This window comes from Rhizobium sp. RU35A (assembly GCF_900156005.1).
GTDB lineage: Bacteria > Pseudomonadota > Alphaproteobacteria > Rhizobiales > Rhizobiaceae > Neorhizobium > Neorhizobium straminoryzae.
This window is the reverse complement of sequence record NZ_FTMR01000002.1, coordinates 1-57,671: the sequence shown is the minus strand read 5'-3', so window position 1 is coordinate 57,671 and position 57,671 is coordinate 1. Positions and strand designations below refer to the sequence as shown.

At 62.5% G+C, this 57,671-nt stretch carries 48 protein-coding genes and 1 tRNA gene (1 of these 49 running past the window's edge); 29 read left to right on the top strand and 20 right to left on the bottom strand.

The window, feature by feature from the left end; translation table 11 throughout:
- The 15 genes from F3H95_RS04925 to F3H95_RS04855 form a co-directional block, all read left to right on the top strand.
- Positions 1-215, top strand: partial view of a sugar ABC transporter ATP-binding protein gene (locus F3H95_RS04925; protein WP_244617889.1) — the 3' end only. 1,393 nt of this gene lie to the left of the window's left edge; the window shows 215 of its 1,608 coding nt (coding positions 1,394-1,608); the start codon falls outside the window, past its left edge; it ends in the stop codon at positions 213-215.
- 22 nt (positions 216-237) lie between these two features.
- Positions 238-1,257: an ABC transporter permease gene (locus F3H95_RS04920; RefSeq protein WP_244617888.1), complete on the top strand. Its 1,020-nt coding sequence runs from the start codon at positions 238-240 to the stop codon at positions 1,255-1,257.
- A 94-nt stretch (positions 1,258-1,351) separates the two neighbouring features.
- A complete protein-coding gene (locus tag F3H95_RS04915) occupies positions 1,352-2,299 on the top strand; it encodes an ABC transporter substrate-binding protein (RefSeq protein ID WP_143127064.1) in 948 nt (315 codons plus the stop codon).
- Between the two features lie 68 nt (positions 2,300-2,367).
- Positions 2,368-3,381 carry an aldo/keto reductase gene (locus F3H95_RS04910; RefSeq protein WP_149745141.1) on the top strand — a complete coding sequence of 338 codons (1,014 nt, stop codon included), beginning with the start codon at positions 2,368-2,370 and terminating at the stop codon, positions 3,379-3,381.
- Between the two features lie 2 nt (positions 3,382-3,383).
- A complete protein-coding gene (locus F3H95_RS04905; RefSeq protein WP_149745140.1) occupies positions 3,384-4,202 on the top strand; it encodes an amidohydrolase family protein in 819 nt (272 codons plus the stop codon).
- 4 nt (positions 4,203-4,206) lie between these two features.
- Positions 4,207-5,217: a zinc-binding alcohol dehydrogenase family protein gene (locus tag F3H95_RS04900; RefSeq protein ID WP_149745139.1), complete on the top strand. Its 1,011-nt coding sequence runs from the start codon at positions 4,207-4,209 to the stop codon at positions 5,215-5,217.
- A 106-nt stretch (positions 5,218-5,323) separates the two neighbouring features.
- The gene (locus tag F3H95_RS04895; RefSeq protein WP_149745138.1) at positions 5,324-6,055 is read left to right on the top strand and encodes an SDR family oxidoreductase; all 732 of its coding nucleotides are present in this window, start codon (positions 5,324-5,326) and stop codon (positions 6,053-6,055) included.
- A 26-nt stretch (positions 6,056-6,081) separates the two neighbouring features.
- Positions 6,082-6,927, top strand: coding sequence for a fumarylacetoacetate hydrolase family protein (locus F3H95_RS04890; protein ID WP_143127059.1), 846 nt, complete (start codon positions 6,082-6,084; stop codon positions 6,925-6,927).
- Positions 6,928-6,972: 45 nt separating this feature from the next.
- A complete protein-coding gene (locus F3H95_RS04885; RefSeq protein WP_149745137.1) occupies positions 6,973-8,289 on the top strand; it encodes an L-fuconate dehydratase in 1,317 nt (438 codons plus the stop codon).
- 117 nt (positions 8,290-8,406) lie between these two features.
- Positions 8,407-9,612: an efflux RND transporter periplasmic adaptor subunit gene (locus F3H95_RS04880; RefSeq protein ID WP_143127057.1), complete on the top strand. Its 1,206-nt coding sequence runs from the start codon at positions 8,407-8,409 to the stop codon at positions 9,610-9,612.
- Between the two features lie 4 nt (positions 9,613-9,616).
- Positions 9,617-11,575 (top strand): MacB family efflux pump subunit, encoded by a 1,959-nt coding sequence (locus tag F3H95_RS04875; protein WP_149745136.1) that lies wholly within the window; start codon positions 9,617-9,619, stop codon positions 11,573-11,575.
- Between the two features lie 95 nt (positions 11,576-11,670).
- A complete protein-coding gene (locus F3H95_RS04870) occupies positions 11,671-12,333 on the top strand; it encodes a TetR/AcrR family transcriptional regulator (protein ID WP_149745135.1) in 663 nt (220 codons plus the stop codon).
- Positions 12,334-12,486: 153 nt separating this feature from the next.
- On the top strand, positions 12,487-14,262 hold the full coding sequence (locus F3H95_RS04865) for an N-acetylglutaminylglutamine amidotransferase (RefSeq protein WP_149745134.1): 1,776 nt from the start codon (positions 12,487-12,489) through the stop codon (positions 14,260-14,262).
- Positions 14,263-14,266: 4 nt separating this feature from the next.
- Positions 14,267-16,069 carry an N-acetylglutaminylglutamine synthetase gene (gene ngg / locus F3H95_RS04860; protein ID WP_149745133.1) on the top strand — a complete coding sequence of 601 codons (1,803 nt, stop codon included), beginning with the start codon at positions 14,267-14,269 and terminating at the stop codon, positions 16,067-16,069.
- 1 nt (position 16,070) lies between these two features.
- Positions 16,071-17,270, top strand: coding sequence for an osmoprotectant NAGGN system M42 family peptidase (locus F3H95_RS04855; protein ID WP_149745132.1), 1,200 nt, complete (start codon positions 16,071-16,073; stop codon positions 17,268-17,270).
- 11 nt (positions 17,271-17,281) lie between these two features.
- Here F3H95_RS04855 and F3H95_RS04850 read toward each other — a convergent pair whose 3' ends face one another.
- Positions 17,282-17,677 carry a diacylglycerol kinase gene (locus F3H95_RS04850; protein ID WP_149745131.1) on the bottom strand — a complete coding sequence of 132 codons (396 nt, stop codon included), beginning with the start codon at positions 17,675-17,677 and terminating at the stop codon, positions 17,282-17,284.
- Between the two features lie 366 nt (positions 17,678-18,043).
- Here F3H95_RS04850 and F3H95_RS04845 point away from each other — a divergent pair, with 366 nt between their 5' ends.
- The 5 genes from F3H95_RS04845 to F3H95_RS04825 are packed head-to-tail and all read left to right on the top strand — an operon-like array spanning position 18,044 to position 22,568.
- On the top strand, positions 18,044-19,192 hold the full coding sequence (locus F3H95_RS04845) for an ABC transporter substrate-binding protein (RefSeq protein ID WP_244617927.1): 1,149 nt from the start codon (positions 18,044-18,046) through the stop codon (positions 19,190-19,192).
- Positions 19,193-19,241: 49 nt separating this feature from the next.
- Complete coding sequence (locus tag F3H95_RS04840; protein ID WP_143127049.1) at positions 19,242-20,102, top strand: branched-chain amino acid ABC transporter permease; 861 nt, start codon at positions 19,242-19,244, stop codon at positions 20,100-20,102.
- Between the two features lie 59 nt (positions 20,103-20,161).
- Entirely contained in the window at positions 20,162-21,130 is a 969-nt protein-coding gene (locus tag F3H95_RS04835) for a branched-chain amino acid ABC transporter permease (RefSeq protein ID WP_244617926.1), read from the top strand.
- Positions 21,127-21,873, top strand: a complete 747-nt coding sequence (locus tag F3H95_RS04830; protein ID WP_149745129.1) for an ABC transporter ATP-binding protein — start codon at positions 21,127-21,129, stop codon at positions 21,871-21,873. The genes F3H95_RS04835 and F3H95_RS04830 overlap by 4 nt, the downstream gene beginning before the upstream one ends.
- Positions 21,870-22,568 carry an ABC transporter ATP-binding protein gene (locus tag F3H95_RS04825; protein ID WP_149745128.1) on the top strand — a complete coding sequence of 233 codons (699 nt, stop codon included), beginning with the start codon at positions 21,870-21,872 and terminating at the stop codon, positions 22,566-22,568. The genes F3H95_RS04830 and F3H95_RS04825 overlap by 4 nt, the downstream gene beginning before the upstream one ends.
- A gap of 176 nt (positions 22,569-22,744) precedes the next feature.
- Here F3H95_RS04825 and F3H95_RS04820 read toward each other — a convergent pair whose 3' ends face one another.
- The 3 genes from F3H95_RS04820 to purU form a co-directional block, all read right to left on the bottom strand.
- On the bottom strand, positions 22,745-24,157 hold the full coding sequence (locus tag F3H95_RS04820; RefSeq protein WP_149745127.1) for an aminomethyltransferase family protein: 1,413 nt from the start codon (positions 24,155-24,157) through the stop codon (positions 22,745-22,747).
- Positions 24,158-24,308: 151 nt separating this feature from the next.
- Positions 24,309-25,043, bottom strand: coding sequence for a GntR family transcriptional regulator (locus F3H95_RS04815; protein ID WP_149745126.1), 735 nt, complete (start codon positions 25,041-25,043; stop codon positions 24,309-24,311).
- A gap of 147 nt (positions 25,044-25,190) precedes the next feature.
- A complete protein-coding gene (gene purU / locus F3H95_RS04810; RefSeq protein ID WP_143127043.1) occupies positions 25,191-26,039 on the bottom strand; it encodes a formyltetrahydrofolate deformylase in 849 nt (282 codons plus the stop codon).
- Positions 26,040-26,523: 484 nt separating this feature from the next.
- Between purU and F3H95_RS04805 the strand changes: the two genes are divergently transcribed.
- Positions 26,524-27,417: a methylenetetrahydrofolate reductase gene (locus F3H95_RS04805; protein ID WP_149745125.1), complete on the top strand. Its 894-nt coding sequence runs from the start codon at positions 26,524-26,526 to the stop codon at positions 27,415-27,417.
- 94 nt (positions 27,418-27,511) lie between these two features.
- Here F3H95_RS04805 and F3H95_RS04800 read toward each other — a convergent pair whose 3' ends face one another.
- Positions 27,512-28,045 carry a DUF992 domain-containing protein gene (locus tag F3H95_RS04800; protein WP_143127041.1) on the bottom strand — a complete coding sequence of 178 codons (534 nt, stop codon included), beginning with the start codon at positions 28,043-28,045 and terminating at the stop codon, positions 27,512-27,514.
- Positions 28,046-28,422: 377 nt separating this feature from the next.
- Between F3H95_RS04800 and F3H95_RS04795 the strand changes: the two genes are divergently transcribed.
- Positions 28,423-31,254 (top strand): glycosyltransferase, encoded by a 2,832-nt coding sequence (locus F3H95_RS04795; protein WP_149745124.1) that lies wholly within the window; start codon positions 28,423-28,425, stop codon positions 31,252-31,254.
- Between the two features lie 101 nt (positions 31,255-31,355).
- On the opposite strand, the gene F3H95_RS04790 is transcribed toward F3H95_RS04795, so the two are convergent.
- Entirely contained in the window at positions 31,356-32,273 is a 918-nt protein-coding gene (locus F3H95_RS04790) for a glycosyltransferase family 2 protein (protein WP_244617887.1), read from the bottom strand.
- Between the two features lie 357 nt (positions 32,274-32,630).
- Here F3H95_RS04790 and F3H95_RS04785 point away from each other — a divergent pair, with 357 nt between their 5' ends.
- The gene (locus F3H95_RS04785; RefSeq protein ID WP_149745123.1) at positions 32,631-33,743 is read left to right on the top strand and encodes a hypothetical protein; all 1,113 of its coding nucleotides are present in this window, start codon (positions 32,631-32,633) and stop codon (positions 33,741-33,743) included.
- Between the two features lie 316 nt (positions 33,744-34,059).
- Positions 34,060-35,292 (top strand): hypothetical protein, encoded by a 1,233-nt coding sequence (locus tag F3H95_RS04780; RefSeq protein WP_149745122.1) that lies wholly within the window; start codon positions 34,060-34,062, stop codon positions 35,290-35,292.
- 42 nt (positions 35,293-35,334) lie between these two features.
- Here F3H95_RS04780 and F3H95_RS04775 read toward each other — a convergent pair whose 3' ends face one another.
- The 13 genes from F3H95_RS04775 to F3H95_RS04715 all read right to left on the bottom strand — a co-directional run bounded on the left by F3H95_RS04775 (position 35,335) and on the right by F3H95_RS04715 (position 52,248).
- Positions 35,335-37,692 (bottom strand): hypothetical protein, encoded by a 2,358-nt coding sequence (locus F3H95_RS04775; RefSeq protein WP_149745121.1) that lies wholly within the window; start codon positions 37,690-37,692, stop codon positions 35,335-35,337.
- A 79-nt stretch (positions 37,693-37,771) separates the two neighbouring features.
- Positions 37,772-40,135, bottom strand: coding sequence for a hypothetical protein (locus F3H95_RS04770; RefSeq protein ID WP_149745120.1), 2,364 nt, complete (start codon positions 40,133-40,135; stop codon positions 37,772-37,774).
- Positions 40,136-40,555 carry a GtrA family protein gene (locus tag F3H95_RS04765; protein ID WP_149745119.1) on the bottom strand — a complete coding sequence of 140 codons (420 nt, stop codon included), beginning with the start codon at positions 40,553-40,555 and terminating at the stop codon, positions 40,136-40,138.
- Positions 40,552-41,835: an NAD(P)/FAD-dependent oxidoreductase gene (locus tag F3H95_RS04760; RefSeq protein ID WP_143127035.1), complete on the bottom strand. Its 1,284-nt coding sequence runs from the start codon at positions 41,833-41,835 to the stop codon at positions 40,552-40,554. Before F3H95_RS04760 ends, F3H95_RS04765 begins: the two co-directional genes overlap by 4 nt.
- 115 nt (positions 41,836-41,950) lie before the next feature.
- The gene (locus F3H95_RS04755) at positions 41,951-42,883 is read right to left on the bottom strand and encodes an NAD-dependent epimerase/dehydratase family protein (protein WP_149745118.1); all 933 of its coding nucleotides are present in this window, start codon (positions 42,881-42,883) and stop codon (positions 41,951-41,953) included.
- Positions 42,883-43,620, bottom strand: a complete 738-nt coding sequence (locus tag F3H95_RS04750; protein ID WP_210245908.1) for an SDR family NAD(P)-dependent oxidoreductase — start codon at positions 43,618-43,620, stop codon at positions 42,883-42,885. Before F3H95_RS04750 ends, F3H95_RS04755 begins: the two co-directional genes overlap by 1 nt.
- A gap of 11 nt (positions 43,621-43,631) precedes the next feature.
- On the bottom strand, positions 43,632-44,903 hold the full coding sequence (locus F3H95_RS04745) for an FAD-binding oxidoreductase (protein WP_244617886.1): 1,272 nt from the start codon (positions 44,901-44,903) through the stop codon (positions 43,632-43,634).
- Between the two features lie 62 nt (positions 44,904-44,965).
- Complete coding sequence (locus tag F3H95_RS04740) at positions 44,966-46,378, bottom strand: UbiA family prenyltransferase (RefSeq protein WP_185969934.1); 1,413 nt, start codon at positions 46,376-46,378, stop codon at positions 44,966-44,968.
- A 712-nt stretch (positions 46,379-47,090) separates the two neighbouring features.
- The gene (locus F3H95_RS04735; RefSeq protein WP_143127030.1) at positions 47,091-47,900 is read right to left on the bottom strand and encodes a DeoR/GlpR family DNA-binding transcription regulator; all 810 of its coding nucleotides are present in this window, start codon (positions 47,898-47,900) and stop codon (positions 47,091-47,093) included.
- 129 nt (positions 47,901-48,029) lie between these two features.
- A complete protein-coding gene (locus tag F3H95_RS04730; protein WP_149745116.1) occupies positions 48,030-49,094 on the bottom strand; it encodes an ABC transporter permease in 1,065 nt (354 codons plus the stop codon).
- Positions 49,091-50,620, bottom strand: coding sequence for a sugar ABC transporter ATP-binding protein (locus F3H95_RS04725; RefSeq protein WP_149745115.1), 1,530 nt, complete (start codon positions 50,618-50,620; stop codon positions 49,091-49,093). Before F3H95_RS04725 ends, F3H95_RS04730 begins: the two co-directional genes overlap by 4 nt.
- Positions 50,617-51,234 carry a DUF2291 domain-containing protein gene (locus F3H95_RS04720; protein ID WP_210248537.1) on the bottom strand — a complete coding sequence of 206 codons (618 nt, stop codon included), beginning with the start codon at positions 51,232-51,234 and terminating at the stop codon, positions 50,617-50,619. The genes F3H95_RS04725 and F3H95_RS04720 overlap by 4 nt, the downstream gene beginning before the upstream one ends.
- A 72-nt stretch (positions 51,235-51,306) precedes the next feature.
- Positions 51,307-52,248 (bottom strand): D-ribose ABC transporter substrate-binding protein, encoded by a 942-nt coding sequence (locus tag F3H95_RS04715; RefSeq protein ID WP_143127027.1) that lies wholly within the window; start codon positions 52,246-52,248, stop codon positions 51,307-51,309.
- Positions 52,249-52,601: 353 nt separating this feature from the next.
- Here F3H95_RS04715 and F3H95_RS04710 point away from each other — a divergent pair, with 353 nt between their 5' ends.
- The 5 genes from F3H95_RS04710 to F3H95_RS04690 are packed head-to-tail and all read left to right on the top strand — an operon-like array spanning position 52,602 to position 57,388.
- On the top strand, positions 52,602-53,582 hold the full coding sequence (locus tag F3H95_RS04710) for a TIM barrel protein (protein WP_143127026.1): 981 nt from the start codon (positions 52,602-52,604) through the stop codon (positions 53,580-53,582).
- Between the two features lie 44 nt (positions 53,583-53,626).
- Positions 53,627-54,448: a transketolase gene (locus tag F3H95_RS04705; RefSeq protein ID WP_149745114.1), complete on the top strand. Its 822-nt coding sequence runs from the start codon at positions 53,627-53,629 to the stop codon at positions 54,446-54,448.
- Entirely contained in the window at positions 54,448-55,407 is a 960-nt protein-coding gene (locus F3H95_RS04700; protein WP_149745113.1) for a transketolase C-terminal domain-containing protein, read from the top strand. The genes F3H95_RS04705 and F3H95_RS04700 overlap by 1 nt, the downstream gene beginning before the upstream one ends.
- Positions 55,408-55,415: 8 nt before the next feature.
- Positions 55,416-56,885 (top strand): FGGY family carbohydrate kinase, encoded by a 1,470-nt coding sequence (locus tag F3H95_RS04695; RefSeq protein ID WP_149745112.1) that lies wholly within the window; start codon positions 55,416-55,418, stop codon positions 56,883-56,885.
- Positions 56,846-57,388 (top strand): hypothetical protein, encoded by a 543-nt coding sequence (locus F3H95_RS04690; protein WP_149745111.1) that lies wholly within the window; start codon positions 56,846-56,848, stop codon positions 57,386-57,388. The genes F3H95_RS04695 and F3H95_RS04690 overlap by 40 nt, the downstream gene beginning before the upstream one ends.
- Positions 57,389-57,410: 22 nt before the next feature.
- On the opposite strand, the gene F3H95_RS04685 is transcribed toward F3H95_RS04690, so the two are convergent.
- Positions 57,411-57,487 (bottom strand) — tRNA-Met (locus tag F3H95_RS04685).
- Between the last annotated feature and the right edge of the window lie 184 nt (positions 57,488-57,671).

Here is a 57,671-nt window from a genome sequence, read left to right as displayed (position 1 = left end):
GCGCGAAATTCGCGATCTACAAGATCATGGACGAGTTGGCCCGCGAGGGCATCGGCGTCATCCTGATCAGCTCCGAACTGCCGGAAATCTTAGGCATGACCGACCGCGTCGCCGTGTTCCACAATGGCCGCGTGACGGGCGTGCTGGAAACGGCGCGCACCAGCCAGGAGGAGATCATGCGCTATGCCTCTGGCTTCGGCCCCACCCAGCACTGACATGCCGACTGCGAGGACGATGATGACAGCCCCCAAGGAACCAAACAGCGCTCGCCTCAGCGACCGCCAGAAGGACGTGATCCAGAAATTCGCCGCCCTCGGCAGCCTTTTCGTGCTGATCGTCGTCTTCTCGCTGACCAGCAATGCCTTCTTCACCGTCAACAACGGCATGACGATTGCGCTGCAGGTCACCTCGATCGCCCTGCTCGGCATCGGCGCGACCTGCGTGATCATCACCGGCGGCATCGATCTGTCGGTCGGCTCCGTGCTGGCGCTGGCAGGCGTCGTCGCGGCCCTTCTCGTCAAGGAGGCCGGCTTTCCGGTCTGGCTCGGCATGCTGGGCGGCATTCTCACAGGCTCGCTCTGCGGCGTGGTGAACGGCATCCTGATCACCCGCATGAAGCTGCCGCCCTTCATCGCCACGCTCGGCATGATGCTGATCGCCCGCGGCGTGGCGCTGCAGATCACTGGCGCGCGCGCCGTCTCCGGCCTTGGCGAAAGCTTCGGCGAACTTGGCAATGGCGCGCTCCTGCGCATCATCACCATCGGCGACGACGGCTTCCCGACCGTGGTGTTTCCCGGCATTCCCTATCCGGTGATCCTGATGGTGGTGATCGCGCTCGCCGTCTCCTTCATGCTGAACCGCTCGATCCTCGGCCGCCATATCTATGCGGTCGGCTCGAATGTGGATGCGGCGCGTCTCTCCGGCGTCAACGTCACCCGCGTCACCAGCTTCACCTATATCCTGTCCGGCACGCTGGCCGGGCTGACGGGCTGCGTGCTGATGTCGCGCCTCGTCACGGGCCAGCCGAACGAAGGCGTGATGTACGAACTCGATGCCATCGCCAGTGCCGTGATCGGCGGCACCTCGCTGATCGGCGGCGTCGGCACCATTTCCGGCACGGCCATCGGCGCCTTCGTCATCGGCATCTTGCGCAACGGTCTCAACATGAACGGCGTCTCCGCCTTCACGCAGCAAATCATCATCGGTCTCGTCATTCTGGTCACCGTGTGGATCGACCAGCTGCGCAATCGCCGATGAGGACGGGGGCGGACCCTTTTCCGCAAACACCAAGGGGAGTGGGAGCTCCCGGGAGGCGGCCCGCCAGGGCCACTTCATTTCAGGAGGATGGACAATGAAGAAAATCGCATCTGCCTTGCTGGCATCGGCATTCATGATCTGCGCCGCCTCGGTGTCGGCGCAGGCGGCGGAAATCGCCGTGATCGTCAAGACCGTCAACTCGACCTTCTGGCAGAACGTGCAGAAAGGTGCTGATGCGGCGATCAAGGAGGTCGGCGGCGGCAACACCATGACCTTCCAGGGCCCGGCCGCCGAATCCGCCATCGCCGATCAGGTCAACATGGTGGAAAATGCCGTCAACCGCGGCGTCGCCGGCATCGTACTGGCCCCGTCCGATCCGGACGCGCTGGTTCCGGCCGTGAAGAAGGCCTGGGAAGCCCGCATTCCGGTCGTCATCATCGACTCCATGCTCGCCAAGGGTGCCGAGCAATATTACCAGTCCTTCCTCGCCACCGATAACCGCAAGGCGGGCGAACTGGCCGCCAAGGCGCTGATCGACAAGGTGGGCAAGGAAGGCAAGATCGCCGTGATGTCTTATGTGGCAGGCGCCGGCTCGGAAATCGGCCGCGTCGGTGGCTTCACCGATTACATCAAGGCCAATTCCAAGCTCCAGATCGTCGGTCCCTTCTACTCGCAGTCGCAGATGGCGACCGCGCTGAACCAGACGACCGACGTTCTGGCCGCCAATGCCGATCTCAAGGGCATCTTCGGCGCCAACGAGCCGACCGCCATCGGCATGGGCCGCGCACTGAAGGAATCCGGCAAGGCCGGCAAGGTCGCGGCCGTCGGCTTCGACGGCAATCAGGATCTCCAGGGCTTCGTCAAGGACGGCACGCTTGCCGCCATCGCCGTGCAGGGCTCCTTCCAGATGGGCGAACTCGGCGTGAAGACGCTCTCGAAGATCCTGAAGAAGGAAAAGGTCGAGAAGTTCGTCGATACCGGCGTCGTCGTCGTCACCAAGGAAAACATCGACAAGCCGGAAGCCAAGAACGTTCTCTACTGATCGCAATCCATCGCGCGCGGCCTCTTTGGGTCGCGCGCCCTTTCCCCCCAATGCACGAGACAGATGACATGAAGGCCGCCGATATCCGCACCCACGCCCGCACCGGGGTTTCCCTTACCAGCATGGGACTGGGCTGTGCCCAGATGGGCAATCTCTACCGCGTGACATCCTATGCGGAATCCGAAGGCGCCTTCCGGGCCTCGTGGGAGGCCGGCATCCGCTATTTCGATACGGCCCCCTTCTACGGTTTCACCCGCTCCGAGCGTCGGCTCGGCACCATGCTGACCGATCTCCCCCGCACCGATTATGTCGTCAGCACCAAGGTCGGCCGCGTGATGACGCCGGATGAAAGCGTGGGCGCCGAAGAAGACAGCTATGTGCAGCCCCTGCCCTTCCGCCCGGTCTACGACTACACCCATGACGGCGTGATGCGCTCTTTCGAGGCCAGCCAGCAACGCCTCGGCATTCTGAAACCGGACATTCTCTATGTGCACGACATCGGCAGCGTGACCCATGGCGAACGCCACGCCCATTACTGGCAGCAGTTGACCGAAGGCGGCGGCTTCCGCGCGCTGACCCGGTTGCGGGAAGAAGGCCTGACGCGCGCCATCGGCCTCGGCGTCAACGAATGGGAAATCATCCGCGATGCCATGCAGGTGGCCGATATCGACATCTGCATGCTGGCCGGTCGCTATACGCTGCTTGAGCAGCAGAGCCTTTCCTTCATGGATGACTGCGCAGGCCGCGGCGTCGGCATCGTCATCGCCGGCGCCTTCAATTCCGGCATTCTCGCCGGCAATCGCAAGTTCAACTACACCGATGCGCCTGCCGATGTGCTGGCCCGCGTTGATGCGCTGCGCGATGCCTGCGAGGCCGAAGGGGTGACGCTGCAGGCCGCCGCCCTGCAGTTTCCGCTCGCCCATCCGGCGGCCCTCACCATCGTCTCCGGCGCCCGCACGGCCGAGCAGCTGACGGCCAATGTCGGCTGGTTCGAGGAAAGCATTCCGGCCGCCTTCTGGGCGCGCCTCAAGGACAAGGGCCTGATTGCCGAAGGCGCGCCGGTTCCGGCTGCAGGAGCCTGAACATGCGGATCGATGCCCACCAGCATTTCTGGCGTCTCGCGGACCGGCCCGGCCAGTGGCCGCCGCCGGAGCTTGCGCCGATCTACCGCGATTTTGCGCCGGAGGATCTGCTGCCGCTGATGGCCGCCTGCGGCATCGACGGCACCGTGCTGGTGCAGACCATGGAGAGCGCAGCGGATACCGACTTCATGCTGGATCTTTCCGAACGCCATGCCTTCATCCGGGGCGTGGTCGGCTGGACGGACCTGAAGGCAGCCGATGCGCCGGCCGCCATCGAAAACCTGACCAGCCATCGAAAACTGAAAGGCCTGCGCCCGATGCTGCAGGGTCTTGCGGAGGAGGACTGGATTGTCGATCCGGCCCTTGCACCGGCCGTCGAGGCCATGGTGACCGCCGATCTTGCCTTCGATGCGCTGATCTTTCCAAAACATCTGCCGCATTTGCTGACCTTCGCACGGCGTCATCCGGCGCTTCGGATCGTCATCGACCACGGCGCCAAGCCGCTGATCGCCGAGGGCCATTTCAGCACCTGGCGGCAGGATATGGCCGCCCTTGCCGCCCTGCCGCAGATCTGCGTCAAGCTCTCAGGCCTGCTGACCGAAGCCGGCGACCAGAAGCCGCAGGCCGTGCGCCCCTATGCGGAAACGCTGCTGGAGCTTTTCGGCAGCGAACGCGTGATGTGGGGCAGCGACTGGCCGGTGGTGCGTCTCGCCGGCGATTATCAAGGCTGGTTCGAACAGGCCCGCGCCATCGTGCCGCAAGCCGATCACGCTGCCGTCTTCGGGGCCAATGCCGCCCGCTTCTATCGTCTGGAAAGGTAAGTAAATGCTGACTATCATCTGTGACGAGCCCGGCAGGTTGACGGCCATCGAACGGCCGAAGCCAACGCGTGCGACCGACGAGGTGCTGGTCCGGGTGCGCCGCGTCGGCGTCTGCGGCACCGACCTGCACATCTTCACCGGCAACCAGCCCTATCTCTCCTATCCGCGCGTGATGGGCCATGAACTGGCGGCAACGGTGGAAGAGGTTCCGGCGGGAAGCCGTCTCGTTCCCGGTTCGACGGTCTCGATCATTCCCTACATTTCCTGCGGCACCTGCGATGCCTGCCGCAAGGGCCGCACCAATTGCTGCCGCAATATCGGCGTGCTCGGCGTTCACCGCGATGGCGGCATGACCGGCTATCTCAGCCTGCCGGAACGCTTCCTGCTGCCGGCCGACGGCCTGTCGCTCGATCAGGCCGCCATGGTGGAGTTTCTGGCGATCGGCGCCCATGCCGTGGCACGTGCCGGCACGAAGGCGGGTGACAGCGTGCTGATCGCCGGGGCCGGCCCCATCGGCCTTGCGGTGGCCGTCTTCGCCAGGAAGGAGGGCGCCCTCGTGACGATGATCGACGGGCGCGAGGATCGCCTCGCCTTTGCCCGCGATCACCTCGGCATCGATGCCACCGTCCTGCTCGGCGAAGGCGACGTGGACCGGCTTTCGGCGCTGACCGACGGAAACTTCTTCGAGACGGTGTTCGATGCGACCGGCAATCCGAAGGCGATCGAGCGCGGTTTCCGCTTCGTCGCCCATGCCGGCACCTATGTGCTGGTCTCCATCGTCGCGAGCGACATCACCTTTTCCGATCCGGAATTCCACAAGCGCGAGACGACGCTGCTCGGCAGCCGCAACGCGACCGCCGCCGATTTCGAGCATGTGATGGCCGCCATGCGGGCGGGCCATGTGCCGGATGCGCTGGTGACGCACCGCATGGGGCTGGCCGAGGTACCGGACAAGTTCTCCGGCCTTCTCGACCCGGCGGCCGGCGTGGTGAAGGCGATGATCGAGGTTGCGTGACGCAACAACGGTCAGGGGGCACTGGTCAAGCGCCACCCAAGGCGGCAGCATGCGGCACGGCGCCGACAAGGGGCGCGCGAAGGACAAGAGCAGGGAGCAGACGAACATGGCAGATCTTCAGGGCAAGACGGTGCTGATCACCGCCGCCGGACAGGGCATTGGACGCGCGAGCGCGCTCGCCTTCGCCGAGGCCGGCTGCACGGTCCATGCCACGGACATCAACGAACAGGCGCTGGCGGAGCTGCCGAAGCGCGACAATCTGACGGTCGAGCGGCTGGACGTGCTGGACGAGGCGGCGGTGAAGGCCTCAGTCGCCCGCATCGGCGCCGTGGACATTCTGTTCAATTGCGCCGGCGTCGTGCATGGCGGCTCGATCCTCGAGATGAAGGACAGCGACCTTGATTTCGCCATGGACCTCAATGTCAAGGCGATGATCCGCACCATCCGGGCCGTACTGCCCGGCATGATCGAGCGAAAGGATGGCGCGATCATCAACATGTCCTCGGTTGCCTCCAGCATCAAGGGCGTGCCGAACCGCTTTGCCTATGGCGTCAGCAAGGCCGCCGTGATCGGTCTCACCAAGGCGGTCGCTGCCGATTACGTCGGCCACAACATCCGCTGCAACGCCATCTGCCCCGGCACCGTGGAAAGCCCCTCGCTGCAGGACCGCCTGCGCGCCCAGGGCGATTATGAAGCGGCACGCGCCGCCTTTATCGCCCGCCAGCCGATCGGACGGCTTGGCAGGCCGGAAGAAATCGCAGACCTTGCCGTGCATCTGGCCGGCGCGACCTACACCACCGGTCAGGCCATCGCCATCGATGGCGGCTGGACCATCTGACGCATTGATAGAAAAGGACACCCCCCATGAAACTGCTTCGTTACGGCGCACCCGGCGCGGAACGCCCCGCGCTTGTCGATGCCAGTGGCACGATCCGCGACCTGTCCGGCCATGTGGCCGATCTTGCGGGCGCAGCGCTTGACCCGGCAGCGCTCTCGAAACTGGCCGACCTCGATACTGCTTCGCTTCCGGCCGTCGCCGCTTCCGAGCGGCTTGGCCCCTGCGTTGCCGGCACGGGCAAGTTCATCTGCATCGGTCTCAACTATTCCGACCATGCCGCCGAATCCGGCATGGCGGTGCCGCCGGAGCCGGTCATCTTCATGAAGGCCAGCTCGGCGATCTGCGGCCCGAACGACGACGTGCTCATCCCGCGCGGCTCGGAAAAGACCGACTGGGAAGTCGAACTCGGCGTCGTGATCGGCAAGACGGCGAAATATGTCTCGGAAGCCGAGGCACTCGATTATGTCGCCGGCTACTGCGTGTCCCATGACGTCTCCGAGCGCGCCTTCCAGACGGAACGTTCCGGCCAGTGGACCAAGGGCAAGTCCTGCGACACCTTCGGTCCGATCGGCCCCTGGCTGGTGACGAAGGACGAGATCACCGATCCGCAGAACCTCGGCATGTGGCTGAAGGTGAACGGCGAGACGATGCAGAACGGCTCCACCGCCACCATGGTTTACGGCGTGGCCTTCCTCGTTTCCTATCTCAGCCAGTTCATGAGCCTGCATCCGGGCGACGTCATCTCCACCGGCACGCCTCCGGGCGTCGGCATGGGCATGAAGCCGCAGCGCTACCTGAAGCCCGGCGACGTGGTGGAACTCGGCATCGAGGGTCTCGGCACCCAGAAGCAGACCTTCCGCGCCGACGCCTGACCCCTTGCAAGACACAGCTGACATCTGACTGCCGGAGACACGAGCATGGCCAAGATCACCGACATGCGCATCATCGACCTGAGGTTCCCCACATCGCAGAGCCTCGATGGCTCGGATGCGATGAACCCGGATCCGGATTATTCGGCAGCCTATGTCATTCTCGAAACCGACGTGCCCGGTCTTGCCGGGCATGGCCTTACCTTCACCATCGGCCGCGGCAACGACATCTGCTGCATGGCGATCGATGCCATGCGCCATCTGGTGGTGGGCACCGATCTCGACACGATGAAGGCGCATCCGGGGACATTCTGGCGGCACCTGACCGGCGACAGCCAGCTGCGCTGGATCGGCCCCGACAAGGGCGCGATGCATCTTGCAACCGGTGCGGTCGTCAATGCGCTGTGGGACCTCATCGCCAAGGAGGCAGGAAAGCCGGTCTGGCGGCTCATCGCCGACATGAGGCCGGAGGAGATCGCCGACATTGTCGACTACCGTTACCTCACCGATGTGCTGACGCGCGACGAGGCAATCGCCCTGCTGTCCAAGGCCGAGAGCGGCAAGGCGGAGCGCATCGCCATTCTGGAGCGCGAGGGCTATGCCTGCTACACCACCTCGGCCGGCTGGCTGGGCTATGACGACGAAAAGCTGCGCCGCCTCTGCCAGGAGGCCGTGGATGCCGGCTTCAACCATGTGAAGATGAAGGTCGGCCGCGATCTCACGGACGACATCCGACGGCTGACCATCGCCCGCGAGGTGATCGGGCCGGATCGCTATCTGATGATCGACGCCAACCAGGTCTGGGAGGTGGATCAGGCGATCGACTGGGTGAAACGCCTCTCCTTCTGCAAACCCTTCTTCATCGAGGAACCGACGAGCCCCGACGACGTGGCCGGCCACCGCAAGATCCGGCAGGCGATTTCCCCCGTGAAGGTCGCGACCGGCGAGATGTGCCAGAACCGCATCATGTTCAAGCAGTTCATCGCCGAGGGCGCGATCGATGTGGTGCAGATCGACAGCTGCCGCATGGGCGGCCTGAACGAGGTGCTGGCCGTGCTGCTGATCGCCGCCAAGTTCAACCTGCCGGTCTGGCCGCATGCCGGTGGCGTGGGCCTGTGCGAATATGTGCAGCACCTCTCGATGATCGATTACATCTGCGTCTCCGGTACCAAGGACGGCCGGGTGATCGAATATGTCGATCACCTGCACGAACACTTCCTCGACCCCTGCCGCATCGAGAATGCCGCCTACATGCCGCCGAAGCTGCCGGGCTTTTCCATCGAGATGAAGCCGGAAACGCTGACGCAATTTGCCTTTGCGCCGGTGCGGGCCAGCGCCACGGCACAGGATGCCGATGCGGCCTGAAGAAGGCGCAAAAGCTGAGCAGATTACCAAGGTTTAATGCGGAAATGATTGACCGCGAACAGCCCGGGCGATTAATGGAACTCACAAGTTCCCATAAAACCCCGGGTTTGTTTCCGTATGTTTCCCACACGTCGCTCTCTCCTCCTGGCCCTGGCTGTTGCCGCAGTCGCCGGCTATGGCTGGATGCGTTTCTCCGCCGAACCGGCCGCGCCTCGCTATCTGACGGCACCCGTGACGCGGGCAGACCTGGAGGAAACCGTGCTGGCGACCGGAACGCTGAAGCCGGTGCGGCTGGTGGCCGTCGGCTCGCAGGCTTCCGGTCGCATCACATCGATCAAGGTGAAGCTTGGCGATACCGTGAAGACCGGCGACCTGATTGCCGAGATTGATTCCACCACCCAGGCCAACAGCCTGAAGACCGCCAGAGCCTCCCTGGACAACGTGAAGGCGCAGCTGGCCGAAAAGCAGGCGACGCTGGAAAGCTACCAGAAGACCCTGGCGCGGCAGAAGGCAATCTATACCAGCCAGGCGGGATCGCAGGCCGATCTGCAGACGGCCGAGACGAACGTGCGGACCACAGAGGCACAGATTGCGGCCCTCAACGCGCAGATCATCTCCGCCGAGATTGCCGTCGGCACCGCTGAAGTGGAACTCGGCTACACGCGGATCACCGCACCGATGGATGGCACCATCCTCTCGATCGTCAATCTGGAAGGGCGAACGGTGAATGCCAGCCAGTCCATTCCCACCATCGTCATCATGGGCGACCTGACGACAATGACCGTACGGGCCGAGATTTCCGAGGCCGATATTCCCAAGGTGAAGCCCGGCCAGCATCTGCGCTTCAACCTGATCGGCGACCGCGCGACCGTCCACGAGGCAACGCTGGAAGCCATCGAACCGGCGCCTGAATCGATTACCAGCGACAGCGCCGTCAGCAGTTCGACCACGACCAGCAGCAGCTCGTCCTCCAGTTCGTCGTCCTCGGCGATCTATTACATCGGCACATTCAACGTTCCGAACCCGGACGGCAAGTTCCGCACCTACATGTCAGCAGAGGTCAACATCGTGCTGGGTGCTGCCAAGGGCGTGCTGACCATTCCCTCTTCCGCGCTCGGCACCGTCGACAAGGACGGGCACACCACGGTGCGCGTCGTCGACGCGGACGGCAAGGCGGGCGAGCGGGCGGTAACGGTCGGCCTCAACAACAAGATCGCCGCTGAAGTGCGCGACGGGTTGAACGAAGGCGAGCATGTCGTCATCAGCCAGGCCAGCGCGAGCAAGAGCAGCAGCAACCGTCCCGGCCCGCCGATGGGGTTCTGAGCCGATGACCACGCCGCTGATTTCCGTCGAAAAGCTGCGCCGCGATTACGTGTCCGGCGAAGGCACGCTGACCGTTCTGAAGGACATCGACCTTACCATCGAGCACGGGGAGATGGTCGCCATCATGGGCGCCTCCGGTTCGGGCAAGTCGACGCTGATGAACCTGCTCGGCCTGCTCGACCGTCCGACGTCGGGCACCTATCGCGTCTCGGGCGAGGATACCTCGGCCCTCGACAGCGACCAGCTCTCGGCGCTGCGGCGCGAGCATTTCGGCTTCATTTTCCAGCGTTATCACCTGCTGGCCGAGCTTTCGGCGGTCGGCAATGTGGAAATTCCGGCGATCTATGCCGGCCGCGCGCGCAGCGAACGCCGCGAACGCGGGGCGGCCCTGCTCGGACGGCTCGGCATGGCAGACCGCACCGCGCATCGACCCGGCCAGCTTTCCGGCGGCCAGCAGCAACGCGTTTCCATCGCCCGCGCCCTGATGAACGACGCCGAGGTGATCCTCGCCGATGAGCCGACCGGCGCGCTCGACCGCCAGAGTGGCGAAGAGGTGCTGCGCATTCTCGAAGAACTGAATGCAGACGGCAAGACAATCATCATCGTCACGCACGATCCAAGCGTGGCCGCGCGGGCAAAACGCATCATCGAAATTTCCGACGGCGTGATCATCGCGGACCGGCGCACCGACGCGGCAGACGCACGAAAATCGGAGACGCCGGCCGCCCCGGGCACGGCCGCCTCCGCCCCCACCCGCTGGGGCGCAGGGCTGGACCGCTTCCGCGAGGCCTTCACCATGGCGCTGAAGGCGCTGGCCGCCCACCGGCTGCGCAGCTTCCTCACCATGCTCGGCATCATCATCGGCATTGCCTCGGTCATGCTGGTGGTGGCGCTCGGCACCGGCAGCCAGAAAATGATCCTTGCCAATATCAGCAGTCTCGGCACGAACACGCTGGAAGTGTTTCCCGGCAAGGGCTTTGGCGACACGCGGTCCGGCCGAGTGACGACACTTGTGATATCGGATGCCGATGCGCTGGCAAAGCTCACCTATGTCGCCGCCGTCACGCCAACCGTTTCCACCAACACCACGGCCCGCTTCGGCGCGACAGTGGCCAATGCGCTGGTCAACGGGGTCGGCAGCCAGTATTTCATCGTCAAGGGCTCGACGCTCGTCTCCGGCCGCTTCTTCGACGACGAGAGCGTTGCGACGCTCTCGCAGGATGCCGTCATCGACGAAAACACCGCCAAGGCGCTGTTCGGCTCCGAAGGCTCGGACCCGATCGGCAAGATCATCCTCGCCGGCACCGTTCCGGTGCGCGTGGTGGGCGTGATTTCCTCGCAGCAGGGCGGCTTCGGCTCCAGCGACAACCTGTCGATCTACCTGCCCTATACCAGCGTGCAGACGCGGTTTCTCGGTACGACATCGCTGCGAAGTCTGACCGTGCGCGTCGCCGACGATGCGGAAATGGACGCGGCCGAGCAGGCCGTCACCGACTTTCTCATCCGTCGCCACGGCACCAAGGACTTCTTCATCCTGAACACCGACGATATCCGCAAGACGATCACCAGCACGACGCAGACCATGACGCTGCTCGTCTCGGCCATCGCCGTCATTTCGCTGATCGTCGGCGGCATCGGGGTGATGAACATCATGCTGGTCTCGGTGTCGGAGCGGGTGGCGGAGATCGGCGTGCGCATGGCGGTCGGCGCTCGGCGGATGGACATCCTCCAGCAGTTCCTGATCGAGGCGGTGCTGGTCTGCCTGATCGGCGGCTGCCTCGGCATCGCGCTTGCCCTGTCGGTCGGAGCGGCGGCAGCATTGTCCGGCGCCGGCATCAGCCTGATCTTCTCGGCCACGCCCATGCTGCTTGCCTTCGCCTGCTCCTGCCTGATCGGCATCGCCTTCGGCTTCCTGCCGGCCCGCAATGCGTCCCGCCTCGATCCGGTCGCAGCGCTCTCGTGACCTTGGCCGGATGATTTTTCGATGGAAGTGGGCTAAGCCCACCATCGCGGGATGCGGATCGCAGGGATCGGCGCCTCCCGGAGGTTCAAGGCCCGATGGACGACAGTAACAAGACCCGGCAGGCCGAAGAGCTGCCCTCCGTTGCAAGACGGGGCCGCGGGCGGCCGAAAAGCCAGCCCGATCCGCAGCGCCGTGCGGCCATCATCGATACGGCCCGCCGCACCTTCATCGAACTCGGCCTCGCAGGCACGACGACCGAGATCGTCGCCAGTCGCTGCCATATCTCCAAGCAGACGCTCTACCGGCTGTTTCCCAGCAAGACGGATCTCTTCGTCGCCGTCGTCGCCGCGCATCGCCAGACGATGCTCGATCTGCCGCGTCCACCGGAAGAGGACGCGCCGCTGGCAGAGATCATCGGCCGGATCTTCATGCTGGACATCGATGCCGAGACGGAACGTGAACGCGAAGCCTTCATCCGCATGGTGATGCAGCAATCGCACCAGATGCCGGAGCTGATGGAAGTGCTGTTCCGCGAAGGCCCGGAAACCTCCCGCAGGCAGCTTGCCGACTGGCTGTCCGGCCAGATGACACGGGGCAGGCTGGTGCTGGAAGACCCGGTCACCGGCGCGCGCATACTGATGGATCTGCTGATGGGCGGGATCGGCCGCGGTCCCAAGGGCTGGAAGGATCTGGCTGACCGCAGGCGCCACATGGAACAGGCCATCGCCCTCTTCGTGCGCGGCACGCGACCGGCCTGAGACCCGCCTCCCCCTACGAAAAATATCGCAACCTTTCCCGAGCCTCCTCGTTTGGCCCTCAGGCTGTCGCTTGTTCCCTTGGCACCGGCGGTGGCATGTCGCGCCCTGAAAGGGCCCTGTCCAGACGAAAAACGAGAGGCTTGAAGCAGCACAGTGTGTGGAATCTGCGGAGAAATTCGATTCGACGGCGTCCAGCCATCCCCTTTGGTACAGGCAAGAATGCTGGAGGCGATCGCTCCCCGCGGACCGGACGGGTCCGGCATGGTGATCCACGCCGCCACAGCCCTGTCTCATAGAAGACTATCGATCATCGACCTGTCGCCAAAGGCACGCCAGCCGATGGTCGATGCGGAGCTTGGCCTGACGATCGCCTTCAACGGCTGCATCTACAACTATCCGGAATTGCGCGCTGAACTGTCAGCCATGGGGTACCGCTTCTTCTCCCATGGCGATACCGAAGTGATCCTCAAGGCCTGGCATGCCTGGGGCACGGCCTGCGTCGAACGCTTCCACGGGATGTTCGCCTTCGTCATCCATGAGCGCGACACGAACCGTGTTGTCATGGCGCGCGACCGCTTCGGCATCAAGCCGCTCTATCTGGCGAGGATCGGCCGCAGCATCCGTTTTGCATCCACGCTTCCGGCGCTGGTGAAGGGAGGCGACATCGACACCTCGATCGACCGCGCCGCCCTGCACCACTATATGAGCTTCCATGCGGTGGTGCCGCCGCCGCGGACCATCCTGAACGGCGTGAAGAAGCTGCCACCCGCCACGATCCGCGTCATCGATGCCGATGGCAGCGAGACAGACAGCCTTTACTGGAATCCGCCCCACCGGCGCGATCCGGCGCTGGCCCATCTCTCACGCGAGGAATGGCGCGACCGGGTGCTTCATGCGCTCCGCACTGCAGTCCGTCGCCGGATGGTCGCCGACGTACCGGTCGGCGTGCTGCTGTCGGGCGGCGTCGATTCCAGCCTGATCACCGGCCTGCTGGCCGAGGAAGGCCAGCAGGACCTGATGACCTTTTCGGTCGGCTTCGAGGAGGCGAATGGCGAAAAGGGTGACGAGTTCGTCTATTCCGATCTCATCGCTAGGCACTTCGGCACCGATCATCACCGGATCTTCGTCCCCTCCTCCCAGTTGATGGAGGCCCTTCCGGGGGTGATCGGCGCCATGTCCGAACCCATGGTGTCCTACGACAATGTCGGCTTCTACCTGCTTGCCAAGGAGGTCTCGAAGCACATCCGCGTCGTGCAGTCCGGCCAGGGGGCAGACGAGGTGTTTGCCGGCTATCACTGGTATCCGCCGCTGCAGGACAGCCGGGACGTGGCGGGCGATTATGCGAAGGTCTTCTTCGACCGCTCGCATGCGGTTCTTGCTTCGCAGCTCAATCCGGACTGGATGGCAGACGGCGATGTCAGCCGCGTCCTGGTGGCGGCCCACCTGCTCGCGCCGGGCGCGGAAACGCCGGTCGATGCCGCGCTTCGGCTGGACAGCCAGGTGATGCTGGTGGACGATCCGGTCAAGCGCGTCGACAACATGACCATGGCCTGGGGCCTGGAAGCCCGGGTGCCCTTTCTCGACCACGAACTGGTGGAACTGGCAGCGACCATTCCCCCTGACCTGAAGCTGGCCGACGGCGGCAAGGGCGTGCTGAAGGATGCCGCCCGCCTGGTCGTACCGCATGAGGTGATCGACCGCAAGAAGGGCTATTTCCCGGTGCCGCAGCTCAAATATGTCGATGGCCCCTATCTCGACATGGTGCGCGACGCGCTGACCTCGCAGGCAGCCCGTGAACGCGGCCTCTTCCGCAACGACTATCTGCAGCGCCTGTTTGCCGATCCGACAGGCCACATCACGCCGCTTCAGGGCTCGGAACTCTGGCAGGTCGGCCTGATGGAACTGTGGCTGCAGACGCAGGGAGTGTAACGGCATGACGAACAACAAGACAATGAGCGAGCGTGCCCAGCGCATCCGGAGCGACAAGGCCGTGGCGCACCGACTGAAGCGGAGACGCTTCGAATCGCTGCGCCGCACCATGCAGACGCATGCGGCAAAGACGGCCCCTTCCGCGGCGATCGATTGTGGCTGGGGCCGGCTGATCTTCGCCCAGACCTTCGATGATGCCGGTGAGCTTGTCTCGGCACTGCGCGAGGAAGCACCGGAACACCGAGACATCGCGGTCTATGTCGCCGACCCGCATGTGGCTCTGGCGCAGGCGCCGCAGGAGATTTTTCTCGACCCTTCCCACACCTACCGACTGGACCTTGCCACCTACCGGTCCGGACGCCGCCGTCCGCGCGGCTTTTCCGTGCGCCGGCTGTCCTCGGAAGCGGATGCCCGGGCGGTCAACCGCATCTATGCCACCCGCAACATGGTTCCGGTCCGGCCCGATTTCTTCTGGTCGAACCGCGACAATCGCGCCATCACCTATCTGGTGGCCGAGGATGAGGTGACCGGCGAAGTGATCGGCACCGTCACCGGGATCGACCATGCCCGGGCCTTCGCGGATCCCGAGCAGGGCGCATCGCTCTGGTGCCTTGCCGTCGACCCGCAGGCACGCCATGCCGGCATCGGCGAAACGCTGGTGCGGCGGCTTGGCGAACATTTCAAGGCCCGCGGCGCGGCTTTCATGGATCTCTCCGTGCTGCACGACAATGCGCAGGCCATCGCGCTTTACGAGAAACTGGGCTTCCGGCGCATTCCGGCCTTTTCGATCAAGCGCAAGAATTCGATCAATGAGCGTCTCTTCGTGCGCCCGCCGGAAGCCTATGACACCCTCAACCCCTATGCCCGGCTGATCGTGGACGAAGCGCGACGCCGCGGCGTGCAGGTGGAGATCACCGATGCGGAGGGAGGCTTTTTTCGTCTGTCGAGCGGCGGCCGCTCCGTCCATTGCCGCGAAAGCCTGTCGGACCTGACCTCTGGCGTGGCGCTGTCGATCTGCGACGACAAGTCAGTGACGCGGCGGGTGGCAGAACGCGCCGGTCTCTCGGTTCCGGAACAGATGACGGCGGAGGGGGATGAGACGGCGCTGACCGCCTTTCTGGAAAGACATGGCCGCGTCGTGGTCAAGCCCGCGCGCGGCGAGCAGGGTCGTGCCGTAGCGGTCGGCCTTGCCGGCATGGACGAAGTACGCCGGGCGATTGCCGGAGCCCGCGAGGTCTGCGACCGGGTCCTGATCGAAGCCTGCTTCGAGGGCGAGGATCTGCGCCTCGTCGTCATCGACTTCAAGCTGGTGGCCGCCGCGATCCGCCGGCCGCCGCATGTGATCGGCGACGGCAGGAGCACCGTGCGGCAGCTCATCGAGACCCTGTCGCGCCGGCGCGCGGCTGCAACCGGCGGCGAAAGCCGGATCCCGATTGACGCAGAGACGGAACGCTGCCTCAAGCTTTCCGGCCTGACGCTGGACGATGTGCTGGAGGACGGTCGTGACATCGTGGTGCGCAAGGCCGCCAACCTGCACACCGGCGGTTCGATCTACGACGTCACCGCCATCGTGCATCCCCGACTGGTGGACGCGGCCATCAAGGCGGCCCGAGCCATCGACATTCCCGTCGTCGGCATCGACTTCATGGTGAAGAGCCCGACCGAACCCGACTATGTCTTCATCGAAGCCAATGAGCGGCCCGGACTCGCCAATCACGAGCCGCAACCGACGGCGGAACGGTTTCTCGATCTGCTGTTTCCGCTGTCGGGACATCGCGCCGCCCGCACCGCGCTCGGAAAGATGTGAGATGGCGATCGAGATCGACGAAGACTACCTGCTGGCCCAGTTGAAGACGCTGCTTACGATCGACAGTCCGACGGGCTACACCGACGCTGTGGTGATCCACTGTTCCCGCGAGCTGGAGCGGCTCGGCCTGACGCCCGAGCTGACACGGCGCGGCGCGATCCGGGCCGTGCGGCAGGGAAGCCGCCGGCAGGGGGCGCGGGCGATCGTCGCGCATGTCGACACGCTGGGTGCGCAGGTCAAGGCGATCAAGGAGAACGGCCGGCTGGAACTGGTACCGATCGGCCACTGGTCGGCCCGCTTCGCCGAAGGAGCAAGGGTCACACTCTACAGCTATCACGGCGCCTTTCGCGGCACCATCCTGCCGCTGAAAGCCTCCGGCCACACCTTCAATGACGCGGTGGACACGGCGCCCGTCGGCTGGCCCCATGTCGAACTGCGCGTGGATGCTCTGACGCGCTCGGCTGCGGAAACGCGGGCTCTCGGCATCGACGTCGGCGACACTGTCGCCATCGACACCGGCGCGGAATTTCTCGACAACGGCTTCATCAATTCCCGCCACCTGGACGACAAGGCGGGCGTAGCCATCCTGCTTGCAGCCATCGAGGCGCTGGAGCGGGCACAGGCCAGAACACCGGTCGATACACACTGGCTGTTCACCATCGCGGAGGAGGTCGGCGTTGGCGCCTCCTCGGTCGTCTCGCCCGACATCGCCTCCATGCTGACGATCGACAACGGCACCGCCGCCCCGGGGCAGAACTCTTCCGAATTCGGCGTCACCATCGCCATGGCAGACCAGACCGGCCCCTTCGACTACCACCTCACCCGCAAGCTTGTGGACCTGTGCGAGGAAAACCGCATCCCCTACCAGAAGGACGTCTTCCGCTACTATCGCTCCGACTCCGCCTCGGCGCTGGAGGCGGGTCACGATATCCGCACCGCGCTTGCCGCCTTCGGTGTGGATGCTTCGCATGGCTACGAGCGCATCCACCGCCATGCGCTGGTTTCGGTCGCGCAGCTGGTTGCAGCCTTTGCGGTCAGTCCCGTCCGCATCGGTCGCGATCTGAGCGAACTGTCGGGCATCGATGATTTTACCACCCAGCCGACAAAAGCGGCTGAACAGGCTGCGGCCCCCTCCTCGGGCAGGCGCTCTCCAGAGTATCAGCGACATAGGCCCGGCAATCTGCCAGGGGGCGGGGCGTAACGATCCGGAGTTCAGACCGGCAGCGGTGCGAGAAAGGCCAGATAGAGCGCATAGAAGAACAGGGCGCCATTGGCGAGCAGCAGACAGAAGACGGCAAAGGAGCCCAGATCCTTCGCGTGCCGCGCCACGACGGAAAATTCCGGCGAGATGCGGTCGACAATCTCCTCCACCGCCGTGTTCAGCGCCTCCATGGCAACCAGAACCAGAAAAAGGATCAGGCCGGCAAAGAAGATGAAGAAGCTCGCGCCAATGGCGAGATACACAATGTTGAGGATGGCATAAACCAGCAATTCGTGTCGGAACGCCGTCTCGCCCCACAGTCGGCGCGCGCCGCCGAGCGAGTAGCTTGCCGCAGCAAAGACATGCCCCAGGCCCCGCTGCTTCTGGTGATGGACAGTTTCCGACATCTCGCACACGCCCCATGATCTTAGCCAGCACATAACCCGGCGCGACGCGGCTGCAAAGCCCTGCCTTGCCATGTGCCGCAGACCTTGTGGCCGCACGCACCGAAGGCCGGCCTCTCCCGGCACACGCCGCCATACTGGACCTTGCGTCAGTCGGGTCGATAAAGGCCCTGGCCTCCGCATTTCTGATCATGCGCCCGCTTGTCCTGCCTGCATTTGCTGTATACATTGACCCCGGCGCCTGCGGTGAGGAGACTGTAAGGGCGCCGCGGAATTCAGCAGCATCAGCCGTTGACGGGCCTGTGGGAGTGGGCTCGCCGCATCGCCATCACTCAGGGAGGAGTATACATGGCATCGTTATCGAGACGCATGTTCATTGCAGGCGCTGCGCTATGCGGCCTGCTTGCATCCAGCGCCCATGCCGCAGACACGGTGAAAATCGGGCTGATCCTGCCGATGACCGGTCCCTTTGCCTCGACGGGACGTCAGGTGGAGGCTGGCGTGCGGGCCTACATGGCGCTGAACGGCGATACGGTGGCCGGCAAGAAGATCGAGATCCTGCTGCGTGACGATGCCGGCACCGCCGACCAGACCCGCCGCGTGGCGCAGGAACTGGTGGTCAAGGACGGTGCCAACGTTCTGATGGGCTTCGGGCTGACGCCACTCGCGCTCTCCGTGGCACCGGTGCTTGGCCAGGCCAAGGTGCCGGCCATCATCACCTCGGCGACCACCTCGGTCATCACCCAGAAATCCGAATATTTCGTGCGCACCAGCATGGCCGGCCCGCAATCGGCCGTTCCCGTCGCCACCTGGGCCGCCAAGAACGGGCTGAAGCGCGTCGTGACGCTCGTCAGCGATTACGGCCCGGGCATCGACATCGAGAAGGGCTTTACCGACCAGTTCAAGAAGGAGGGCGGCGAGATTGTCGAAGCGGTGCGCGTGCCCCTGCAGAACCCGGATTTCGCGCCCTTCCTGCAGCGCGTGCGTGACACGAAGCCGGATGCCGTCTTCGTCTTCGTGCCCTCCGGCGTCGGCTCCATTTTCATGAAGCAGTTCGTCGAACGCGGCCTGCGCGATGCCGGAATCAAGCTGATCGCTACCGGCGACGTGACGGACGATGACCTGCTGAACGGCATGGGCGATGCGGCGCTTGGCGTCATCACCGGTCACTTCTATTCCGCCAACCACGACAGCCCGGAAAACAAGGCCTTCGTGGCGCAGGTGCGCAAGGCCAGCAACAACATGCGGCCGAACTTCATGGCGGTCGGCGGCTATGACGCCATGGCGCTCGCCTATGCGGGCCTGAAAAAGACGAATGGCGATACCGACGGCACCAAGCTGGTCGAGGCCATGAAGGGCATGTCCTGGGTCAGCCCGCGCGGGCCGATCACCATCGATCCGAAGACACGCGACATCGTGCAGGACATCTACATGCGCGAGGTGAAGAAGGTGGATGGCGAACTCTACAATGTGGAATTCGCCACCTTCCCGAAGGTGCGCGATCCGAACACGCCCTGAGCGTTTAGGCAAGGCAGGGGTGCCGGGCTTCCCGGCACCGGGAGGACCGATGCTGACCATCCTGTTCGACGGCATTGCCTATGGCATGCTGCTGTTTGTTCTGGCGTGCGGGCTTGCCGTAACGCTGGGCCTGATGAACTTCGTCAATCTGGCGCATGGCGCATTCGCCATGGCCGGCGGTTATGTGACCGTCGTGATGATGAACCGCTACGGCCTCTCCTTCTACTGGTGCCTGCCGGCCGCCTTCCTCGCCGCCGCGCTTCTCGGTGCGGCGCTGGAGGTGACGCTCTACCGGCGTCTCTATGCCGCGCCCCATCTCGATCAGGTGCTGTTCTCGATCGGCCTCGTCTTCATGGCCGTCGCCGGCATCGACTATTTCATGGGCGGCCAGCAGCAGCTAATCTCGCTGCCGCCGGAACTTTCCGGCCGCTTCTCGCTGTTCGGCGTCGGCATCGGCCGCTACCGGCTGTTCATCATCATCCTCTGCGCGCTGCTGACCATCGCGCTGCAGCTGACGCTCACCCGCACCCGCATCGGCAGCCAGCTGCGCGCCGCCGTGGATGACGGGCGCGTGGCCCGCGGCCTTGGCATCAATGTCTCGCGGATCTTCGTGCTGACCTTTGCGCTCGGATCCGGCCTCGCCGGCCTCGGCGGCGCGCTCGGCGTGGAACTCTTGGGCCTCGATCCGAACTTCCCGCTGAAATACCTCATCTATTTCATGATTGTGGTGACGATCGGCGGAACCTCCTCGATCACCGGCCCCTTCCTGGCGGCGCTGCTGCTCGGCGTCGCGGATGTCGCCGGCAAATATTACCTGCCCTCGCTCGGGGCCTTCATCATCTATGCCGTCATGATCGCCTTCCTGATCCTGCGGCCGCATGGCCTGTTCACCCGGGAGGGCGGCAAGTGAGCACACCGCATTCGCAGATCGCCGCCGCCTTTTTACGGCGCAAGGCCGCCTGGTCGCCGCTGGAAGCGGGCCTCTGGGGCCTGGCACTCGCCGCCGCCTTCCTGTTTCCCTCGCAGCAACTGCTGCTGAGCGAGATCGCGATCCTGGCACTCTTTGCCCTGTCGCTGGACCTGATCGTCGGCTATGCCGGCATCCTGTCGCTCGGTCACGCCGCCTTCTTCGGCGTCGGCGCCTATACGGCTGGCCTCTTCTCGCTGCATGTTTCGGCCGAACCACTGGCCGGCCTTGCGGCCTCTGCCGTGGTGGCGGGGCTGCTCGGGCTTGCCACCAGCTTCCTCGTGCTGCGCGGCAGCGATCTCACCCGCCTGATGACCACTTTCGGCGTCAGCATGCTGCTGGCCGAAGGCGCCAACCAGGCCGCCTGGCTGACCGGCGGTGCGGACGGGTTGAGCGGCATCCTGCTGGGGCCGATCGCCGGCACCTTCGACTTCGATCTCTGGGGCCGCACCGGCTATCTCTACAGTCTCGCGGTGCTGTTCATCCTGCTGCTGGTGGCCCGCCGCATCGTGCATTCGCCCTTCGGCCTGTCGCTGAAAGCGATCAAGCGCAACAGCCGCCGCGCCGCCATGCTGGGCATTGCCCCCAACCGGCGCATCGTCGTCATCTACACCATTTCGGCGCTCTATGCCGGCATGGCCGGCGCGCTGCTGACGCAGACCACCAGCTTCGTTTCGCCGGATGTGCTGGCCTTCCACCGCTCGGCCGACGTGCTGCTGGTGCTGGTGCTGGGCGGCGTCGGCTATCTCTATGGCGGCATCATCGGTGCGGTAATCTTCACCCTGCTGCGCGCATGGCTGTCGGTCGTCACACCGCAATACTGGATGTTCTGGATCGGCCTGATCCTCGTGGCGCTGGTGGTGATCGGCCGCGACCGGCTGGATCCGGCGCGCGCCATTGCCCTTGTCCGGTCGCGCCTGCTCGGACGCCCAGCCGCAAAGCCGGTTCCGCTCTCGGAGGACGGCCGATGACACCGGCACTCGAAACACAGATGCTCGTCAAGCGCTTCGGCGGGCTGATCGTCACCAACGAGGTGTCGCTCAGCGTGCGGCCGGGGGCGCGCCATGCGCTGATCGGCCCGAACGGCGCCGGCAAGACCACGCTGATCAACCTGCTGACGGGTGCACTGACACCGAGCGGCGGGCGCATCCTGCTGTCCGGCGAAGACATTACCGCCACCACGCCCTTCGAACGGGTGCGCCGCGGCATTGCCCGCACCTTCCAGATCAACCAGCTGTTCAACGACCTGACGCCGCTCGAATCCGTGATGCTGGCGGTCGGCGAACGCCTGGGCCATGGCAACCGGCTGTTCCGCCCGCTCGCAGCCGACCGCGCCGTCAGCGAAGAGTCGGCAGCGCTGCTGGAGCGTTTCCGGCTGGCGGATGTGATGTGCCTGCCAACCCGCGACCTGCCCTATGGCAAGCAACGCCTGCTGGAAATCGCGCTGGCGATTGCTCTTGAGCCGAAGGTGCTGCTGCTGGACGAGCCGGCGGCCGGCGTGCCGGAAGAGGACCGTCACGAGGTGCTTGCCATTGTCCGCGCCCTGCCCGCCGACGTGACGGTTCTGCTGATCGAACACGACATGGATCTCGTCTTCTCCTTCGCCGACCGCATCTCGGTGCTGGCGGCCGGACGCCTGTTTGCGGAAGGCACGGTGGAGGAGATTTCCGGCGATCCCGAGGTCAAGGCGATCTATCTGGGAGATGCCGCATGAGTGAACTGCTCCGCGTCGAACAGCTGGTGGCCGGCTATGGCGACGCGCAGGTGCTGCATCGCATCGACCTGTCGCTCGCAGAAGGCCGCTCGCTGGCGCTGCTCGGCCGCAATGGCGCCGGCAAGACGACGCTCCTCAACACGCTGGTCGGGGTGACGACCCACCATGCGGGCCTCATTCATCTCGGCACTGACGACATCACCCGCCTGCGGCCGGAGCAGCGGGCGGCGCGTGGCATCGGCTGGGTGCCGCAGGAGCGCAATATCTTCGCCTCGCTGACGGTGGAGGAGAACCTGACGGCCGCCGCCCGGCCCGGCCGCTGGGACCTGTCGGCCGTCTACCAGATGTTCCCGCGTCTTCAGGAACGACGGCGCAATCTCGGCAACCAGCTTTCCGGCGGCGAACAGCAGATGCTGGCCGTCGGCCGCGCGCTGATGCTGAACCCGCGCCTGCTGCTGCTGGATGAGCCGCTGGAAGGCCTTGCGCCGATCATCGTCGACGAGTTGCTGGCGGCGCTGCGCCGCATCGTCACCGGCGAGGGCCTGTCCGCCATCATCGTGGAGCAGAAGGCCCGCAAGATCCTGCCGCTGACCGACGAGGCCATCGTGCTGAACCGCGGCATGACTGCGCTGCACGCCGCATCCGACAGCCTGCTGTCGCGCCCGGCGGAACTGGACGCCCTGCTTGCCGTCTGACGCGGCAAGCATCACCCCTTCCCTTTTGCCGATACGAAAACGGCGCCCGCGAAGGCGCCGTCTGATGCGGATATCTAACTATCACCGGAGCGCCATGCGCACTGATGACACGGCTGCCGGGCTCCCCTCGCCTGCCCGCATCCTTCCGATCCGGACAGGCATAGACAGAAAGCCGATCAGGCGCCGCGCTTGGTGCGCCAGCTGTCGGCGTAGTTTTCGCGGGCCTCACGGGCGTAAGGCGTCGGCGAAACGCGCACGCGGATTTCCGCCTGCTTGTGGCGCTCGACCGAGGTCTTGCCCGAACCGCCGTCCGGCTCGCCCCAGACCAGCGTCAGCACCTCGCCTTCCTGCACGTCGGCATCCACGACGCCGAGCGACAGCACGCAGCGCTCGTTGTAGGAATAGCCGTTGAACATCGACATGCCGACCTTCTTGCCATCCCGCAGGATGAGGTCCGCGCTGGTGGAGGCATAGTTCGGCTGCGGGAAGTCGATCCACTTGTAGTGATCCTCGCCCGGCCGGAAGGCCGATGCGATGACCTCGACGACATCCTCGGCATTCCACTCGAAGGTCACCTTCTTGCGGTTGTTGGCGCCCTTCATCTTTTCCAGCGCCGCCTTGCCGATGAAATCGTCCTTCTTCCAGCCGATGTAGAAGTCATAGCCGAGTTCGAACGGGTTGACGTAATAGTCCTCGATATTGTCGGAGACGAAGCTGCCGCCGATCGAGCCCATCGCCTCGTAGCTGTCGGCACCCAGCCAATCGCGATAGGCTGCCAGCATGCCGTCGCCGGTGTAGATGCCCGGCAGCGGCGACGGGATCCAGCCGCTTTCCAGCGTGTTGGTGGAATAGGCGCGGCTGCCGCACCGTACCAGATCGACGCCTGCATCGCGCGCAGCTTCGAGAATGCAGGAGAGAATATAGCTCTTGTCCTCGTAGGGACCCCAGATTTCGAGGCCCGGCGCGCCGGACATGCCGTGACGCAGCGCCTGCACCTTCTTCGAGCCGACATTGATCCAGTCGACATGGAAGAACTTGATCTCCGGAATGGGACCGCCATTCATCTTTTCGAAGATCTTCGGCGCTTCCGGACCCTGGATCTGATAGCGGTAATGGGTGCGCAGCACGCGCTCGCCTTCCGGACGCGACGGCGAACGCGGATCGTGCTTGATGCGCACATTCCAGTTGCCATAGGCAGCGCAGAACATCAGCCAGTTGGAGGTCGGCGCGCGACCGACCAGGATGAACTTGTCTTCCCGTTCGCGGAAGATGATGTGGTCACCGATCACATGGCCGTTCGGGGTCACCGGAACAAAGTGCTTGGCCCGGTTGAGACCGAAGTTCGAGAAGGAATTGATGCCGTGATGGGAGAGGAACTTTTCCGCATCCGGCCCTTCAACGATCAGTTCGTCCATGTGGTGCGACTGGTCGAACAGCACGGCGGAATGGCGCCAGGCGGCCTGCTCGGTGCGCCAGTTGCTGAACTCCGGCGCCACGACCGGGTATACATACATCCCCGTTCGTGAATGGCGCAGAAGCTCCACGGCATTCTTCGAACCCGCCAAAACGCTGCTTAAACTCGAAACCATTTCTGGGCCTCCTCCCATGAAGATGAATTCTATGTATACACAGAACGACGCCGAGCCGAAATTTTCAAGCCCCAAAATTTGCAAAATGCACATTCCCGCAGCCGAGCATCCACGACGGCGGCTCCAAGTTGCTGGGGGCGAGGGGAAAAAGTCAGTCCTGCAGCAGCGCCAGAACCTTCACCTTTTCGAGAAGGGAGGGATCTTCCTGAAGGATGTATTCCAGATTGTTGCGAGCGGTGCGGGCATGTTCGCGGGCAATCGCTTCGGCGCGGCTGCCCTCCCGGTTTTCGATGGCGCGGACAATCGCCCGATGCTGCTCCTGCGCGGTGCGCAGCGACCGGCGGAAGGCAGCGATATTCGACTTGTTCGGCAGAAAGGCCGATGGTGAGGCAAAGGGCAAGGCACTGGCACGCTCCACCTCGCGGCGGATCACATCGCTGCCGGCAAGGGCTGCCATCTGCCGGTGGAACTCGGCATTCAGATCGGCATAGGCATCGAAATCCACATCATCCGGCTGTTCGCCGAAGCAGAGGTCCAGCCGCGCCACGGTCTGCTTGATCTCGGCAAGCAGGTCAGGCGCCACCCCGCGCTCGGCCGCCAGCCGCGCCGCCATGCCTTCCATCACGCCGCGCACCTCGATCGAATCCACCACGTCGGCAAGGCCGAAGCGGCGAACCACAAAGCCGCCATTCGGCAACCGGTCGAGCAGCCCTTCCTCCGCCAGACGCGACAGCGCCTCGCGCACCGGCGTGCGGGAAATCTCCAGCAGTTCCGCCAGCGGCACCTCGAACAGGCGCGTGCCGCCCTGCAGTTCGCCACTCAGGATCCGCTCCCGCAATTCGATGACCGCGCGCCGGCCATGCGTGGCCGCTTCCACCTGACGCATCAAGCTTTGCCCCATATCGGCCGGACACCCACCGCCGGCCATGCCTTGCTGTATCCACAGCATGTCCTCAAAGACAAGAACAATCAATGCGGAGCCCTGCGCATGCCGGCAGCGGGACGGGAAAGTTGTATACAGCCGCCGCCACGCCTACCTGGCGAAGACGACCGTCTTGTCCTTGTTGAGCAGCACCCGGTCCTCCAGGTGCCAGGCGACAGCCCGCGCCAGCACGCGACGCTCGATGTCGCGGCCCTTGCGGACCAGATCGTCCGGCGTATCGGCATGGCTGACGGGCTCGACATCCTGGCAGATGATCGGCCCCTCATCGAGATCGCCGGTCACGTAATGCGCGGTGGCGCCAATCATCTTCACGCCGCGCCGGTGCGCCTGATGGTAGGGCTTGGCGCCCTTGAAGCCGGGCAGAAAACTGTGATGGATGTTGATGCAGCGTCCGGAGAGCCAGGCGGAAAACTCATCCGACAGGATCTGCATGTAGCGGGCCAGCACCACCAGTTCCGCACCGCTCTCCTCGATCACCCGCTGGATCGCCGCCTCCTGCTCGCGCTTGCTGGCCGCCGTCACCGGAAGATGATGATAGGGGATAGCGCCCATCAGCGTGAGATTGAGGGCCTCGCGCGGGTGGTTACCGATGATCGCCACCGGCTCCATGGGAAGCTCGCCGATCCGCGTGCGGTACAATAGATCGCCCAGGCAGTGATCGAAGCGCGAGACCAGCAGCAGCACCTTGCGGCGCGCGCCAGCCACCCTCAGCGTCAGATCAAGGCCGAAACGGCGCACCTCCTCGTCCAGGCCCGCGCGAAGCGTCGCAGCATCAGTCTCAGCCCGGAAGGCGACACGCATGAAGAACATGCCGGTTTCGGGATCATCGAACTGATGCGCCTCGGTGATATCACCACCCTGCGCCGCCAGACGGCCGGCGACGGCGGCCACAATACCGCTGCGATTGCCGCAGCGAAGTGTCATGATGAATTCGGACATGCTCCTCCCTTCGGGCCGGCATGGTCGTTCCGGCCCCTCCTCCGCAAAACCTGTTGAACCCTGTCGGTCGCCACGCCCGGGGCACCGATGCCGCGCATGTCGCAGATGTCGCCAGCAGGCCAGAAACGCGGGCCAGCAGACGCGGGCCGCGCGACGAAAGCCGCTATGGCTTCCGCATGATCTCGACCGGCCCCTCGACACATTCGTCCGACCGCACCCCTGCGGGCGCCGGCGCCCTGTCTGCGTGCCGCACAGGCCGGCCAGCCTCCTCCACCACCGCACCCTCTGGGACAGACAGGGCGGAGACTGCCAGAGGGGGCGCAATTTCGCAAGCCGTGAATACATGGACAAGCCGCCGACGGCGCAAGGGTCGGTTCGCTTGCGGTAAAAATCGACCAGAACACGCCATATCGTGCAGAATTCATGAAATCTGCTTGGCGATGGACAAATTTTATGTATACATCATCCACGGGAGAGATGGAGGATGAGCATGGACATGCGCAGCAATCCGCATCGGGAGGCTTCAGCCGGCTCCAGCCTGCTGGATCGGTGGTCCATTGAGGTCATGCCGCGCACGGCGGCGAAAATTCCGGATTTCAAAACGCTGCTGCCGCCCGGTACGCGCGTCTATATCGCGCACATCGACGGCACACCGCTGGACGACATGGTGGCGACGGCCCGACGTCTGACACGCGATGGATTTCCCGTCATGCCGCACATTCCCGCGCGCTCCATCGACGGCAAGGCCGCGCTCGAAGACCTGCTGACGCGCTACCGGCAGGAAGCCGATATACGCCAGGCCCTGTTGCTGGCGGGCGGCAACAGCGCGCCGCGCGGCAGCCTGACGAGTTCGATAGACCTGATCGAAACCGGCCTGTTCGACCGGATGGGCTTTACCGATCTGCACGTGGCAGGCCATCCGGAGGGCAATCGCGACATAGACGGCGACGGTTCCAGCACGGGCGTCGATGCCGCACTGATGACCAAGCAGGCCTATGCCGACCGCACCGATGCCCGCATCGCCATCACCACCCAGTTCGCCTTCGATGCCGAGAGCGTGATCCGCTGGGCAGAGCGCATCGCAGCCCTGGGCATCACGCTGCCCGTGCATGTGGGCCTTGCCGGCCCGGCCAAGCTGCAGACACTGATCAAATATGCGATATCCTGCGGTGTCGGGCCGTCGTTGAAGGTTTTGCAGAAGCGCGCGCTCGATGTGACGCGCCTGCTGGTGCCTTATGAGCCGACCGATCTACTGGCGCAGCTGGAACGCCATCGCGCCAGCCATCCGGAAAGCCTGATCCGGCAGGCACATCTCTTCCCGCTCGGCGGCATCGAGGCCGCCGTCGACTGGTGCAGGCGCCAGAAGGCCCGGGCCTGACCCCTCTTCTTCGTCATCCAACACAACGCGCCGGCCAACAATGACCGACGCGCGTGCCTGAATTCAACGTTCCACCAAAGGCTGCGACCGACGATCAGCTCGCCGGCGTCAGCGTCAGCGACGTGCCGGTCGCTGCGACATTCAGACCAATCTGGCCGGTGACGCTCACCGTCTGGAGGTGGATCGAACCGGAGGTGCCTCCGATCAGAACGTTTGCCCCCACCCCGGCGCCAACCGTCGCCTCGGCGGTGATGCCCTGATAAAGGCCGGCCAGCGATCCGTGATGATAGCCGGCGGTCGGCGCGAAGACCGCCCAGATCAACCGGCTGCGGGTGGTAAAGCCGAGATCGACACCCATCTTGCGCACCACGCCGCTGTACTGGTCGAGAGGCTCGCTGCCGATCGTCGAGGTGAAGACGCAGCTTGCGCCCTTTGCCGAACCCAGGACATAGCCGACGCCGCCCTCGATGGTACAATCCAGATAGCCGATGCGCACGCCGCCGCGCGCATCATCATAGGCCGGCACCGGTGCCGCACGCTCGCGCCGAACGGCATCCGCCGCCATGGCCGCGCCTGCACCTTCCAGCGCCATGATTGCCACCAGCGCGACTGCAACTCGCTTTTTCATCCCTGTGCTCCATTGTTTTCTTATCTGTTGGCCGCTGGGCGAAACCAGTCCAGCGCTTCGTTCTCGACAACGCCTGTGGCAAAAGAATGATCCGCAGCCCATGCAAAAAGCATCCCTGAAGACTGCGGCAATTTGACCGGACGCCATGTCCGAGGGCCGGCTGGACGATCGCCACCCGCACGTTGTGGCGACAGAAGACCACGGCATCCGTCATCCCTCTCAGCGGGACGAAGGTCCAGCCACCCGCCACCGCAGCTTAAACGCGAATACCTCTGAGGAAAAAGGTGGATCGCGCCCATCTACCCGCAATCGAGGATGGCGAAATCCCCGAGATATGGTAAGAAGCCCCTGATATTACCAAGTATTGGAAATGGCAGATGTTTCTGACACAAAACACGCTCAAATCCTCACAACACCTGCGGCTTTCTGCGTGGCTTGAACATGGGCCTTTTGCCTTCTGGTTGATGCAGCAGCTTCAACCCGAAAATGTGGTAGAACTCGGCACGCATCACGGCTTTTCATTTCTCTCTCTGTGCCAGGCAGCCAAACAAAACAATCTGACATCACACATTTACGCTGTGGATACATGGCGGGGTGATGCCCATGCGGGTTTTTACGGTGACGAGATCTTCGACACCCTGGAGGCTGAGGTTCAGCGGGACTATCCGCAGACAGGATTCCTGATTCGATCCACCTTCCAGGAGGCCCGCTCTCAATTTGCCGATGGCACGATAGACCTTCTGCATATCGATGGCCGCCATCGCTACGAAGACGTTCTTGAGGATTTCGAAACCTGGCGGGGCACGCTTTCCAATCGAGGCGTCATTCTGTTTCATGACACCCAGGTCCAGACGCAGGATTTTGGCGTCTGGAAGCTCTGGGCCGACATCGCAAAGGATTATCCGAGTTTCGAATTCCACCACGGCAACGGACTTGGTGTTCTGGTGGTTGGCAAGAACGCACCGGCACCGATCATGGCTCTGTGTGCCGCAGGCCCGGAAGACGCAGCGCTCACCCGCTCGCTTTACGCCCGTCTCGGCCTGATCAACTCGATCGAGTATCAGTTGACCTTCGGCCCGCAGAATCTCAAGGAACTGGAAGAGCAATGCCATCTTCTCACGGAAGACCGTGACCGCGTCGCCAGAGCAAGCGAGCTCAAGGACACGCGCCTTGCCGCTCTCCAGATCGAACGTGACGAGGCATGCGCGCGCGCCAGCCAGCTTGACGCGTTGATCGAACAAATGCGGTCATCCTCCAGCTGGAGGCTGACGAAGGGCTACCGCTGGGCGGGACATCAGCTCAGGCGCGCCAGACACGTGGCGAAAGTCGCCACAAGCCTCATCCGCCGCCATGGCGGCCTCGGCCGCGCGGCATCCAGACTGATTGCCAAGCTCAGACGGGAAGGCCCGCAGGGCATCTTCTCGACATGGCGCCGCGCCCAGGAGATCGCGGCCGTCTCGATGCCGATCGACTCCGGTGACGGACAGGTCTACCTGGAGTGGCTCGCCAAATACGCCTCGCTTGATGATGACGGCAGGCAGGCGATCCGGCAGGAGATTGCCGGATGGCACAATCGCCCGCTCATTTCGATCGTCATGCCGGTTTACAATCCTCCCCTCGAACTTCTGCAGCAGGCCGTTGAGTCCGTAAAGGCCCAGCTCTACCCCCATTGGGAGCTGTGCATAGCCGACGACAAGTCAACGGACAGGGAGGTTCGGAAATACCTGAAACAGCTGCGCGCAACGGATGACCGCATCAAGGTGACGTTCCGGCGTGTGAACGGCCATATTTCCGAAGCATCGAATACCGCAATCGACATGGCAACCGGCGAATGGATTGCCTTGCTCGATCAGGACGATCTTCTGACGCAGGATGCTCTGTTTTACGTGGCGCGGGAGATTCTGGGGCGAGAAGACGTCAAGCTGATCTATTCCGACGAGGACAAGTTCGACGGCGTGAAGCGCTACGATCCTTATTTCAAACCCGACTGGAATCCGGATCTCCTGCGGTCATGCAACTATGTCTGCCATCTGGGCGTCTACAGGCGCGACCGCATCCGGGAGATCGGCGGTTTCCGGAAGGGCCTGGAGGGCTCCCAGGACCACGATCTGGTTCTGCGCTTTTCCGAGGGACTGACGCCCGGCGAGATTGCCCACATCCCGCGCGTTCTCTATCACTGGCGCAGCCATTCCGGCAGCACGGCGCAAAGCGCCAGCAACAAGTCCTATGCCGTGAGAGCCGGTCAAAGGGCGATCCAGGATCACCTGAAGCGACTTTCCGTGCCGGGAACGGTCGAGATCCTTCCAACCAGCATGTACCGGGTCAGATACAGCCTTCCGGATGTCCTTCCCCTCGTCACCATCGTGATCCCCACCCGCAATGGCGTCGACCTGCTGCGGCAGTGCATCGATTCCATCCGGACAAAGACGTCCTATGCCAATTACGAGATCCTGATCGTCGACAACAATTCCGACGATCCACGTACCATGGCGTATTTTGCGCAGGTGCAGGCGCAGGCAAACGTCAAGGTCGTGCGTGACGAAAGGCCATTCAACTATTCCCAGCTGAACAACAGTGCTGTCCGTACCGCAAGCGGTGCTTTCATCGTCCTGATGAACAATGATATCGAAGTCATTTCAGAGGACTGGCTCTCGGAAATGATGGGGATCGCCATTCAGAAGGGCGTCGGCGTCGTCGGCGCGAGGCTGTGGTATCCGGACAACCGGCTGCAGCATGGCGGCGTCATTCTCGGGATCGGAGGGGTCGCGGGACACTCGCACAAGTACCTCCCCAAGGGGGGCCCCAGCTATTTCTCGCGCGGCGATCTCATCCAGAGCCTGACCGCGGTAACAGCCGCCTGCCTGCTCGTGCGCAAGAGCATATACGAAGAGGTTGGCGGTCTCGATGAAGAGAGGCTGAAAGTCGCCTTCAATGACGTCGACTTCTGTATCCGCGTGCGCGAGGCCGGATACCGCAACGTCTGGACGCCCTATGCGGAGCTTTATCACCACGAATCCGCCACCCGCGGCCATGAGGACACACCGGAAAAGATGCGCCGGTTCCAGGGTGAAGCCGAGTATATGCTTGGCCGCTGGAAGCATATTCTGAATCGTGATCCCGCCTACAATCCGAACCTGACGCTGGAGCACGAAGACTTTTCGCTGGCATGGCCGCCCCGCAACGAAGGCGACCCGACACTGGCCTCCTGACCGCACAGTTCGCGGCGCACCATCGCACGGCACGTCCTAAGATGCAGGACGGCCCACAGGGTTGCAGCTTCACTGGCGGCATGGCGAAGGCTGGCTTCGCATCACTCCGGCAGTTTGCCGCTGCGTCCCGTCATGCCGTGCCAGAAGCCAAGGCCCATCTTTCGGACATGCTGCAGACGCCCTTGCCCGAAAAGGCTGAAGAAGAGAAACTGCAGCACCAGCCGCTGCAGAAGAATCAACCGCCAGGGCCAGTTGATCCAGGGCCGTCTGGCCAGCCAGATGGCGTTGCGGAACTGGTAGTAATGCCGCAGGGGGCTGTGAACCGGCACCCGTCGTCCGCAGAAGGCGAGCCATTCATCGCCCAGCGAATGCGTCATCACCGCCGCATGAACACCGAAACTGAGAAATCCCTGATCTCGGGCGCGCAGGCCCCACTCGATATCGACATAATCGATGAAGAGCGCCTCCTCCATCAGGCCGACGGCCGACAAGGCCTCCCGAGAGACAAGGCAACCGGACGCAATCAGAAAATCGGTTTCCGCCACCGCTTCAGCGGTCTTGCTTTGACGACGCTTCAACTGGAAACCATCGCGATAGACAAAAGGGGCCACGTCACCCTGGCGTGGATCGATATAGCTTGGCCCGACGGCTGCGACCCTTGTTCCCCGGGAGACCAGCCTCTCATGCGCCTCGATCAGACGGGCGACCATGTCGCCGGCGGGAATGCTGTCCTGATCCAGCAGCAGCACGAAGGCGCTGCCCTGCCGCAAGGCCTCCGACACGCCGATGTTCTGGGCAGCCCCGATGCCCTTGTTGTCACCGAGACAGATGAGCGACACATCCGACTGCAGCACCTCCGTGGGTATCAAACGACCATCACCATTATCGATGATGAACAGCAGGTCGACCTGCGGACGAACGGCCTGCACGAGGCGCAGGAGGTCGTGCGGCGCCGGCCGGTAGGTCACGATCACGCCGCTGGTCCGCGGCTGGCCTTCAGGCCGCTCGTCTGGCTTCATGCAGGATGACATTGTTTTCGCAAGGCGACGATATCCACAAACGCGGTCACCAGAATGGCTTACGGAGAAGGCTCCCGCCTAATTGAAGTGCGGGGCCGGAAAGTCAAGCGCGATAGGATGCCTCCCGAAAATCTCGTCTCCAGCGGGGTGGACCTAGTGACTTAGATTCGAAGACATATGGTTGTCTTCCTATGGAGAAGCAGCTAATTCCCGTCAAATAATCATCAGTTTGAGGGTGGTATGCTGGAACGGTGCCTTGGCACAATTGCTCTCTTGGCGGGCGTCATTGTGTTTTTCTCCACCCTTTGGATGGCATGTATTGCTTGGGGGCCTATGCCTTTCTGGGATGCATGGGAGGTGGCAACCCTCGATCGCAGTTGGGGAAGTCTATTCAAGCTTCACAACGAACACATGATCACCTTGCCCAAACTGATTTACGGGCTGGACACGGTTGTGGCCAATGGCACCGGATTGATCAGCATCGTCTTGGTTTGGCTGTTCCAGATTGGATCGTGCGCGCTTCTCGTGAGCCTGGCGCCTAAACCCCGGCTTCTTGGAATACCATTGGTGGTTTGCCTGATGTTCTGGGGCCGTCACCTTGAAAATCTGAGTTGGTCCTTCCAAGTCGGCTTTGTAGGGCTGTGTTTTGTCGCAATTGCGACCATGTATCTTGTGACTGTGCCTCAGCGATGGGCCTACTGGGCAGCGTTGATCTTGGGTGGCAGCGCACCGCTTTGGTCGCTCAACGGATTTCTGGTTCCGCTTCTGGTCGGCGCCGTGCTCCTCATGCTGCGCAGCTATGCACGTGCCTTGTCTTTCGTGATCGTCTGCGGCGCGGCAGCCTGGTTGCACTACCAAGCAGGTTTCGGCACCAAGTCACACGACGTTTCTCTCGCTATGGTGATTGCGGTCTATCTGGACATTGTTGGCAGACCGTTTCTGGAGCTATTCGTTCCAGTGACTCGACATTTGAAGTTCAACGACGTGTCCACGGTGACAATGATTTTGGCAGCCTTGGTTCACGCAGGTGTTCTCGCCACAGCGTGGCATGCATATAAACGACGTTCGCCACAATTGCTTGCGCTTGTCGCCATATCGTTGTTCGGCCTTGGGTCCTGCCTCATGGCGGCGATCGGCCGTGCCGACCAGTACGATGGTCCGGCATACCGGTACGCCGTATTCACTGTCCTCGGCGTGGCGCCAGTTCTACTGATCGGCCTTGGGGGACTTCGCACGGCGTTCCCGAGCCAGGGGCTATCGACGGCCATCTGCATTGCAATCGCCACAAACGCCACTGTTTGGTGGCAGTTCGCCGAGATGCGAGGCAATATCGAAAAGCAGGCCATTGCCGCCATCAAGGCGGCCCCCGACGACCCTGCAAGCTACAAGTTGCTATATCCGTCACCACAAGGAATCTGGCCACGTATCATGGATTTCCGTGCGCAGAAGCGATCAATCTTTGCAGAATAGGCACTCTGCTGCCTTTCGGGCTATCCCGGCCCCACAGCGTTCGGCAGGCAACCGGCTGGCGGCTCTTACAACCGAGGACGAAGGGAGGAACAGAGCTTTTCTCCCGCCTGTGCCGCGCCCGAGAAAAGTCACCGCAAGGGCAGACTTACAACCTGCATCATCTCGGTTTGACAGCGTATTGCAACTGCAACCATGAACTGTTGCAACGATGATGCGAGGGCGGAATGTGATGCACTTAGAGGTCTCCTCCCGGCGGGGCGCCAGCCTGCCCCTGCTTTTCGGTTTCGCACCCTGTGTGCTCGCAGCGGGCTACACAATGCGGGCATCACTTGAGCAGATTACTCTCTATGCGCGGGATCTGCCCTATTGGGACCATTTTGGATATTTTGACTCCTTCCGCCACTGGCGAGAAGGCGACTGGAACTTCTGGACCTTCTTCCACATGACGCATAATGAGCATCGCCTGGGGCTGACCAAGCTTACGATGCTCGCAGATCTCTACTGGACGCGGGGATCCAATCGGGTGCTTCTTACCACGACGTTTCTGCTGCTGTTCGTCAGCGGAGGACTGATCATGGCAACCGGGGCCAAGGGCCGGTCAACGCTGGCCGCAGCGGGCTTGTCCCTGCTGGGAGCCGCCAGCATGGTAGGAATCGTCTCGTTGGGGAACCTGGCCTGGCCGACCCAGGTTCAGTTTGGTTATGCCCAGATCGTGCCCATTCTGCTCTTCATGATCGCGTTCTCGCCGCTATCTCTACGCATCAAGACACCGGCCGTTGCCCTTCTCGCCGTCATGGCGGCAGAAACGATGGCATCGGGCATTCTTGCCCCCCTCGCCGGTTTCCTCGCCGCCCTGCTGTTTGCCCGCGACAGGACCACTATCTTGCTCCTGTTGGGCGCATTCCTTCTTTCGCTGCTTTATTACAGCTTTCCGACCGCGCACGACTTTCCTGTCGGACCGAAGCACGGCTTCACCTACGACAATCTGGTCTACTATTTTGCGGCCGCCGGAAACTGGGCACAGCGCGGTGGCGTCGTGCTCAGCATCGGAACAGGGATTGCCGTGACCGCTCTCGCTGCCATCATCTGTCTGGTCAGCCTCCGGCAGGCGCCGATTGTCGATCGCTCCCTGCTCGTCCTTCTCGCCATTGCATTGTACGAGGGCGGATCGATCGCCGCCATGGCAATAAACCGGGGGACCGCCGGCAATCCGGAATGGGCGCTGACCTCCAGATACTCCACCCCCGCAATTGCCCTGGCACTCGCCGTGACCGCCCTCCTCCTCAGGCTTGGCTACCTCCGGAATGCCAAGCCGCTTGGATGGATCGGGGCCGGCTTCATTGCCTGTATCCTGTTCTTCACATCGTACAGTCAGCGCGCGATCGAAGATATGGCGCACATCACAGGGCAAATCGATGTTGCAACGAAAATGATGCGGGATGGCGGGTTCGATGCGGAAGTCTACAAGAAGATCTATCCGTTCCCCGATATTCTCAGGGACATGGTGCAGTTCATGCGCGATCACAGGTACAGCATCTTCCGAAAATAGAGTCCGCAAAAGGGGAAGCCGCCATTCAGGCGGCATCCTCCTTCATTTCGCGGCGATGCCCTCGACGCCGCCCCAGTAGCTCCAGTCCCAGGTGCAGGCGGCGCGGCAGGCCGTGTCCAGCCGAAGCTCCGTAACATCGGCGGGAACATCGACATCCATCGTCTGCTCGCCCCGGTCCCCTTGATTGCGCACGGGATCGAGGCACCGTTCGGCAAGGCCTGCCGATGGCGACCGGACGATGAAGCAGACGCCGTCCGTATTGCCTCCGCCGCTCCACGATCCATCGCGCAGGCCGAAGAACAGACGGAGCGTGGAGCCGGGCTGAACCGGCAGTCGCAGGCTCGCCGGCGCATGCGCAAAGACGCCTTCCGCCGCAGGCTCAAGGGTCGGCGGTCGCATGTCGTTATTTCTCAGGAGGGGAATGACCCGCCCTGCCTTGGCCTGCATGTCCCGGACGAACTGATTCTGGTTCGCCGCCCGAAGGGGGGCCGCATTCACAGCCGTGAACCGGATGGCCAGGGCCCGATCATAGAACAGGCCGGCCTTTATCCCGGTTCTGACCGTAAACGAGGTTGCATGCTTCAGATTGGCAGCATCCGCATTGCCCGTGGAGACGATGAGGTAATCACTGGCGCTCGCGACATGGGGCGACAACAGCATGCCGTCCGCCGCCATGCCGGGGATGAGGCGATAGGTGCCCGAAGAACCGTCGCTGTAGCGAACGGCAATCTCCGTCATTGGCGGACGGTAGACCAGATCGACCAGACGACCCAAAAGGGTGGGACGGATGTCGATGGACACCATCCAGGCACCATCCGGCGCCGGAAAGGCAACCTCATCCCCGAAGCTTGCGGTCTTCTCGATGGCCGGCGCCAGCACATCCGCAATCGGGGTTGCCCTCCGTTTCAGGATGAGGCCCAGCGGCGAGGACTTAACCGCTTCATAGCGCGAGAAAAACAGCGGCCACAGCGCCCCTTCCGCCGATGCGGGATGCCGCCCGTCAATCGAGCCCGGCTGTATGATGAGATAATCAGGTGCGCTCTCGCCGGCAAAGAAGGCACGGTTGCGGGCAATCAAGCGGGGGGAATAGGTGGAGTATTCCTGGATGGTCGGACGAGGCCTGTAGGCAAGCCCGTTCGCGATCACAGCCGATTGTGCCGACGGGATGATATCGACGGTGCCGTCGAGAGGCGGAAGCGGGGTTTGCGCCTTGATCGCAGCCAGTGCAGCCTTGTTGCGCGCCTCAAGGTTTGCAAGCCAGACCGAAGGCCGCATGATCAACTCGGTCGCCGTTTTCACCTCGCTCACGATCGCGGATGGCATGTTGAGAATGCCGGAAAAGGGCACGATCCGGTAGGCATCGTAGACCAATGCATGTCCCGGAAGCACCAGAATGGCGGCAAGCACCATCAGCCGCCGAACGGTTGCCCGGGACAGGCCGAGGCCCGCGTCAAGGCTGGACAGGACCGCGATCACGAGCGCGGCCCAGGTTGCGATGCTGTGAAGGCGAACCATACCGGCCTTGAAGGAGACAAACAGGAAGGCGCAAATCAGAAGCCAGCGTGCAAGCGGCAGCCAAAGTCCATATTTGCGCCGATTGCTCCAGACCGCATGGAAAAGGATCCCGGCAAACAGGCTCGCAATGCCCAACCAGGCCAGGCGCTCGCCGAGGCTGCGCGCCACCGTGCGGCTCATTGCGCTGGAGTAGCCGCCGGAAACCTCGAAACTGGCGGCCAGGAAGGCAGCAAGCTGGCTGAGAGGCTGACCGCTTGCCGCAAAGCCGCCGACGAGGCCAAGCGCGAGCACGATCATATGCAGGGGGCGGCGTCTACATGCGACAGCCCTTACATCAAGGACCAGCGTCGCGAACACCGCAACCGGCAAGGTCGAGAATTTTGCCAGGATGATCAGACCGGAGAGAAAGACACCGCACCAGGTCAGGATGGTCCGGCTGCGGCAGGGATCGCCGAGCCCGACCAGACCCGTCAGAAGCGGCACCAGAAACAGGATATTGTTGTTGTCCATAACGGTCAGTGACAGGACAAGACAGACCATCACGACATTCAAGGCATGCCCGCGATCCGCCAGCAGCCTTGACCAGGCAGCGGCAATGACGATCACGATCAGCAGGGAAACAATGGCCAGGGGATAGGCCGAAACCACACTGAACTGGCGGGTATAGAGGGAAGAAAGCGGCCCGCCGGTGAATACGAGATCCGTGCCGAACAAAAGCCCGCGCTCGAGACCATAGGCCAGAGCCGCCTGCCAGGAAGGATCAAGCCCACGGGCAAGGGGATGAAAATCAAGCGGGTCCATCTTCTGGTAGAAGACGAGAAACAGGGCGAAGCATGCAGCTGCACTCCAGCCGATCCAAGGCGCTTTCACTCCCATGCCATGCATCTGTCCCGCTCCTGCAAACGTGACATCCTCATGCATGAACCGGCCCATGATGGTCCAGCCAGGAACGTCCGCCTGCACATCATTTCCCGGCGATGCCCTCGACGCCGCCCCAATAGCTCCAGTCCCAGGTGCAGGCGGCGCGGCAGGCCGTGTCCAGCCGAAGCTCCGTAACATCGGCGGGAACATCGACATCCATCGTCTGCTCGCCCCGGTCCCCTTGATTGCGTACGGGATCGAGGCACCGTTCGGCAAGGCCTGCCGATGGCGACCGGACGATGAAGCAGACGCCGTCCGTATTGCCTCCGCCGCTCCACGATCCATCGCGCAGGCCGAAGAACAGGCGGAGCGTGGAGCCGGGCTGAACCGGCAGTCGCAGGCTCGCCGGCGCATGCGCAAAGACACCTTCCGCCGCAGGCTCAAGGGTCGGCGGTCGCATGTCGTTATTTCTCAGGAGGGGAATGACCCGCCCTGCCTTGGCCTGCATGTCCCGGACGAACTGATTCTGGTTCGCCGCCCGAAGGGGGGCCGCATTCAAAGCCGTGAACCGGATGGCCAGGGCCCGATCATAGAACAGGCCGGCCTTTATCCCGGTTCTGACCGTAAACGAGGTTGCATGCTTCAGATTGGCAGCATCCGCATTGCCCGTGGAGACGATGAGGTAATCACTGGCGCTCGCGACATGGGGCGACAACAGCATGCCGTCCGCCGCCATGCCGGGGATGAGGCGATAGGTGCCCGAAGAACCGTCGCTGTAGCGAACGGCAATCTCCGTCATTGGCGGACGGTAGACCAGATCGACCAGACGACCCAAAAGGGTGGGACGGATGTCGATGGACACCATCCAGGCACCATCCGGCGCCGGAAAGGCAACCTCATCCCCGAAGCTTGCGGTCTTCTCGATGGCCGGCGCCAGCACATCCGCAATCGGGGTTGCCCTCCGTTTCAGGATGAGGCCCAGCGGCGAGGACTGAACCGCTTCATAGCGCGAGAAGAACAGCGGCCACAGCGCCCCTTCCGCCGATGCGGGATGCCGCCCGTCGATCGAGCCCGGCTGCATGATGAGATAATCAGGTGCGCTCTCGCCGGCAAAGAAGGCACGGTTGCGGGCAATCAAGCGGGGGGAATAGGTGGAATATTCCTGGATGGTCGGGCGAGGCCTGTAGGCAAGCCCGTTCGCGATCACAGCCGATTGTGCCGACGGGATGATATCGACGGTGCCGTCGAGAGGCGGAAGCGGGGTTTGCGCCTTGATCGCAGCCAGTGCAGCCTTGTTGCGCGCCTCAAGGTTTGCAAGCCAGACCGAAGGCCGCATGATCAACTCGGCCGCCGTCTTCACCTCGCTCACGATCGCGGATGGCATGTTGAGAATGCCGGAAAAGGGCACGATCCGGTAGGCATAATAGAGCATGGCATGTCCCGGAAGCACCAGAATGGCGGCAAGCACCATCCGCCGACGGACGGCCGCCCCGGACAGGCCAGGAATGACAAGGATGCTCAGGAGGACTGCGAGGCTGAGCGAGGCCCAGGCGGTCAGCGCGTGCAGGTCATGCCGCACCATGCCTGCCTTGAAGGAGACGAAGAGAAAACCGGCCATCACGATGAAGCGGGCAAACGGCAGCCAGAATCCGTGTTCGCGCCGACCCTTCCAGAGGGCACGGGCCCACGCCCCCAAGAATACAGTGGTGATGCTCAACCATGTCGCGAGGTCTATGACACTGAGCCCGGTGACGACGCTCATCGCGCTGGAATAGCCGCTGGAGACGTCCAGACTGGCCGCCATGAAGGCCGGAAGCTGGCCGAGAGGCTGACCACAGACCACAAAACCGGAAGCCGTGCCAGCAGCCAGCAAAAGGAGATGCATCGGCAGGCGCCGTTCCACCGCCGCCTTCACGTCAAGGACCAGCATTGCAAGCAGGGCAATCGGGAAAACCGAAAACTTTGCCAGAATGATCAGGCCGCAGAGAAACGCGCCGGCCCCCGACAGCAAGATGCGGCTTCGCCCGCCGCTCAATCCATAAAGGCCGGCGAGAAGGGGCACGAACAGCAAGATGCTGTCACTGCTGTTGAAGACCGTCAGCCACGATACAAGGCAAACCATCGCGATAATCGCAAGGCTGCCGCGCTCGACCAAAAGGATCGACCACACGCGCGCGAGAAAGACAGTGATGAGAAGAGAGAGAACCGCAAGGGGGTAGGCCGTGACCACGCTGAAATGGCGGGTGTAGAGCGACGACAACGGCCCGCCGGTGAACACGACATCCGTACCGAACAGAAGCCCGCGCTCAAGTCCATGGACAAGCGCCGCGCTCCACGACGGATCAAGACCAGCGGCCACCGTGTAAAAGCTAAGCGCGCCGATCTTCTGGTAGAAGATAAGAAACAAGGCAATGAAGGCCGCCAGATGCCACCCAAGTCCAGCTGTCCTTGTTTCCTGCCCGCGCATCTACGCCCCTCCCGCAAACGTGAAATGTTTATGCATGAAATAGCTCGTGGCGATCGGGCTCAGCACGCCGATGATGTGCGCAACCGTCTCTGCATGGGTCTCGAACGAGATCGCGGGAAAGACGAACCTGGCCAGGACAACGCTGACGCCCCAGACCTGGGCAAGGGCGACCAGGTTGACGAGCCCGAAGCGCACATACTCGCTGTGAACACGGCGTCCCGACTGTTCGAAGACGAATATCTTCATCAGGACATAGGCTGTGGTCATGCCGATCAAATAGGCGAGAACGATCGCAACCGAATAGCTGGTGATCTGCGACAGCGCCAATCGCGAGAGAATGTTGGTCGCAGCAGCAATGCCGCCCGACACGGCAAACCGGACGAATGGCTGATGGATCAGGGCGGTGAACCTGCCGTTCATCGCGCAACGGCCTCCGCCATGCGACGGCCGTAGCGAATGCTTTCGGCGATGCCTCGATCTTCCGGATAGTAGTAGCAGGTATCGGCAATCTGCAGGCCGGTGATCGGCGTCTGGATCGGCGGCAGCTTGGCATAGAAGTTGGGCTCGCACACCGGCTGCGCATATTTCAGTCGCCCGACCTTTGCCTCCAGAAGATCGGATGGCGCAATGGCCGGGTTGACCTTGCGGATGTAGCCGAACGCCTCATCGATGAACTGATCGTCGCTCCATTGCCACTTGGGCTGCGAGGTCGGCATGTAATAGGGAACGTAAACGACGGTATCCTGGACCGGGCGCAGATTGGAAAACTCGATGATGCCGGGGATATCGATCGTCTCGTCGACGATATTGACCCAGAAGTTGCGACTGACAGACGTCTTCAGCTTGAAGAGCAGGCATACGACGCCGATGTTGCGGATGGCATCATACTGCGCCTTGCTTGCAGCCGGTAGATCCGGAACCAGGGTGGAGATGTAGGGCGTGGGAACGGTGGAGATGACCGCGTCTGCGGGGAAGAACCGCTCGCCGGCCTGCACGCCGGTCACCCGTCCATTCTCCGTCACAACCTTTTGCGCCGGCATCGACAGATGCAGCCGGCCCCCCTTGTCGGTGAAGGCTTTCACCAGCGCATCCACCAGGGTCTGGGACCCGCCCTCGATATAGCCGAGTTCCTCCTGGAAGATCGACCTGCGCGAATTTCCGATCCGCCGCACACGCGTCGCGATCCAGGATGCCGAGATGTCATCGGCGAGTTCGTAGAATTTCAGCTCCATCAGGCGCTTCCAGAGCGTCTGGTAGACTTCCCGGCCGGAGCCGCCTTCGAGCCATTGCCGCGCAGATTTATGCTCGATGGAGGAGAAGGACCGTGCCTTCGTCGTCAGGAACATCTGGATCCCGGTTCGAAGCTTGGCGAGGAAACTCAGATGCGGAAAGCGCAGCAGCGAGATCGGATCGCCCCAGGGGTGGATGCGTCCCTTCATGAAATAGCCCATGGATGTCGGCCGCCAACGCATGCGGTCACCGATGCCAAGCTCCCGCATCAGATCAAACGTGGGAGCATCCGATTTGCAGACGAAATGATAGAAGCGCTCGATGGAGAGACCGCCAAAGTCGAAATGGGCGGCCATGCCACCGGCAACCGCGTCTGCTTCAATCAGATCCACCTGATGACCGAGGGTGACGGCCCGGTGCGCGGCTGCCAGGCCCATGGCGCCTGCGCCAATGATAACGATACGGCTCATCTCTTGTCTCCTAGAGCATTTCCGGTGAAAACCGGATCACCTGAAATGCTCTATCTCTTTGTTTTCACGCAGTCCGGACGCAAAACCGCTGATGCACTTTTGGCTCGGACGTGCTCTAGAAGTCCAGGACGATGCTGCTGTAACGGGCATCGAGGTAGGTCTCTCGGATCGCATCACCGAGCGGCGTCGCAGTCACGCCAAAGATCGCCGGCCAATCGATGACCGGAAATGTTTCCGGTATCACCAGCGCCTCCAGCTGGTTCGTGGTGAAGGGAGGATTGGCACTGAATTTTCCATAGACGAACAGCAACCACCAGAAAAGGCGATATGGGATGTGAACAATCTTTGCGCGCGGTTTCACCGTGCGATGGATCAGGCGAATGAGGTCGCCATACGGAATCTGCTCAAGCCCCGAAATGTCGAAGGTTCCCGTCTTCCGGCTGCGCAGCGACGAGACGATGATGGACGCGAAATCCCCGACGTAAAGCGGCTGGCGAATGAAATTGCCATTGCCCGGGATCGGAAATACCGGTGTGCGGTCCATGAAGCGGCGCAGCCAGCCCAGATGCTTGCGATCGAACCAGCCGAACATCAGCGTGGGCCGCAGCACGACATGCGCAATGTCCGTGACCGTATCGATGAACCTCTCCTGGGCCGTCTTGGTGCGTGTGTAGAAGTCATCGGCCTTGGAATTCACCACGGACGACGAGATGTGAACGAAATAGGGAACCGCATGCCTGCGCATGGCCGACACGATGAGCTGCGTGGCCGTCACGTTGTTGGCAACGAATTCCTCTTCCTCCAGACCACCGATCTGCGCCTGGTTGAGGAGAACGGCATCCGCCCCTGCAAAGACATCCATCCAGGGGCCCTCGACCGCCAGGTCGGCCTCGATCACCTCGACCTGCGGATGCAGGCGGCGCAGCAGGGCCGTATTGGCGGGATGCTTGTCGATACCGACAATCGTGATGCCCGGTTCGCCCTTCAGGCGGGCAATCACGTTCTGCCCGACCAGTCCGGCAGCACCGGTGACAATGATCTTCGTCATCAGATTTCCATCCGGTTGAAAATGAAGCTCGGCAGATTGCGGATGACGAGCATGATGATGCGCCAGAAGCCCGGCGCATAGGCGACCGGCCCTCCCCTGAAGGCGCGACGGTAGACGATCTGCGCCACCTGCTCCGGACTGGCCCACAGCGCGCCACTGCGGTTCATACCCTCGGTCATCGGCGTGACCGTCGGACCCGGCTTGATGAGAACCGCGCGCGGCCCCTTATCCGCAAAACGATGCGCGATGCCTTCCATGAGTGCCGCGAGACCAGCCTTTGCGGCACCATAGATGAAATTGGCGCGTCGTCCGCGATCACCCGCCACAGAACCGATGACGACGAGGCTGCCGCGCCCCTGCCTCTCCAGCAGGTTGGCCGCAGCAAGGGCCCAGGCCGTGGCCGAATTGAAGTTGACCCGCAGAATGTCCTCGGCTGCAGCAAGGTTGCGCTCGGCATCCGCCTGATCACCCAGGATGCCATAGGCAAGAAGGACATGATCCACGCCGCCGATGCGGGCAGAAAAATCGGAGAACTGCCGCTGCGCGTCTTGCGGTGCGGCAAGATCGCATAGGGCCGTCTCGACGCGTTCAGCACCGCGGATCGCCAGATCGGCAGCTGTCTGCTCCAGTCGATCCTGATCCCGGCCAACCAGCAGGATGGTCGCTCCATCTGCCGCGTAAAGTCGTGCCGTTGCGGCAGCGATGGAGGACGTGGCGCCCAATACGATAAGTCGCAATTCTTTTCCCCTCAGATCTGGGAGACGCGTTTCCAGAAATGCGAACTGAAGCCCGCATCGACGTATTTGGCAAACTCCTGCCAGGCCGGATAGCCTGCCTGAAACATGGCCGCAGACATTCGGCCGTCCTTGGCCGGATAAAGACGTCCCCCCGCTTCACGCACGATCGCATCCAGCCGCCCCATCAGCTTGAGCGTCACGTCCCCGCGGTTTGGAAAATCCAGCGCAAGCGTGGTGCCCGCCGCCGGAAAGGACAGAAGGCCGGGAGAGGCAACATCCCCGAACGTTTTCAGGACCGCCAGAAACGACCCCTGACCGCTGGCCGAAATTGCCTTCAGCATATCATGCGTCGCCTCCTTCTGGACGGCAGCGGGAACAACGGACTGGTATTGATACATACCATTTCGTCCGTACATGCGATTCCAGCGGCCAATCGAATCGAGCGGGTAGAAAAAGGGGTGCAGGCCGGTTCGGGCGGTTCCGGACTTGCGCCTGCCGTTCCAGACATACAGAGCATTGAAGGCGCTGATGGAATAACGGTTCATTGCAAGACCGGGCAGATTCACCGGCATGGTCAGAAGCGTATTGCCCCTGTCCGGCAGGATGGAGCCCGTCCCGGCGTGATTGCCGCGGGTAAAGATACCCCGTCCCAGACGCTCACCACCGGACAGGCAATCGATCCAGGACACGGTATAGTCGAACGCGTCTTCGCTGTCGGCCGCCAGGGTGAAAAACTCGTCGAGTTTGCCAAAGGGAATATTCTCCACATCCATCATGGCACTCGCGATCGGCATCAGTTCGATCTCGGCCCAGGTGATGACGCCGGTGAGGCCGAGGCCGCCAATGGTGGCCTGAAAAAGTCCCGAAGGATCGTCCGGCGCAAGGTCCAGTTCCACCCCGTCGGAACGCAGCAGACCAAGGCGACGCACCCAGCGGCCGATCGTACCATGCCGGTGATGGTTCTTTCCATGAACATCGTTGGCAATCGCACCCCCGACCGTCACGAAACGGGTGCCGGGCGTCACCGGCAGAAACAGCCCCTGGCGCACGATCACCTGGAGGATGGCATCGAAGGAGGCACCGGCCTCGACGCGGATGCGCCGCGTTGCAGGATCAAGCGTGATCATCCGGTCAAGGCCGGTCATGTCGATCAGGCCTTCGCGCGGATTGAGACCGCTGTCGCCGTAGGACCGACGCAGACCGCAGGCGAGAAGCCGATAGCCCTGCTGGCGCCCCGACAGGACGAGGCGTGACAGTTCGCTCCTCCAACCGGGTCTTGCCACATGATGCGGCGCCTTCAGCACGCCGCCCCAGGAGCGAATGGAATCTGATGGCGAGAAAGGATTCATAGGGCAGCCAGAAAGACGCAGGCGACAACTGTGCCGAGACCGAGGCTCAACCTGTCGCGGATGGCGAAGCTGACGGGATCGTCGTTCATCCTGCCGCGATGGGAAAGAAGCCAGATCCGCCCAAGCCAGATCGACAGAAGAACGGGAATGACGGCAAGAACCTGCGGGCGACTGTATTGGTTGCCCGGCAGCATCTCAAGCAGCACGAAAATCATCAGGACCACCAGCGATGCCATGGCCGCGCTGATCCCGAGAGCAAGGGTCAGCGGCGCATCCTCCACCTCATATCCTCGGCTTTTCAGGCTGGAGGTTCCACTGGCTGATGCACGAACGATTTCGGTATGCCGCTTGGCAACAGCAAGCGAGAAGAAGAAAAACAGGGCGAAGGTCAGCATCCAGGCCGGGCGCGAGGCATCCTGCAGGACCGTTCCCATGATCAAGCGGGTCGTGAAGAGCACGCCGATGATCAAGGTATCCAGAAGAGGCACGCGTTTAAGGCCGAGCGAATAGGCTCCCGTGATCACGAAATACGCCATCAGGACCATCGCGAACGGAACCGATGTCAGAAAGGCGCATAGAAAACCACCCACCAGCAATCCGCTTGCCAGGAGAAAACCCGACTGAATGGAAAGCCGGCCGCTGGCAAGCGCGCGATGTCGCTTCGACCAGTGCTGTCTGTCTGCATTGAGGTCGGCGATGTCGTTCAGGAGATAGGTCGCAGATGTCACCGCAAGCAGGCAACAGAATGCCAAAAGGCTCTTGAGTATGAGCGAGACGTCCGTCCAGGAATGCGCCAGGATCAGGGGCACGAACATCAGGACATTCTTCGTCCAGTGATGCACGCGGATCGCCTTCATGAACTCCTTGGGCGTCAGTTGGGCAGTATGGAATTCCGCGAGAACAGGCTTCCCCAGCTGACGTGCCTTGCGGGCCGTTTCCGGCTTTGCGCCAGCCAGAACAATGCCGCGCGACACGGCCCAGACCGCCAGATCGGCAAGATGGTCTCCGGCATAGATGAACCCTTGCGGGAAGCGCTCCTTCAGATAGCCAGCCTTGGCCTGCCCCTTGAGGTTCGCCGCGGCCGACCCCACCGCGGAGGCAAAAATACCAAGCCGTTGCGCAATCTTGTCCACCACCGTCTGATCAGCGGCGGAACACAGATGAAGTTCGTGCCCTTCGGCAGCCCTTTCCCGCAGCCATTGAACCAGATCTTCGCGGAGCGGCAGCACTTCCTCCGTCAGATCCACCTCCCTCGCCAATGCCGCCTTCAATGCATGGCGCCCGTTTCTGAGTTCCGGAAGCGCCAGAAGAAGGGAGGCCGGCTTTCGAAAGAGCGCGATGGCAGCGGATTCATGCAGGGTGTCGGACACGACCAGCGTGCCATCCAGATCGACCACGATGGGCAGCATCACCGGCTCTGAATCGGCGATGCGGTGCACATTCCCTGAAGAACACAAGGCCGCCGTCATTCCAGTTCATCCCTTCCGCAACATCAGCACTTCGCAAGCAATTCTGCATACACGAATAACGCCCCGAAAAAACAAGCGGAAATTGCCCTCGAAGCGTTTTCCGGGCGTGCGATTGCAAAGATTGTGATACCCAATACCCACACATGCATATCGCGTGATACACTTAATCCATATCGCCCTTTCCGCGATTACCGGAAGGGCACAGTGGGAATTCGCCAACGATCCAAATCGAGAAAGTGTATCGCCGTTCAGCCATGCTATTTCTGCACTGCTCAAAGACATTTCGTGCATCGATTGCAAGATGATCTGACTGCTAAAAGTCCATGTGGCGAAGATGTTGAGGGCGAACGGATCTTCCAGCCCTCCCTTTTTACGTGATGTTGCAAGGCTTTCCGGACATCTCTCCCCATAGACGTCGGTCGCATGTCGCCGTGCGGTATTGCAGGGGAGCAGTGATCGTGCAGGGAGCTGAGGTCCGGCGCGCTTCAATCCGCCGGGTCGATGACCTCGGCGCATGCAGAGGATGCGGAAACGCCATAAACGCGTCCGAGCATGTCCCAAAGCCGGCCGTATCCTGACTGTGCCAGGCGATCGAGGAGACGATGTCGGCGACATTCGCCAGGCCCCTGAGGGGTCGATATGCCGTCTCGCCTCAGGATGCGATCAGAACCTCGACACCGCGGCGTTCGAATTCGCGTGCGACACGGTCCGGAATTCCGTCATCCGTGATCAATGACTGGATGACGTCGAGAGATCCGAGACGGGTGAAGGACGATCGGCCGATTTTCGTTGAATCGGCCACAAGATAGACATGGGCTGCCGCCTTGATCATGGCTTCCTTGAGCTGGAGATCGGCAAAACTCGGATAGGTCAGCCCGGCCTCGAGATCCACTCCGGCGGTTGCCAGAAACAGCTTTCCGGCAAAGATGTTGCTGAAATATTCAACCGACTTGTCACCGGAGAGCGACAGCGTCGGCGACTTGAACTGGCCGCCCGGCATATGCACGGCAAAGGTCGGCACCGCTCCCAGAATGATCGCGATGTTGAGTGCATTGGTGATGAGGGTCAGGTTGCGACGGCCCGCCAGCCGCATGGCAATTTCGGTCGTCGTCGTGCCGGCATCGAGGATCAGGGTCTCGCCATCTTTCACCAGCCCCGCGGCCAGCGCGCCGATCCTGCGCTTCTTGTCCATGTTCTCCTGGTGATGCAGGGTCATGGTCCCGATCTGCGGTGCGACCGCATTCAGATAGGCGCCGCCATGCTCGCGGGTGATGAAGCCCTCATTCTCCAGACGCTCGAGATCCTGGCGGATCGTCGCCTCCGAGACGTGGAATGCGGTTGCAAGCTCGCGCACGCGCGCCGAGCCTTCCTCCTGCAGCCATTCGAGGATCCGGCGACGCCTGGGCTCCGACAGCAGGCCGATCATGGAGTCGGACGAGTCGTTTTCTGTCTTCGCGTCCATGTTCCGACAAACCTCGAATTTCGCAAGCAATCAGCAGTGTTTCGATCTTAACCCACGGTTCCCATACAACAAGTGGCTTCCCGTTGAAATCCCGGGTCAAAGCCTGCTCGGGAGGCGCATTGCCCCTCCTCACGCCTGCCCTTGCAGGACCACGCGGGCCTGCAACTTCTGCTGAACCTGATCGACCACGACCGCAGCGATGATCACGAGACCCTTGATGACCGTCTGCCAGAACGAGGAGACGCCCATCATGATCAGGCCATCCGCCAGAATGCCGATGACGAAGGCCCCCACGATGGTACCACCGATACGGCCGCGCCCGCCGGACATGGATGTTCCGCCGAGAACCGCCGCGGCGATCGCGTTGAGTTCGAAGGTCTCGCCCGTGGCCGGATGGCTCGCCTGCAGCTGCGAGGCGATGATGAGGCCGACCAGAGCCGCGCAGAAGCCGGAGAACATGTAGACGAACAGCTTGATGCGATCGACGTTGACGCCTGAAAGGGCCGCGCCGCGTTCATTGCCACCGACGGCATAAATGTGGCGTCCGACCGGTGTGCGTGTCGCAAGATAGGCGGCCAGGACGGCGACCACCACCATGATCCAGACCGAGAGCGGAACGCCGAGCCATGTGCCGGAACCGATCAGCTTGAAGGTATCCGAACCATAGTCCGGATTTCCTGCGAGGTTGGGGAAGGTTCGCCCATCGGAAAACAGCAGCGCTGCGCCGCGGGCGACGTAAAGCGTCCCGAGTGTCGCGATGAAGGGGGCAACGTTCAGCTTGGTAATCAGGATGCCATTGATCAACCCGATCAAGATACCGGCAATGGCAACGATCACGCAGATCTCCAGGGTGTTGAACTGCAGGCTCCAGCCGATCCGGAGATCGATCCCGTAAAGGACCAGCCAGCCGGCGACCATCGCACACAGACCGACGATCGAGCCGACGGAGAGATCGATACCGCCTGACACGATGACGAAAGTCATGCCGATGGCCAGCAGGGCATTGAGCGCCACATGCTTCGAGATGATCAGCATGTTGGCGCCGGTGAGGAAGTTCGGAGCCGCGAAGGCGAAGAAGGCAAACACCAGGATCAGCGCCACGAATGTCCGCATTTTCAGGAGAAGCAGCAGCGTCGAGGTCTGCGAGGACGGGCCGGCAGCCTTGCTGCCATGAGGGGAGACGGGACTGCTCATCGGGATTGAACCTTGTTCAGATGGGGCGTCGCGGCGGAAATGACGTCCGCTGCGGCGGCACCGGCCGGAAAAGCGCCGGTCAGCCTGCCATTCGCCATGACGAGGATGCGATCGGAAAGGGCAAGCACCTCTTCCAGATCGGAGGTGACGAAGAGAATTCCCAGACCATCAGCTGCAAGCTTGCGCATGGTGCGGAAGATCTCCGCCTTGGCGCCGATGTCGATGCCGCGCGACGGCTCGTCCATCAACAGGATGCGGGGGTTCGTCATCAACGCCTTGCCGATGACGACCTTCTGCTGGTTGCCGCCCGAGAGGCTGGAGACGGGATGTTCCAGGCTCGCAATCTTGATCGCCATGCGCCTGACGAACTCGACCGCCTTGGCCGCTTCCGCTTTCAGGCTGAGGTGGAAACCGGTGGTAAAATCGCCCAGCGATGACAGGGTCAGATTTTCGCGAATGCTCATGATCTGCACCAGGCCGTCGCGCTTGCGGTCTTCCGGAATAAGGGCAAGGCCCCGGCGGATGCGGCCCGACACGCTTCGCTCCCTGACACGCGCGCCGGCGATGAAGAGCCTGCCCTTTGCCGCGGGATGCTGGGCCATGATGCATTCAAGCAGTTCGGATCGCCCGGCCCCCATGAGACCGTAAAGACCGACAATTTCGCCTGATCGCACCGACAGCGAGACATGATCCACCACGTAACCGCCAGCCGGCCGGGGCAAGGAGACGTCTTCGACGCGAAACACCTCTTCGCCCAGCGCATGGTGCTCCATCTTCGGAAACTCCTTGGAGGCGCTGCCGATCATGTTGGAAACGATCCAGGGAATATCGACCCCCTCCATCGACCGCGCACCGGTGATGACGCCATCCCGCAGCACGGTGATGTAGTCTCCGATCCGGATCAGTTCCTCCAGCCGGTGGGAGATGTAGACAATGCCGACCCCCTGGCGCGTCAGATCGCCGATGACGCGAAACAGAACCTCGACCTCGGCAGCGGAGAGCGCGGATGTCGGCTCGTCGAGAATCAGAATGCGCGCATCCTCGGCCAGCGCCTTGGCGATCTCGACGATCTGCTGTTGACCGATCCTGAGATTGCCGAGCGGCGTGTCGGGATCGATCTCCTGCTCGAGCCGCTGCATCAGCGCTCTCGCAACGGCAGACTGGGCAGCCCGGTCGATGTGCACGCCGCCCACCGTCTTTTCGCGGCCGACAAAGATGTTCTCCGCCACGGTCAGGTTGGGAAACAGATTGAGTTCCTGGAAGACGATGCCGACGCCCTGCCGCGCGGCATCGCTGCGGTCGGAAAAGACGACAGGTCTGCCATCAAGCGTGATGGTTCCGCCATTCAACTGCTCCACCCCCGCGATGACCTTCATCAGGGTCGATTTGCCGGCACCATTTTCGCCGACCAGCACGTTGACGGCGCCCATGCGCAGGTCAAAGTCGACATTCTTCAGCGCCTGCGTACCGGGATAGATCTTCGACCCGGAGCGGATCGTCAGGCCGATCGGATGCGCCGCGTTCATGGCGCTGTCTCGATCGAAACCGGGGTGACAAGCGGCTTTTCGCCCGCAGAGCGGATGACCGTTGCCCCCAGGAACTGGACGGTCTTTCCCTTCATCGAGCCGTCAGCAGGAACAGTCGAGACAGCACGATCGTTGAGCGCGCGTCCAAGGCGCGCATATTCGATCTGGTCGCGGAATGTCGAGAAGTCATAGAGCGGCGTGACATCCCGCAGCGCCGTCCCCTTCACGACCGGGCCGAGTTGCAGGATCACGTCGGACTTCCCGTCTCCGTCCACGTCAACCTCCGCAACGGCGGCCTTCGTATCACGGTTCTCGATCACCACCTTGCCCTTGCCCTTGACCGCAAAATTCCAGCCACCGCCGGCACCGCCGACGCGCAGTCCATATTTGCTCCCCGCATCATCCAGGCCAGCCGTCACTGCGTTGCGCAGCACCGCGACATCGACTGCCTTTTCGGACAAGGCCGGAACAAGTTTTGCCTCGAAAGTCTTGGACACCAGCGTGGCGATCGGATCGGCGGCCGCCTCGGTGGCGCTCTCGGTCTTCACGAGCTTGCAGCCCGAAAGGCTGAACACGACCACGAGGCCCGTTGCGAACAGGATGGGTTTCATCATCAAACGACCATTTTCTTCAACAGAAGCGGCCACCCGGCACAAAGGTGCACCGGGCGACCTGCTGACCAGGCATCACGGCTTGAGAGCAAAGGTCTCAAGCTTGGAGGCATTGTCCTTGTTGACCAGAATGCAGTCCATCAGCTGCTTTTCCTCGACCCCCGTCGCGCCCGTCTTGATGAACTTGTCGGCCTGCTCGACCGCAAGCTGGGCCTGCTGGTAGGCCGGCTGCAGGACGGTCGCCTTGATGCCGCCCTTGAGGATGGAATCGCGCACGTCGTTGGACCCGTCGAAACCGACGACGATCACGTCCTTGCGACCGGCAGCTTCCAGCGCGGCATAGGCACCCATGGCCATGGTATCGTTGCCCGAGATGACGCCCTTGATGTCCGGATGCGCCTGCAGGATGGATTCCATCACGGTATAGGCTTCCGTCTGCGACCAGTTGGCCGTCTGGCGAGCGACCATCTTCATGCTCGAATACTGGTCGATCACGTCGTGGTAGCCTTGCGAGCGAATACCGGCATTCGTGTCGGACTCCTTGCCGACAAGCTCGGCATAATTGCCCTTCTCGCCCATCAGCTTGACGAACTCTTCTCCGCCAAGCTGCGCGCCCTGATAGTTGTTGGAGACGATCTGCGAGACGGCAACGCCGCTCGCGGTGATCTCGCGGTCGATCAGGAAGGATGGAATGCCTTTGTCCTTGGCCTTCTTGACGGCGGCGACCGAGGCATCGGCTCCGGCATTGTCGAGGATGATGGCCTTGACGCCCGCCGCAATCGCGGAATCGAACAGTTCATTCTGCTTGTTGGCGTCGTCGTTGTGGACCAGAACCATCGTCTCGTAGCCGAGAGCCTTGGCCTTGGCCGCTGCACCATCAGCCTCAGCCTTGAAAAACGGATTGTCGTGGCTCGGCGTGATGATCGCGATGGTACCGGCCGCCATGGCAAAGCCCGGCACGAAGCCAGACAGCGCCAATGCGCACGCGGATACGAGCAAACGGCGTGAAATATTCATGTGACCTCCCCTTTATCCAAGCCACCTCCTTGTGACCTGTAGCAATTCCTATCGAATGTTTTCGATTTATGTCAATACGGTTTTGTTTCATTCGTGATTTATGTGAATTTCAGAAATATTCACACCGCATCCGCACACAATTTCAGGCGATTTTCGCTGCAACGCAGCAGATGTGACGGGAGAGAGCAAAAATCACTTGTCGATACACGCAATTTGTGAAAGATATCGAAATTAAATAAAAGCAATCGAAACACATTTCGCCTGAATCGCATTCCCTGTGACGCCGCCGCGAGGTCTGGCAGAGCGGACCTCGCGAAGACGCGAATGGATTTCCCCATACCGGAGGACGCCCCATGACAACACAACGCTTCGGCGCAGGAATCTGGCACTTTGCAACCTATGTGGACCGCTATGCGACAGACGGCTACGGCACGCCACGCAGCGTGATCGAAGCGATCGACCTTGCCGGCCAGGTGAAGGATCTGTCCGTCGTCGATATCAACTATCCCTTTTTCGGCGGAAACTTCTCCAGCGCGCAGATCAAGGAAGCACTGGATCGCAACACGCTCGGCGTCATCGGCATCACGCCGGAAATCTACACGCGCGAATTCTCCAAGGGCTCGTTCACCAATCCGGACGCCGGTATCCGCCGGCGCACGCACGAGCTGGTGACGGAAGCCTGCGATCAGGTTCGCTATTTCGGCGCAGATTACGTCAAACTCTGGCCGGGTCAGGATGGCTGGGACTACCCGTTCCAGGTCGACTACGGCACCCTGTGGAAGCACTCACTCGATGGCGTGGGCCAGCTGGCCAGCGAAAATCCGGATCTCAAGTTCGTCATCGAGTACAAGCCGCGCGAACCGAGGGTGCGCATGAGCTTCGGCTCGGTCGCCCGTACGCTTCTCGGCATCGAGAAGATCGGCCTGCCAAACCTCGGTATTCTCCTGGATTTCGGTCATGCGATCATGGGCGGAGAATCCGCCGCCGACAGCGCACAGCTCGCCATCGACTACGGTCGTCTGTTCGGCATGGACGTGAACGACAACTACCGCAGCTGGGATGACGATCTGGTCGCCGGCAGCCTGCATCCGATCGAACTCTTCGAGTTTTTCCACGTGCTGCGGAAGAACAGATGGGAAGGGGTCTGGCAGCTCGACCAGTTCCCCTTCCGCGAGGACAGCGTCGCAACGGCCAACCACGCCATCGACTTCCTGAAAGCCGCCGCTAGGGGTCTTGATGCGCTCGATCTCGATGCCCTGAGGGAAGCCCAGAGCCGGCACGACGCCATCGCCGCGTTGCGAATTGCCCAGAAGGCTCTGTTCGGCGCCATGTAAGCGCATGCGACAGGGGCGCTGCCCAGACTGAAAGGCCTCTTTGAATGCTCAAGAACAATACCGTTCAGACCATCCGTGACAAGGCGCTATGGATGCGCCGGCGTGCCTTCACGATGGTTCATGACGCCCAGCTCGGGCATCCGGGCGGGGATTTTTCCGCCATAGACATCATCGCAACGCTCTACTTCGGGGTGATGCATTATGATCCCACGAAACCGGGGCTGGAGAACCGCGACCGGTTCATCATGTCGAAGGGCCATGCGACCGGGGCGCTCTATACGGCGCTCTGCGCCGCAGGATACTATCCGGAGGAGTGGCTGGATACCTACATGCAGCCAAACTCGAAGCTGAACGGGCATCCGAACCGCAACTATCTGCCCGGTGTCGAAACAAACACCGGCCCCCTCGGGCATGGCATGCCGGTCGCGCTGGGCATTGCCATCGCCGCCCAGATCTCGGGACAGGACCATCGCACCTTCGTGCTGACAGGCGATGGTGAACTGCAGGAGGGATCAAACTGGGAGGCCGCCATGACGGCCGGCCATCGCAAGCTCGAAACCCTGACCCTGATCGTGGACCGCAACCGCCTTCAGCAGGGCATGGGCACCGAAGACACCAACGGTCTCGATCCGCTTGATGAGAAATTCCGGGCCTTCGGCTGGGAGGCCGTCATGGTGGACGGCCACGACATCGGGGCTCTCCTCGATGTTCTCGCGCCGGCCCGCATCGGCAAGGGGCGCCCGCTGTGTGTCATCGCCAACACGGTGAAGGGCAAGGGGGTGTCCTTCATGGAGAACAAGGCTTCGTGGCATCATGGCGTGCCCAATGCCGAACAATACAGGATTGCCTTGGAGGAACTCGTCTGATGGCTGCTCCCGCCACCCAACAGGAAGGCTTTCACGATTGCCGCGACGCCTGGGCACGCACGCTCGAAGACCTCGCGGCCCGGGATCCGCGCATTGTTGCCGTCGTCAACGATTCCGTCGGATCGTCCAAACTCGGCGGTTTCCAGAAGACGTTCCCCGAGCGACTCGTGAATGTCGGAATTGCCGAGCAGAACATGGTTGGCGTGGGCGCCGGCCTTGCCAATGGCGGCAAGATCCCGTTCGTCTCGGCAGCATCCTGCTTTCTCAGCGGCCGCGCTCTGGAGCAGATCAAGGCCGACATCGCCTATGCGCGATTCAACGTGAAGCTGGTCGGCCAGTCGTCCGGCGTCGCCTATGGCGAGCTTGGGCCGACGCATCACTCGATCGAGGACTTCGCCTGGCTTCGCCCGCTGGACGCCATCACCGTGATCGCTCCGGCCGATGCCTGGGAAACGGAGCAGGCTGTTCGCTGGGCCGCCGCGCATGATGGCCCGGTCTATATTCGCCTGAGCCGCATGCCGGTACCCGACCTTACCGTCAAGGACCGTGTCTTTCGTCCAGAAAAGGCGGAAATGGTTCTGGCCGGCAGCGACCTGACCCTGATCGCCTGCGGCACAACGGTACATCTTGCGGTGCAGGCTGCAGCCACATTGCGCGCCGAGGGTATCTCGGTGCGCCTGCTCAACATGGCAACCCTCAATCCACTGGATGAGGAGGCGCTTGCCGCCGCAGCCTCGCAAACCGGGGCAATCGTTACGGTGGAAGAAGCCCATATCCGCGGAGGGCTGGGCGGGGCCGTTGCCGAGTTTACAGCGGGACACCACCCGGTACCGGTGGAGCGCCTCGGCTTTCCCGGCTTCGTGGTGACAGGCTCCGTGAATTTCCTCTTCGAACATTACGGCATCACCCCGCACGGAATCGTTGCGGCTGCACGTCGCGCATTGGCGCGTAAACACTGAGTTCGAGGATGGAACAACAGCCACTCGTCCTCGCGATCGATCAGGGCACCACCAACACCAAGGCGGTGCTCGTCGATGCCTCCGGCAAGGTCATCTCACGGGCGTCCGCACCCCTCACCTCGCACTATCCACGCCCGGGCTGGGCCGAGCAATCGGCCGATGCCATCTGGAACAGCGTCCAGTCCGTGATCGCCGACATCGTGGCCGGCGATCACGGCCCGATTGGCGGCATTGCCATCAGCAACCAGCGGGAAACGCTCGTTGTCTGGGATGCGGAAACCGGCGCCCCCCTGGCGCCGGCGATCCTGTGGCAGTGCCGCCGCACGGCCGTAGCCTGTCAGGCCCTGGTCGATGCCGGGCACGACGCCGTTGTCATCGATCAGACCGGATTGTCCATCAATGCCCTGTTTCCGGCATCAAAGCTCGGTTGGGTCATGCAAAATGTCGCATCGGCGCGCGATCTGGCAGAGCAGGGACGGCTGCGCGCCGGCACGGTGGACAGCTGGCTGCTGTTCAAGATGACAGATGGCGCCGTCTTTGCGACGGACCACTCCAACGCTTCGCGCACCATGCTGTTCGATACCGTCAGACTGGTGTGGAGTGCCGAACTCTGTGCTCTCTTCAAGGTCCCGCTATCGGCGCTGCCGTCCCCCCTGCCCTCCAACAGCCGTTTCGGCGAGACGGGAGCCGGCGCGACGGCCCTGCCTGGCGGGATCCCCATTCTCACCATGATGGGGGACAGTCATGCCGCACTCTACGGTCATGGCGTCCGCAGACCGGGCCTCGTCAAGGCGACCTACGGCACAGGGTCATCCCTGATGACCCTGACCGACGGACGTGTTGCCTCCCGGCATGGTCTTTCGAGTACGATCGCCTGGTCTGACGACGGCGGCGTTGCCTACGCGCTCGAGGGCAACATCACGGTCTCGGCGCAGGCCCTCGCATTTGCCGCAACCCTGCTGGGACTTGCCGGCCCCGCCGCACTCTCCGATCTCGCGCAATCTGTACCAGAGAGCGGCACGGTGGTCTTCGTCCCGGCACTGGCAGGCCTTGGTGCGCCGCACTGGGTCGATGATGCGACCGGTACGATCTCCGGCATGACCCATGCCACGACGCCTGCACACATAGCCCGCGCGACGATCGAGGCCGTCGCACTTCAGATCGCCGATGTCTTCGAAGCCATGCAGCAGGATACGGGCCTCGACCTCGCCGGTCTGATGGCGGATGGCGGCGCATCGACCAATGACTTCCTCATGCAAGTGCAGGCCGACGTGCTGGACCGCCCGGTGCGCCGGGGAGATCAACCCGAAGTGGGGGCACTGGGGGCCGCGGCCATGGCGTTCGGCGCGATGGGCCTACACCCTCCGGAGCCCTCGCATGCCCGGCATTTTTCTCCGGGAGCGCTGTCCGCTGACGCGCGTGCAGACCTTCTTTCGCGATGGCGCAAGGCGCTGATGCGGGTCAAGATGACCCTGTAGTACAACTTGCCCCGCTTCTCGGGGGAGTATCGCGCAGGCACGACGCCATTGCAGCACAGATCACCCGTAAAATCCTCCATGGCCAGCAGCAGATCGAAGCGTCGCGCCGAATCCAGCAGAAGAAGCGGTCCGGTCCGCCCAAGACCTTTACGGTCAATCCATCGATGTTTTCGGCGGCGATCGGTGCGTTGACGGCGGTGGCCCGCGCCGGTGCGAGCGAACATGACGACGTGCAGCGTCATTTCAACTTCTTGCGAGAGCTGGTCCAAAAGGTCGTGATCGCGCCGTCTGCCGATGGCAAGTCGGCGGAGCTGACCATCCATGGCCGCCTTGTCGGTGTGATTGCTTCAATGCAGGCTTTCCAGGATTATACGGCCGGTCTGCGCGAACAGCACGCAAACGAGTTCGCCCGCCGTGTGAGGGCGGGTGAGTTCAAGGAAAGAGAAGAGAAGATGGCGTATTTGAACCGGTTCGAAGCTGTCCTCGCTGAGGAGGAGACTTAATGGCGCCGGTTACAAGTATCGTTGGTTGCGGGGGCAGGATTTGAACCTGCGGCCTTCAGGTTATGAGCCTGACGAGCTACCGGGCTGCTCCACCCCGCGCCAAGATCGCGGACAATATGTCCGACTGTTTGTTTTTCAGCAAAAAGGCCGCTTGAGAGCGGCCTCGTTTTGGGCCGAGGCCCTTTTTGTTTTGTTTTGAGAAGATATTGATTGCCTTTAGCAGACCTGGCAGCGACCTACTCTCCCGCGTCTTGAGACGAAGTACCATTGGCGCAGGGGCGTT

Coding starts and splice junctions, on each gene's coding strand:
- F3H95_RS04920 (WP_244617888.1), top strand. CDS start 238: ATGACAGCCCCCAAGGAACCAAACAGCGCTCGCCTCAGCGACCGCCAG.
- F3H95_RS04915 (WP_143127064.1), top strand. CDS start 1,352: ATGAAGAAAATCGCATCTGCCTTGCTGGCATCGGCATTCATGATCTGC.
- F3H95_RS04910 (WP_149745141.1), top strand. CDS start 2,368: ATGAAGGCCGCCGATATCCGCACCCACGCCCGCACCGGGGTTTCCCTT.
- F3H95_RS04905 (WP_149745140.1), top strand. CDS start 3,384: ATGCGGATCGATGCCCACCAGCATTTCTGGCGTCTCGCGGACCGGCCC.
- F3H95_RS04900 (WP_149745139.1), top strand. CDS start 4,207: ATGCTGACTATCATCTGTGACGAGCCCGGCAGGTTGACGGCCATCGAA.
- F3H95_RS04895 (WP_149745138.1), top strand. CDS start 5,324: ATGGCAGATCTTCAGGGCAAGACGGTGCTGATCACCGCCGCCGGACAG.
- F3H95_RS04890 (WP_143127059.1), top strand. CDS start 6,082: ATGAAACTGCTTCGTTACGGCGCACCCGGCGCGGAACGCCCCGCGCTT.
- F3H95_RS04885 (WP_149745137.1), top strand. CDS start 6,973: ATGGCCAAGATCACCGACATGCGCATCATCGACCTGAGGTTCCCCACA.
- F3H95_RS04880 (WP_143127057.1), top strand. CDS start 8,407: ATGTTTCCCACACGTCGCTCTCTCCTCCTGGCCCTGGCTGTTGCCGCA.
- F3H95_RS04875 (WP_149745136.1), top strand. CDS start 9,617: ATGACCACGCCGCTGATTTCCGTCGAAAAGCTGCGCCGCGATTACGTG.
- F3H95_RS04870 (WP_149745135.1), top strand. CDS start 11,671: ATGGACGACAGTAACAAGACCCGGCAGGCCGAAGAGCTGCCCTCCGTT.
- ngg (WP_149745133.1), top strand. CDS start 14,267: ATGACGAACAACAAGACAATGAGCGAGCGTGCCCAGCGCATCCGGAGC.
- F3H95_RS04855 (WP_149745132.1), top strand. CDS start 16,071: ATGGCGATCGAGATCGACGAAGACTACCTGCTGGCCCAGTTGAAGACG.
- F3H95_RS04850 (WP_149745131.1), bottom strand. CDS start 17,677: ATGTCGGAAACTGTCCATCACCAGAAGCAGCGGGGCCTGGGGCATGTC.
- F3H95_RS04845 (WP_244617927.1), top strand. CDS start 18,044: ATGTTCATTGCAGGCGCTGCGCTATGCGGCCTGCTTGCATCCAGCGCC.
- F3H95_RS04840 (WP_143127049.1), top strand. CDS start 19,242: ATGCTGACCATCCTGTTCGACGGCATTGCCTATGGCATGCTGCTGTTT.
- F3H95_RS04830 (WP_149745129.1), top strand. CDS start 21,127: ATGACACCGGCACTCGAAACACAGATGCTCGTCAAGCGCTTCGGCGGG.
- F3H95_RS04825 (WP_149745128.1), top strand. CDS start 21,870: ATGAGTGAACTGCTCCGCGTCGAACAGCTGGTGGCCGGCTATGGCGAC.
- F3H95_RS04820 (WP_149745127.1), bottom strand. CDS start 24,157: ATGGTTTCGAGTTTAAGCAGCGTTTTGGCGGGTTCGAAGAATGCCGTG.
- F3H95_RS04815 (WP_149745126.1), bottom strand. CDS start 25,043: ATGCGTCAGGTGGAAGCGGCCACGCATGGCCGGCGCGCGGTCATCGAA.
- purU (WP_143127043.1), bottom strand. CDS start 26,039: ATGTCCGAATTCATCATGACACTTCGCTGCGGCAATCGCAGCGGTATT.
- F3H95_RS04805 (WP_149745125.1), top strand. CDS start 26,524: ATGAGCATGGACATGCGCAGCAATCCGCATCGGGAGGCTTCAGCCGGC.
- F3H95_RS04800 (WP_143127041.1), bottom strand. CDS start 28,045: ATGAAAAAGCGAGTTGCAGTCGCGCTGGTGGCAATCATGGCGCTGGAA.
- F3H95_RS04795 (WP_149745124.1), top strand. CDS start 28,423: ATGTTTCTGACACAAAACACGCTCAAATCCTCACAACACCTGCGGCTT.
- F3H95_RS04790 (WP_244617887.1), bottom strand. CDS start 32,273: ATGAAGCCAGACGAGCGGCCTGAAGGCCAGCCGCGGACCAGCGGCGTG.
- F3H95_RS04780 (WP_149745122.1), top strand. CDS start 34,060: ATGCGGGCATCACTTGAGCAGATTACTCTCTATGCGCGGGATCTGCCC.
- F3H95_RS04775 (WP_149745121.1), bottom strand. CDS start 37,692: ATGCATGGCATGGGAGTGAAAGCGCCTTGGATCGGCTGGAGTGCAGCT.
- F3H95_RS04770 (WP_149745120.1), bottom strand. CDS start 40,135: ATGCGCGGGCAGGAAACAAGGACAGCTGGACTTGGGTGGCATCTGGCG.
- F3H95_RS04765 (WP_149745119.1), bottom strand. CDS start 40,555: ATGAACGGCAGGTTCACCGCCCTGATCCATCAGCCATTCGTCCGGTTT.
- F3H95_RS04760 (WP_143127035.1), bottom strand. CDS start 41,835: ATGAGCCGTATCGTTATCATTGGCGCAGGCGCCATGGGCCTGGCAGCC.
- F3H95_RS04755 (WP_149745118.1), bottom strand. CDS start 42,883: ATGACGAAGATCATTGTCACCGGTGCTGCCGGACTGGTCGGGCAGAAC.
- F3H95_RS04740 (WP_185969934.1), bottom strand. CDS start 46,378: ATGCTGCCCATCGTGGTCGATCTGGATGGCACGCTGGTCGTGTCCGAC.
- F3H95_RS04735 (WP_143127030.1), bottom strand. CDS start 47,900: ATGGACGCGAAGACAGAAAACGACTCGTCCGACTCCATGATCGGCCTG.
- F3H95_RS04730 (WP_149745116.1), bottom strand. CDS start 49,094: ATGAGCAGTCCCGTCTCCCCTCATGGCAGCAAGGCTGCCGGCCCGTCC.
- F3H95_RS04725 (WP_149745115.1), bottom strand. CDS start 50,620: ATGAACGCGGCGCATCCGATCGGCCTGACGATCCGCTCCGGGTCGAAG.
- F3H95_RS04720 (WP_210248537.1), bottom strand. CDS start 51,234: ATGATGAAACCCATCCTGTTCGCAACGGGCCTCGTGGTCGTGTTCAGC.
- F3H95_RS04715 (WP_143127027.1), bottom strand. CDS start 52,248: ATGAATATTTCACGCCGTTTGCTCGTATCCGCGTGCGCATTGGCGCTG.
- F3H95_RS04710 (WP_143127026.1), top strand. CDS start 52,602: ATGACAACACAACGCTTCGGCGCAGGAATCTGGCACTTTGCAACCTAT.
- F3H95_RS04705 (WP_149745114.1), top strand. CDS start 53,627: ATGCTCAAGAACAATACCGTTCAGACCATCCGTGACAAGGCGCTATGG.
- F3H95_RS04700 (WP_149745113.1), top strand. CDS start 54,448: ATGGCTGCTCCCGCCACCCAACAGGAAGGCTTTCACGATTGCCGCGAC.
- F3H95_RS04695 (WP_149745112.1), top strand. CDS start 55,416: ATGGAACAACAGCCACTCGTCCTCGCGATCGATCAGGGCACCACCAAC.
- F3H95_RS04690 (WP_149745111.1), top strand. CDS start 56,846: ATGGCGCAAGGCGCTGATGCGGGTCAAGATGACCCTGTAGTACAACTT.